We start from the raw sequence: 57671 nt of genomic DNA on the forward strand, positions 1-57671 counted from the left end.
CGAGGGTTAAGTGAAACCATTACCCATGCTTGGCATCATAATGGTGAGCCAATGGACGTAGTGGAATTGAACATCAACGGCGGACGCGAGCAGGGATACCGCGCATGGAGTCACAAACAAAACTTTCCAGAGGATCCAACCGGACAGTGGCGCATCGACATTATGACAAGCACCGGTCAGCGCCTAGGATTAATACGCTTTGAAGTAGCAGAAGATAGCCAGCAGGCTTCGCTAGCCGATGGAGAAATACACGCCAGCGGCTTAAGCGGATTGAACTTACGGCGTTTTATACCGGGACGAACGAATGATAAAGAGGCGCAACAGGATGACTGAATTGTTAATCGCCTTGCATTCAGTGGCGCAGCTTATGACAATTCGCCTACTCACACTTATTGGTAGCTAGTTGCTTATGGCTTCAACGATTGGTTTTCGTATCGCACGCTTGCCGCATCTATGGCGCTCTATCCTAGATCGACGACTTGCACCACTAGGCTTAACGCAAACGCGCTGGGTCACGCTCTATCACTTGTGGCGTCTGGGCGAGGGGCACCCACAGTGTGACCTTGCCCGCGCGATTGGCGTTGAGGCGCCCTCCTTGGTGCGCACTCTCGGCCAGCTTGAAGAGCAAGGTTTGGTAGAACGCCGTGCCTGTGACAATGACCGCCGTAGCAAACGTATCTATCTGACGCCAGCCGCGATGCCATTGTTGGAAAAAATTGATACCGTTGCCCAGCAGGCGCGCAAGGAGATGTTTGCAGGCTTGAGCGAGGAGAACCTTGAGCAGCTCAATGAATGGCTGGCGGTGATTGAAGCCAATGGGTTAGCAATTCAGGCACGGGATCAGGACGGCCCAGCCTCATGATGGTTCATTGAGGTTGGCGCAGACTGCTCTGTCCCTTTGAGCGACTGACCGATAGGCCGGTCGGCATGGCCCTGCAGCGCATCAAGCAGTTGCTTAAATTCAGGCAAATAAGTCGCGAATCGTTCAGCGGTTTGCGACTCCCACCACCATAATGTCAGCGTGTAAGGGGTCGATTGAACCACCAATGCGTCTTGTGGCAATCGCTCAAGCAGTGCTTTTAACGGTATCTCGGCATTATCCGGAAGCGGCCGCAAAGGGGCTATTCGCCAGCGCCAGCCTGCATAATACGGTGCTAAAGCGTCACTGGCATTGCTGTCTCTGACCAAGAGGAAATCAGGCCCAGGTGCTGACTGCGGATAATGCCACCGGTAGGCAGGCATCGTGCCTCTAAAATGGTGCAGTGGCGGCTTTTCCAGTTTGATAGTGACGCCCTGCTTTGAGATTTGCGAACGCAATGCCTCTTGGCGTTTTTGGCGTGGGCTGGGCTTTAACCACATGACCGGGGCAATCACCAACATCAGAATAAAGACTATAATTAACCAATCCATCTCTACATTTCCCTCCACATGAGCGACACTGTATACACTATTCTAAAAACCATGACTCAGGCCGTTGTTTTGACTCAAGTCATGGTTAAAACACGGGTCATTGTTAAAATAAGGTACGCCATCTAAAGTAACGGTTATTGAGCAAAGAGCTCCATTATTCTTTGTGAACTAGTGTTATCCACGCTAAGGAGATATGCCATGAGCTATCACCACATTTTAGTTGCCGTTGACTTAACCAAAGATTCCCACAAAATTCTGGAACGTGCCGTCGCAATCGCAGCACGCAACGATCAAGCCAAAATTTCCATTATGCATACCCTGGAACCGCTTGGGTTTGCCTATGGTGGCGATATACCGATGGACTTGACCAGCATCCAAGACCAGTTGGATGAACATGCCAAAAAGCGTTTAGCCGAAATTGCCGCGCCACATATTGCCGAGGCTGACCAGCATGTTGTCGTGGGTATGCCAGATACCGAAATCCACCGGTTTGCCGAAGAGCATGATGTGGACTTGATCGTAGTGGGCTCCCACGGTCGCCATGGTTTTGCGTTACTGCTAGGCTCAACCTCTACCGGCGTGCTGCACGGCGCTCAGTGCGATGTTCTTGCGGTACGCGTGGGCAAAAAAGGCGAGAAAAGCGACGAGTAAACCTTTTCTTTATATCGCTACGAAAAAGGCGCCCATTCGGCGCCTTTTATCGTTGCTACGTTTATTCCCCGCCAGCCATCGCTTCCAGCTCCATCCAACGCTCCATGGCCACTTCTAGCGCTTTCTGCACTTTTTCTAGTGAGTGCAGTTTAGCCGTAACGGCCTCTGCTTCTTGCTGATAAAACGCGGGGTCACCAATCTCGCTCTCTAGCGACTCTACTTCACTCTCAAGGCGCTCTATTTCAGCGGGCAGTGCATCTAACTCACGCTGCAAGTTGTAGGAGAGCTTAACGCTTTTCTTAGCCGGGGCAGCCGGAGCTTCGGTCACCTTTTTAGGCGTTTCAGAGGTGGGCTCAGTGCGCTGACGCGCCGCCCCTTCCCAAGGCGCTGGAGGTAACTTGCCGCCCTGGCGAATCCAGTCGGTGTAGCCACCCACGTATTCACGCACAACCCCATCGCCTTCAAAGGCGAGCATGCTGGTTACCACGTTATCCATAAAGGTACGGTCGTGGGAAACCAGCAGCAGCGTGCCATCGAAATCGAGAAGCAGCTCTTCAAGCAACTCCAGGGTTTCCATGTCGAGGTCGTTGGTCGGCTCATCAAGTACCAGCACGTTCGCTGGCTGAGTGAACAACTTGGCCAGCAGCAGGCGGTTGGACTCGCCACCGGAGAGCGCTTTCACCGGTTGGCGTACCCGCTCAGGGGTGAACAGAAAGTCCTGCAGGTAACTCATCACATGGCGATCTTTACCGCCCACGCTGACGCGATCACTGCCCTGAGCAACGTTGTCATACACGGTTTTATCTAGCTCTAAACCGGCACGCAGCTGATCGAAATAGGCCACTTTTAGATTGGTGCCCATCTGCACCTTGCCTTCAGTGGGTTCCAGCTCGCCCAGCAGGATTTTCAATAGGGTTGTCTTACCCGCGCCGTTGCGTCCCAGGAAACCGATACGGTCGCCGCGCAGTACTTCAAGGTTAATATCACGCAGTATTACGTCATCGCCAAAGCGCTGGGTGACGCCTTGCAGCTCCACTACGCGCTTGCCGGTGCGCTCGCCGCGATCCACCGTCAAGTTGGCATTACCCTGGCGCTCACGGCGCTGGCTACGCTCGTTACGCATCGCTTCCAGCGCACGAACCCGGCCTTCGTTGCGGGTACGCCGTGCTTTAACGCCCTGACGAATCCAGGCTTCCTCTTGAGCGAGTTTTTTATCGAACTCGGCGTGCTCCCGTGCTTCCACTTCAAGCTCATGCTGCTTGCGGGCCTGATACTCTTCGTACTTACCGGGGTAGCGCCCTAGCTGGCCACGGTCCAGCTCCAGAATATTGGTGGCCAGCTTGGAAAGAAACGCCCTATCGTGGGTAATCAGCAGCACCGCGCCGTTAAACGCCAGCAGTTGCTCTTCCAACCAGGCAATGGTGTCTAAGTCCAAGTGGTTGGTAGGCTCATCGAGCAGCAGCAGATCGGGCTCGGCAACCAGGGCACGCGCCAGCGCTACTCGGCGGCGCCAGCCACCGGAGAGCGAGCTCATTTCAGCCTCAGGGGGCAAGCCTAAGCGCGTGAGCACCGTATCGATACGCTGGTGATACGACCAGCCATCAATGGCTTCCAGACGCGTTTGCAGGGTCGCCATGCGATCCATATCGGGGTCGGGATCATTGATAAGATGATCGTACTCGGAGAGCAGCTCTCCGGCTTCTGGCAAGCCTTGGGCGACCATGTCGAAAATGGTCAAGCCAGATGACTCGGGTAATTCCTGAGCCAACACGCCGATCTTGAGACCAGGTGCGCGCCAAATGGAGCCATCGTCGGGCAGGATATCCCCCGCTACCAGCTTCAGCAGAGTGGACTTGCCGGTGCCATTGCGCCCGACCAGCGCCAGCCGCTCGCCTTTTTCAACCGTCAGGTCGGCGCGATTGAGTAGTACATGGGTGCCGTAGGCGAGTTGCAGCTGTTCGAGTCGTAACAGGGTCACGCGGTGTCCTCCTTAATCGTGAGGCGCACAGTGTAACGCATGAGCGACCTAGGAGGGGGAACGTTATAGAAGGGAATCGTAGAGCGGAAATCACCAGCGTGATAACGTTTTGCCAGCAACTACAATATCTCTACCAAAAAACGACTTTCAAAGGCGGGCTGACAGTGACGGTGACCGTCTCGATGCATTTTGTAAATGAGCTGTTTAAAGGCTTGCCGAACAGCACAATACCGCCCTCCCGATACCTGGAACTGGCGGGGATTTCGCCCTTTTTACTCTCGGCTCCCCATGGCCGCGTTACAGTTGAGCAGTTTGCGGAACTCTACCGCGGACTGGTAAACGAACTGGATGATGAAACGCCCGGCTTTTTTTCCCGTCCGCTACGAGGTGGCACCCTGAAGCTGCTGTGTTTAAGCATGCTAGATGCGCCAAACTTGCAGGTAGCACTGCACCGCTATACGCAGTTTTTCCGTATTCTCCTCGATGACTTCGGCTATGCGTTTACGCTAGAAGGGGATCTTGCTCGCATGGCGCTGGTGGAGCATACCCCTTTAATGGGCAGCCGCACGCTAATTCATGAGCTGATGCTCAAGCTGTTTCACGGCATCGCGTCGTGGATGATAGCGCGTAAAATACCGCCCATTTTAATGGAATGCGCTTACATCCAGCCGCCGCATAGTGCTGATTATCTCTATTTTTACCCCGGTACGGTAAAATTTGGGCAGGCACAAACCGCGATCTATATTGATCGCGGTTTTCTTGATCATCCTATCCGCCAGACCAAGAGACATCTGGGCGCTTTTCTAAAGCGTGCCCCGGCAGACTGGTTCTATGTATCGTTTGCAGATCGCCTGCTCACCCACCGGGTGCGCGAGCACCTATCACGTCACCTGACCAGGTCTGGCACCGTGCATAGCGTAGCCGATGCGCTGCATATGTCTGCTCGCACGCTGGCGCGGCATCTCAAAAGGGAGGGAACCCACTTCCAAGCGGTAAAGGATGAGTACCGCCGCGATGTCGCTATTCAGGCGCTCACCTGTAGCGAGAAACCACTCATCAGCATCGCAGAGGCACTGAGCTTTGAGGATTTAGCTTGCTTTAGTCGCGCTTTTAAAACCTGGACAGGCAATTCTCCCGCCGCGTATCGCAAAGCACGTACGGCGGGCAACGCTCGCTGATAAGCTTAATGAATAGCCTAAATTTCGGTGCGGATACGTTTTTTATCTAGCTTGCCCACGCTGGTTTTAGGTATTTCATCGACGAAACGAATCATGCTGGGTATCGCCCAGCGGTTGAGTTTACCCTGGGCGACAAACTGCTCTAAAAACGCCTGCACGGACTCAGTCGTGGGTGGGTTGTTCAGGTCCATAGGCACAGCCAACGCAGCCGGCCGCTCGCCCCATTTATCGTCCGCGACCCCAATCACCGCCACTTCGGCGATACCTGGGCATTGGCTGATATAACTCTCCAGTTCTAACGACGAGAGCCACTCGCCGCCGGTTTTAATCACGTCTTTTATGCGATCGCTAATGGTCAGAAAGCCCCGCTCATCAAGCGAACCCACATCCCCGGTATGCAGCCAGCCGTCGCGCCATAGCTCCGCACTGCGTTTCTCCTCTTTGTAGTAGGCCTGGGTCAGCCAGGGCGCCTGAACACGCACCTCGCCAACGCTTTTACCATCATTGGGTAGCGGCTCGCCGTTCGCATCGACCACTTGAAGCTTAACCAGTGGAATCGGCAGACCCGCTTTACAGCGCCAGGGTAGCTGGGTCTCAAAATCAGCGTCGCCGATATCTCGCGGCAGAATATCGGCGGTGAGTAGCGGGCAGGTTTCCGACATGCCATAAGCACTACGGGTATCAATTCCCAACGCCCATGCCTTGCTTGCCAGCGACTGGGTTAACGCACTACCGCCGACCAATACCTTCCAGCCAGAGAGATCGACCTGCTTTGAGGCAATCGCCTCGGCGCTGACCACCATGTTGAGCAGGGTCGGTACGCAGTGGGAGAAGTCGACCTTTTCGCTGACCAGCAGCTTGACCAGCATTTCCGGCTCATAACGGCCAGGATAAACCTGGGTAGCCCCCATCAACGTGGCGGTATACGGCACTCCCCAGGCGTGAACGTGAAACATGGGGGTAATCGGCATATAGACCTTGTCGCGGTTAAGCAGCTCAAAGCCGGGCGCCTGGAAAGCGCTGGCCTCACCCAAGGTATGCAGCACCAACTGGCGGTGGGTGAAGAAAACCCCTTTGGGGTTACCCGTGGTACCGGTGGTGTAGAACAGGGTGGCGACGGCGTTTTCATCGAAAGTGGGAAAATCATAGTGTGTGGGCTGCTGGCTTAATAGCGCTTCAAACTCGCCCACCAACGGCAGTGAAGTCTCGACTGTTTGCTGAGTTTCCTGACATAGCAGGTAGCCACGCACTTGGGGTAGCTTATCGGCCAGCGGCTCAAGCAGTGGCACGAACTCTTCGTGTACGATGACAAAAACGTCTTCAGCGTGCTCCATGGTATAATGGATTTGTTCCGGAGCTAAGCGCACGTTCACCGTGTGGAGTACCGCGCCGATCATCGGAATGGCAAAGAAGCACTCCAGGTACCGGTGGCTATCCCAATCTAGCACTGCCACAACATCACCAGCTTGCACGCCCTGTGATGTCAGAGTATGTGCCAGTTGGTGCACCCGTTCACGAAAGCGCTCATAGCTGTGGCGGCTCTGATCCCGGTAGACAATCTGATTTTCGCCTGCCATGCGCACACCCGCATCTAGCAAGTCACCAATCATCAGGGCGGGGTTCGTCGCAGAGGCCGCGGCGGGTAAAATTTTGGGGGTGACTGAAGACATAAAAACTCCTGTGAGCTTGTTTTTGTTCCAATAAAGGCGTTTTATCCGCGTTCGATTAGCAGGGCGATTCCCTGCCCTCCACCAATACACAGGGTTATCAAGCCGTAGCGACCGTTAATACGCTCCAATTCGTGAAGGGCCTTGAGTATCAAAATAGCCCCCGTGGCTCCCACTGGATGACCCAAGGCAACCGCGCCGCCGTTGGGGTTTAGCCTCGCTAACGGGAACCCGAGCGTTTCCGCCACCGCCATCGCTTGGGCAGCAAAGGCTTCGTTGGACTCAATCACATCAATATCGTTAATACTTAGCCCCGCCTGCTGCAGGCAGCGTTTCACCGCTGGAATCGGGCCAAGGCCCATCAGCGTTGGCTCAACGCCTGCTGTAGTGGCAACGCGAAGATGCGCCCTTGGCGCTAGGCCGCGCTGTGTGGCTTCATCGGTATGGGCAAGCACTAAGGTGGCGGCACCATCGTTGATACCCGAGGCATTGCCTGCGGTAACCACGCCCTCTTTTTGGAAGGCGGGCTTGAGCCGTGCCAAATCACTAAGCTGAACGTCATCGCGCACGTGCTCATCACGAGAGAAGAGCACCGCTTGCTTACCGTGACTGACCTCCACCGCTACGATTTGATCATCAAAACGTCCCTCGGCAATCGCAAACGCTGCCTTTTGATGGCTCTCAAGGGCAAACTGATCCAACTGCTCACGGCTTAGGCCATACTGTTTAGCAATGTTTTCAGCAATGCAGCCCATATGGCCACTGCCAAACGGATCGCTCAATATACCGAGAGTCAAATCCTGTACGTTCATATCACCCATGCGCACGCCGTTACGCGCTTGAGGAGGTAGCAGATAAGCCCCTCGTGACATCGACTCCGCGCCACCTGCCAGCGCTAAGCGGCTGTCGCCCATGGCAATCTGCTGGGCGGCTGAGACCACCGCCTGTACACCTGAACCACACAGCCGATTGACGTTGAAGGCCCCCGCCTCTTTCGGCACACCTGCTTCGAGCGCAATATGGCGCGACAGATAGGCATCCTGGGGGCCGGTGGTAATTATGTGACCGTATACCGAGTGATCGATATCTGCGCCCTCAATGCCTGCCCGCCGCAACGCCTCCTTGGCGGTGATCGCCCCCAGTTCAAACGGTGCCTTGGTTGAGAGCGAACCACCAAAACCACCGATAGCGGTTCGTGCGCCGCCTAAAATTACTACATTGTCCAACCGCATGGCTCTCTCCTGTGTTCAAACGCATCGTCTTGCTAAGCCACTTTGCCCAGCAGCGAGCGGGCGATAACTTCTTTCATGATCTCTGAGCTGCCGGCATAAATCGTTTGTACTCGGGCATCCAGATAAAAGCGTGAAATGGGATATTCGTGGGTGTAGCCGTAACCGCCAAATAGCTGCAGGCAGCGATCCACCGCTTGGCACTGCAGCTCGCTGAGCTGCAGTTTTAAAATCGCCGCATCCGTGCTGCTCATGGTGCCCTGGCGGTACTTTTCGACGCAGTGCTCAAAGTAGGCACGAGCCACGTCCAACTGGGCTTTGATTTCCGCCAAGGTAAAGCGGGTATTTTGAAAATCCGCCACCCGCTGTCCAAATGCTTCGCGCTGCTGTACGTATTCCAACGTCAGCGCCAGAGCCCCCTCTACAGCGCCCAGCGCCTGTGCCCCTACGCCCAGCCGCTCACGGGGGAGTTCCTGCATTAAGTAACGGAACCCAGCGCCCTCTTCTCCCAACAGCGCATCATGGGGCAACTGCATTTGATCAAAGGCAAGCTCGGCGGTGTCACTTGCGTGCTGGCCGATCTTTTTAATCGGTTTACCCCGCGAGAGGCCGGGTAAGTGGGTGTCGACCAAAAACAGTGAAACGCCCTTGGCACCCGCAGAAGGGTCGGTTTTGGCACATACGATGACTAGGTCGGCAAACTGGCCATTGGTGATGAACATTTTGCTACCGCTTAGCTCCCAGCCATTGTTGGTGCGTTTCGCACGGGTTCGCATTGACGCAAGATCACTACCCGCATGGGGTTCGGTCATCGCAATAGCACCAAGAACATCGCCACGGGCCATGGCTGGCAGCCACTGTTCACATTGAGCCGCTGTACCCAGATTTTGCAAGTAGGGCATAACGATATTGGCGTGGATATTATAGGCACTGGCAAGGCCACCAAACCCCTGGCAGGAGAGCTCTTCCAGCGCCAGCTGGGTGATGGCGATATCGGCCCCTGAACCACCGTGCTTTTCGTCAAGGTCAATGCCGAGAAGGCCCGCAGCGCCCAATGCATGCCACAGTGAACGGGGTATTTCGCCTGCTGCCTCCCATTCATCGTAGCAAGGTGTGACCTCCTGACTTAGGCAGCGTTTGATCATGGTGTGAAACAGATCGGTCGTTTGCTCGTCCATGCTCACTCCTTGAGATCTTGACGTAGATGGCGCTTGAGAATTTTGCCTGCGGTGCTCTTGGGTAGCGCATCGGTAAACATAATGCGCTTTGGCACTTTATAAGGCGCCATCAGCGTTTTTGCGTGATGGATTAGCTCCTCCTCGCTTGCCTCTTGGCCCTCTTTCAGTACCACCACCGCGGTGATGGCTTCGATCCACTTCGCATCCGGCTGGCCGATTACCGCCACTTCGGATACCGCCGGGTGCTTGAATAGCCCCTCCTCTACTTCACGGCTAGCCACCAGCACGCCGCCGGTATTGATTACGTCCTTGATACGATCAACAACGTATAAGTAGCCCGCTTCATCGAAGTAGCCCACATCCCCGGAGTGGAACCAATCGCCCTGGAAGGCTTCTTCGGTCATCGCCGGTTTATCCCAGTACCCCTTCATTAGCTGCGGTGAGCGGTGGACGATTTCGCCATGCTCTCCTGGTGATACGTCATTCATATCGAGATCGACGATACGGGTTTCCACCGTCAGAATGGGCCGCCCAGCGGAAGCTGGGCGCTCGGCGTGCTCTTCAGGGCGCAGCACGGTCGCCAAGGGAGCAATTTCGCTCTGCCCATAACAGTTATAGAGCCCTACGCCCGGTATACGCTGCTGGAGCTCCTCCAGTACCGGCACCGGCATAATTGAGGCACCGTAATAGGCTTTATTGAGAGTGCCAAGGTCAAAGCGATCAAATTCAGCGTGGCGCAGCAGGCTAATCCAGACCGTGGGCGGGGCAAAAAAAGACGCGATCTTATACTCAGCCATGGCGCTCAAGCACAACTCGGGGAGCGGCGCCTCTAGCAAATAGACAGGTGCACCGAGCAACAGTGCTGGCATCAGAAAGACGTGCATTTGCGCTGAGTGGTAGAGCGGCAGCGCGGCGAGCATGGCGTCGCTGCCTTTGATATCCAGCTCAACCATACAGGCCATATATTCGGCCATCAGAGCCTGATGGGTCATCATCGCGGCCTTAGGCGCGGCGGTGGTGCCCGAGGTGTAGAGCAACTGAGCAAGACTTGCGCCATCGATCGTTACATTGGGCTCTTCACTATTGGATCCTGACGTCGCATGGGCGAGTACATCAAAGCTTTCTGCATTCCGCCCCTGATCCGCGTGCAGGGTTCCCATCAGGGCTAGATCCAAACCTTCGGTCGCGGCACTCACTTTGTCGGCGAGGCTAATATCGCTGAGCAAACCAGCAGCCCCCGACTGGTCAAGAAGGTAACGCAGCTCATCGCTACTTAAGGCGAAATTGATCGGCACATGTACCAATCCCGCTTTAGCAGCGGCCAGCCAGGCGATAACGTAAGCGTCAGAATTTTTGCCATACACCGCCAGACGATCACCCGGCGTAAGCCCGGCTGCCAGCAAGCCGTTTGCCACGCGGTTGACTGCCTGGTTGAGTGATTGATAGCGCCACTGGCGTTCGCCAAACACTAGCGCCAGCTGGTGTGAGTATTTTCGAGCGCTACGATTTAAAGCAGCCCCGATACTGTTTTGCTGAATAACAGACGTTCCAGACATGCCAAATCCTCTGAGTTGTTATCGTGAATTGGCAGAGACTTAACTGTTTACCAGCGGGCAGTTGCTCTCTGAAAGCGGTCGGAAGGCTTCTTCTGCAGGAATGGTGCGAATAACATGAAAGAGATCATCCTCATCTTGCGACGCTTCAGGAGTTTTCACTTCGACTAAATACATATCGTGAACCATGCGGCCATCCTCACGAATGTAGCCACCGGTGGCGAAGATATCGTTGATGGGGGTATCGGCCATTTGCTGACGAACGGTTTGGGTATCATCAGTGCCGGTCGCTTCAATCGCTTCAAGGTAGTGGCGAGTACTAGAGTAGAGACCCGCATGTACCATGGTGGGCATGCTGCCGGTACGCTCACGGAAGCGCTCCGCCCAGGCGCGGGTTTCATCGTTTAAATCGTAGTACCATGCTTTGGTGAACTGCAGCCCCTGAGCATTCTCTAGGCCAATGCTGCGGATGTCGGTACTAAACAGCACCATCCCTGCAAGAATCTGCCCTGCCTGGGTAATGCCGAACTCGCCTGCTGTCTGTACCGCGTTGATCGTATCGCCACCAGCGTTATTCAGCGCGATGACATCAGCGCCAGATGCTTGCGCCTGGAGCATAAAAGAGGAGAAGTCACTGCTGGGGAACGGGTGGCGAGCGCTGCCTACGATAGTGCCGCCATTTTCAGTCACTACTCGAGTGACATCGGCCTCCAGTGCGTGGCCAAAAGAGTAGTCAGCGCTTAACAGGTACCAATTCTTGTGGCCCTCATCAGTAATCGCCTTTGCCGTACCGTTGGACATCGCCCAGGTGTCATAAACCCAGTGAATGTGATTGGGTGAGCAGTGCTCGTTTGTAATGCTTGAAGAGACAGCGCCATTGACCAGCCCAAGTTTATCCGCCTCCTCCAGCAGGCTCACCGCCGCCAGGGTGACAGAAGATGCCACTAGCCCGGTGACCATATCGACGTTGCGCTCATCGATCCACTCACGCACGACGCTTGAACCTACATCCGGGCTATTACGATCATCGGCGCTAAACACCACAACATTGGCCCCATTGACGCTGCCGCCCATATCTTCAATCGCCATATTGATAGCATCTTCGCCCAACGGGCCAATGGGGTCGCGGTAAACGCCGGACATATCGGCTAAATAGCCAATACGGATTTCGTTATCGGAAATGCCTTCAGCAGCGACGGTAGTTGGCACGTAACTGGCCATCAGAATGGCAGCAGCGAGAGTGGAAGTAGCAAAGCGACGAGATGAACGATGAGATGAACGATAAGATAGTTGCATAGTTATGTGGTTCTCTTTTGTTGTTATTAAAGGGTGTTATTGAATCAATTACAGTGACGTAGCACGCAATTGCTTAAGTTCATCTTAGGCGGTAATAAGCCCTAGCTGTTTACCTATCAAGCCAGATTTTTTGCAATTCGTGCCATTCCTTGCGCTTACCTTCTTCAATACACCATTAGTCGATGCTCGCGCATGCCGTTACAATGGTGCCTTTGCATATTGAATGGGAGACACCTTTGACCACCGCGTATGCCGATGATTTTTTACCCGAAGCACTACAGTTTCGGCCTAGTACCCCTTTGGTGGATATCGGCGCTAACTTAACCCATGAAAGCTTTGGCCGCGATCTTGAGGCGGTTATCCAACGTGCCCAAGCGGCGCAAGTAACGACCATGATCGTGACCGGTACCGACCTTGCCCACGCCGAGCAAGCCGTCGAGTTGGCCAAACAGTATCCTGGCCTGTACGCCACGGCGGGTGTACACCCTCATGACGCCAGCCAGTGGAACGAAGGTCTTGAGCGGGCCATGGCGGCCCTGCATGCCTTACCGGAAGTAGTGGCTGTAGGGGAGTGTGGGCTGGATTTTAATCGCAACTTCTCGACGCCTCAGGAGCAGGAGCGTGCCTTTGAAGCGCAGCTGGCACTCGCCGTCAAAAGCGGTTTGCCGCTGTTTTTACATGAGCGCGATGCTGGCCAGCGTATGCGCGAAATCCTGCATGCATGGCGAGACGATATCAGCCACGCGGTAGTGCACTGTTTCACTGCTGACCGCGATACGCTATTTGGTTATCTCGACCTAGACTTGCATATAGGGTTAACGGGCTGGATTTGCGATGAGCGGCGCGGTCATCACCTGCGATCATTGGTGTGTGATATTCCTCTTGAACGTTTAATGGTTGAAACCGACTGCCCTTATTTGTTACCTCGTAACTTGCCGACAAAACTCAAAGGTCGCCGCCATGAACCCGCTTTGTTGCCTTGGATAGTGCGCGAGATTGCTCAGTGGCACGGCATCAACGAAACTGAACTAGGCAACGCCACCACACAAACTGCCAAGCGTTTTTTCCGTCTTCCCGCAGAATCATAATAGGAGTACTAGCGTGGCCGATTATCCTGGGTTTATTGCCATTGAAACAGGCGAAGACGATGGTTTACCGCTCGCCATTGCCTGGTCGCTGCCTGATGGCCGAGTGAAGCAGACATTGATTCAGCCGGATGATAGCTGGATCAAGGAAGACACCAATGCCTTGGGCGCCTACAGCATGGAAGAGTTGGAGAGCCTGGGGGTTAGTCCCTTGGAAGTGATTCGCGAACTTGAGAACGACCACTTCTCCGCCACGCTGTATACCAGCGACAACGGCGACGACGAAGCGGCGCTGGCGCGGCTGTTTGACACCTATGGGCTGGATCCATTCGTGGAACTAGCCCCGGCATCGGTGCTCTACCCTTCAATCACTCCTGGCGAATGGCATCGCCAGCGGCGTGAAACGTTCAGCGAGCTGGGCTTGGAGCCGATGCGTCCAGAACATGAGCTTGAGGTTATGCTTTCGATGCACCAGCGCCTAACCGAAGAGGACTAGGCATTAGCAACCAATAGCCAAGGCACGTTTGCACGAAGGAAAATCCTCTGCTAATCCATAAAGAGGCTTTGTTTAGAACGGTAGCTGTAGGGCACCCTTTTGAGGACGCCATCTTAACGACATAGCCATTTCTACACAGGAGGTGACAGATGAAGGATTATGTTGAAAAGGGAGATATCTATTTTTTCTATCGGCCCAAGGTCAATACACCGCGGGTCGAAAACATTGAAGACGTTCAGCGCCTTTACCTAGTGCTAGCGCCAGACGATAAAGATACCGCTCGATTATTCCTGGTGGGCAAAAAGCGCATGCCTAAGATTAGCCATGGCAAGCCATCGTCTACCGCGCGCGAGTGGATGATGAACGACATGACAGGCAAGCCAACAAACATTGGCGAGGCGCTGGCGCCGCTCGACTACGCTACCAAGACCCGTGGCGAGCAGGAACAGGGCGAGGCCATTCCTGTTGGAGAAGGGCGCTACGCCATCTTTGAGCGTCACAACAGTTCGCGTTTGGCTTATCGGCTCACCAACCCCACTAACCCCGGCAAAGCGCAGGCGGAACTGGGGATTCTTGCCGAGGCAAGTTATATCATCTCGGTGCGCAACCCATCTCTTGATGTCCCCGGCTTTCCAGACGCTAAACCGAACTACCCCAAGCGCTTAATAGAGAAATTCGCCGACAAACGCTGGCTGGATATTGACGATAGCAGGCTGCTCGACTACGAAGATGCTCAACTTCTGCTCATCGGAGCGCATGACAACCTCGCCGAAGAGCAAATTTCCATCACCGGCAAGGCGGCCCTATTCAAGACGTTAGGGCTGAAAATGCGCGAGTGGCCCAATGAAGCGCTGGAAGGTGGCGAGCTCACCGAGCCGCACATGCAGCCAGAAGCCAAGGAACCCGAAGGCGATCGCAGCAAAGGCGGTGAGCGCGGTGGCAAGGCAGCCACTGATTCGGCATCGGCGGCTGGCATTACCAAGGCACTCAAGGGCATCGATTTACCGAGCAGCAAGGCGGACCTGATTAAACAGGCCAACACCAACCATGCCACAGATGACGTTATTGACGTATTAAAGGAATTTCCCAGCCGAAAGTACGCAACGATGGCAGATATCCAAAAAGCGCTGGGGGAGATACGCTGATGGCACAGTTTACTTGCGAAATATGCGGGGCTGAGTTCGAGCAAAAATCACTTTACGAGCGGCATATGGTCACTTCTCACCCAAAACAGGCGGTCTCTGCGGCTGATATTGAAAAAGCGCTGAAAGGGATTGAATTCCCGAAAACACGCAGCGAACTCGTCGATGCACTGAGTGACGATGAGCAAGAGGTGTATGACATCGTGCGGCAATTATCCGACCAGGAGTATCGCGATGCTGCCGAGGTCGCGCGTGCCTTCGGAGAATTGCGTACTCATGAAGACGTGCCCCACAACCAGCCAAGCAAGACTGGCGGCCAGCGTGCCATGCAAGCCCCATCCGCAGCTCGCTTTGCTAGCCTGTTCGATGGAATAAGCTTTCCAGCCACGCGTGAGCAGCTAATCAATCATGCCTATCGAAATGCGAGTGAGCAGGAAATACAACTGCTGAAGCAGTTTAGCGACCATCACTACCACAGCATGGCTGACATTACCCACGAGTTGAAGCAGGTAAACTAAAGCGCCACTAAGTGGCGCATTGCTTCCCTCTACCTTTTAAGGAAAACTATCTAGCAAAAGCCGTCTAAAAAACTGTCTGCGGTCACCAGCACCTAAATTAAGCTTGTATTTACTTCGTTTTCCGCCCCGTGAGCTTGTCTCTAAGCCTGTCAACCATGCCTACACCCGCCCCCACACTCTTATGGAAGAGTTCTGAATGAGGAGCGTTGGGATGTGGACGAGTCGGCGCCAGTGTTTTGGCCTGTTCTAATTTTTCACCTAGTTCAATGAGTTGGTCACCGGACATACGGGTGCGCATCTTAGGAAATTGCTGTGACTCCTCGTCGTCTGCATGGTGACTTAACAATCCTTCTAACTTTTCGAGCTGCGTCATGAAAACCGGATCGACGGCATTACAATCTTCCAGCTGTTTCATTACTTGAACAATTTCATCGTGCTCTTGTTTGTCATGCTCAACCTCTTCGGTTCCATTCGGTATGTATTTTTCTATTGCCGGATAAACGTACATTTCCTCGGCAATGGCATGGCGCATTACCTCAGCGATCAAGGTATCCGCCGTATCTCTACGCCACTGTGGGTCATTTGAGCCTTTAATTTGGCCTGCCAGCGCCATCATTTCCTGATGATCTGAGGTTAGGATATCAACCACATCCTTGGCTGTTCCGTTTGTATTGTGCTGAGTCATGAGATTCCCTCCTTATGATTCGTAACCCCTACATAGTAGACAACTTCAACATAGTCGTGTGCATAGCAACCTATCAAGTCCTTGAGCAATGGCTGTTTTGAGCGTCAGCCCTTGTTGATAGTAAGCGTTCAATGCATGGCAAAAGGCTTTGGCACGTAGGGGTAAGCCTTCATCTTGGTAGCGCGCTGCCCGAACCATAACGCGCTGTTGGAAAGCATCCCGATCCACGTCTGTATCGCCGCCCAGATTGTCCACGCTGACATGGAAATGACGGCCACACGCCTGGGCAAATAGGTACTCTAACGCTTGGGGAGCAACCTCTGCGCTCTCAAAAGCAGCTTGTTGCCCAGCATTACGCCCATCCGGCGAATACCAATAGCCGTAATCTTCTAATTGACGACGCTTTTCTCCCGCAATACACCAGTGGCTAATTTCGTGTAACGCACTGGCATAATAGCCCCGCGCAAAAATAACTTGATGGTACGGTGTTTCGCTATCAGCAGGCCGATAGAGGGGTTCATCGTCCCCCCGAATTAGGCGTGTTTGATAATGCTCTGCAAAAATGCCATCAAAGAGCGCGGTAATATCAGCCAGCGTCCATCGATCCTGCACGTGATTCAAATTGACCTCGTTTATCATTGCCGTTTGAGAAAGTATAACTGCCTCACAGAGGCAAACTAAATACAGGGCAGCAAGGCATAGGCTTCCCTGCTAACCTAGCGCTTTTTTATAGCTTAATTCGTCGATCAGGAGCCTTCTCATTGGGCGATTTCACTCAACAAGTTAAATCGGTGTATTGGCCAGAAACTCGCGCTCTGGTCTACTTGGCATTACCCATTTGCGGAGCTCAGCTGGCTCAAGCAGGGATGAGTGTTGTTGATGTCATGATGACAGGCCGACATGATGCAACGTCACTCGCTGCCGTCTCGGTAGGCTCCAGTCTCTGGATGCCATTGATGCTGTTTATGACGGGCACCCTGATGGGGCTCACACCAATTGTGGCACATTTGCTGGGTGGACAGCGCCAAACCGCTATTCGCCCAGCAGTGCACCAGGCGCTCTGGGTTGCCCTGCTGCTAGGTGTTGTCGCGGCCTTACTGCTCTGGTCGACCGTCATGCCGATATTTGAATTAATGAATGTGCCCCCTGCCGTTGCCAGCCAGTCTGCCGCCTATCTGTCAGCTGTCGCCTTTGGTATGCCGGGGATCGCCCTTTTTCAGGCGCTTAGAGCGTTTTCCGATGGCATGAATCACACCCGCCCGGCGCTATGGATAAGCTTGGTCGGCTTAAGCGTGAATATTCCTGCCAACTACCTCTTGATCTACGGCGGCGATGGCTTGGTTGATTTATTTGGCGGCTGGATTCCCACTAGCTTGCAACAGCTGCCTGCCTTAGGCGCTTTTGGCTGCGGCATTGCGACGGCGCTCTCCATGTGGACGATGGCACTCGCGATGGCCTACTACACGCGCAGGGGAAGCACTTATAAAAGCGTTGCGATTTGGCAAAAAATGACACCGCCCCAATGGCTAGGCATACGTGAATTAGTGGTGGTGGGCGTTCCCATTGGTGTGGCTATTTTTGTCGAAGTGACCCTGTTCACGCTCATTGCACTCTTTATTGCCAGCTTTGGTGAAGTCACGGTGGGGGCTCACCAAATAGCACTCAGCTTCACCTCCATTCTGTTTATGCTGCCCATGTCGCTGAGTATGGCGCTGACCGTACGGGTGGGTAACACGCTTGGCCAGCAGCGTTTGACCTTAGCCCGGCAGGTCGCCTGGAACGGCATTGTTATCAGTGTGATCGTCGCAATTATCAACAGCATCTTGCTGTGGTTTAGCGCAATTCCTGTCATTGCGCTTTATACCTCGAACAGTGAGATACAGTCGCTGGCACTTTCCATCATTGCCTTGGCCGTTATCTTCCAACTCTCTGACTCGCTACAAGTCAATCTGGCAGGCGCTTTACGCGGCTATAAAGATACCCGCATCGTGATGGTGATAACGGTACTCTCCTACTGGATTGTAGGCTTGGGCGGCGGCCACTGGCTGGGTTCCCGTGGCGTGGGCAGCATGGTTGCTCCACTTGGGGTTCATGGCTATTGGATGGGTTTGATTGCGGGCTTGAGCACTGCGGCCCTGCTACTTGCCTGGCGTTTGCGGCGTATCAGCGTTAAGGGGTAAACATGGCTTGGTGGGGCAATCTTTTTATAACACTAACCCTAAGTACCTTACTGGCTGGCTGTGGCGATCACCCTGCTGAGCAGCAGTGGCAGTCCTACCATCAGCAGCTTGCGAATGACCTCGACCAGACAGGCATTGAGCGAGCTGACCCCATGAATATTGGCGATTTCCCTGAGCGCTCTGCTCGGCTTATTGACATCCCCGAAACAAGGGATAGCATGCTGAATATTTATGCATTACGCGAATGTCGAATTACTTCTCTTATAGCGGCACGTAACAATCAACTCGGCCGAGTAGCACCTCCTAGCCAGCAGTGGTTATATGAGCGAACACTATGGCAACGGCTTAGCACCTGCTGGAACAGCGATGTTCCCGAACAGTTAAGCGATGAAGACCGAACGCGCCTTCAACAGCTGACGATCACTAAAACGGCTCAGTTACCCGCCGTCAGTTGGAACGCTATTTTTGATTCCAGCGAATGGGTGAAAAGCTTTGCGCGCGCAAGCCAGCCTTTAGCTAACGTCGATGAAAACACTATTGCAAGGCAGCTTGAAGCCATTAATTATCTTCAACAAATGACGGATCACCAGTTTGACCTCGATTGGCAGCAAGACTCCTCTGCCCTCGAAAATCATTTAAAAACCCTACAAGAGCAGCCATTGACCGCCGAAGTGTTGCGCGCCCTGCTACTCGCCACTCAACGCTTAACCGAAGCGAACGCATTATTAGCTCAGCAGAAAGATGCCACAAGTTGCTTGAGCCGCTGGGAGCCACAATCGCTTGAACGGTTGGCAAACACTGCCCAGCAGTGGCTAACAGCGATCAACCGCTTAATTGACGTGCAGCCGGTAGACAAGCCAATAGCGATTCAGCGCTATCAGGCACGCTGGCTTTCGCTGGAAAACGCCCAAGCGCCCTGGGGCCAGTTTCAGCAAGCGCTCACCGAGCATCAAGCGCTACGAGCTCGCTTTCCAACTTGTTAAGATAATTAAAAAGCGCAGAACCCTTAACCTTATGAGCAACTTGTGCTATTGGTTGATAGGTAAGTTGGATAAGCAAGGATAACAATGAAGCAAGACAAACTTGCTTCGCCAATGTCATGACCACGCAGCATAAGGAGGGACATAATGGGCGCATCCCTGTCACCCCGCTCTGCCCAGGTCATCGACCTGGAAACTGTGCGTCAGCGTCAGCAGGCGCAAAAGTGCCTAGTTCGTTTAGCTCCGGAGCTAGATGGACTAGAGATGGTGTACCAACTCGCTGCGAGTCCCGACACTTACTACGGCATGCCTATTTTGGCCTGGGGGCTAAGAGAAGATGGTAGCGTCTTTGGCATGGTGCCGTGGATGGAAACGTTGGCGGCCTGCCATGATCTGAACAGCCAGGAGAATGGCTACTTCGTAGGTTACCGTGATCCTGAAACGGAAGAAATTTTCGATTCACCACCGGACCATAAGCACCATGAGCTAGTCGCCGCTGCTGAATATTTTGATTATGAGGCTTCCGGAGAAGTCACTCTCATTCAGCAAATACCCGATACTCTGGGCACCCACGCGCTGTGCATGAATCATCCCAACTCACCCTGGCATATGAAGCCTGTTTACGGCTGGCGTCTCTACAGCGACGGTAGCCTTGACGCGCTCCTTGCCGACGAGAACAAAGCGGCGATGACACCGATTTTGTTAGGGGACAAGTGCCTTTACAGCGCTCACGCTCGCCATCAAACCGTTTACTTTTTCCAGCGCCATATCGCCAATCGTATATTGGAAGAAGATCCGGCAACGCTTGAGGCGCTAGCCATGATGGTCGTGGCAAGCGATTAGCCGAGTGCCTTAGTGCTGCCTTGTGAGCGAGGCCAACATCAATGATGTTGATTTGAGCCTCGCTTGGGTTCCCGCGCTATCTCTAAGGGTTATGCTAAGCGAATAAAGTAGAGGTAGTTACTCTCAGAGGCGGTGTCCTGCTCAAGCAGTTCGTGCCCTAAAAACTGACAAAACTTGGGCACATCTCGTGTAGTGGCGGGATCGGTGGCAATCACTTTGAGCACTTGGCCTGATGTCATGTCGCGCACTTTGTTATGCATTAGCATAATCGGGTCTGGGCAGTAGAGTCCTGAGGTGTCCAATACCACGTCAAAGCTGGGTAACGTACCCGTATTATCAGCCATTAATATCCTCGATGTAGGAAACAGAAAGTATGATTAAAGTTATCATCGAACGGCGAATTATGCCTGGTCTTGAAGAAGAATTTGAGCAAGCAGCGCGGGAGGCAATGCGCGTTTCCCTAGGCGTAAGGGGCTTCATCGGTGGTGAAACACTGGTAGAACTTGGTCATACCGATCGGCGACTGATGATTACTAAATGGCGTGACATCCGCGCTTGGAAGGAGTGGCACTCAAGCGAAGCGCGGGCAATGGCCATGCAGCGTATTTTACCGCTATTAACCGAAGATGAAACTATCCGGATTTACGAGCCTGGCTATTAAGCCTGAGGTTTCACTCGCGCTAATCCCTAAGCCTTACATGCACCGTTACCTCTTCCCTATCATGATAGAGGTGACGGCATGATACGTTCGCATGCACGCCCGCTTTTTCCAGCGACTCTTCCAACGCCGTTAGGCAACGTGTTACCTCTTCCCAGCGCTTTTTCATGGGCAACTTGAGGTTAAAGATCGCCTCTTTGCACCATTTACGAATCAGCCAGCGTTCCACCATGGCTAGCACTCGCACTGGTTTATCAACAATATCGCAGACTAGCCAATCCAAACGCTGCGGTGGCTCCCAGGTAAAACCATCTTCTTTGAGATGATCAATCTGGCCGGTCTTCATCAACTGCGATTCCATGGGGCCATTATCAATGGCATAAACGTACATGCCGCGCTGAACCAGTTGCCACGTCCAGCCACCTGGGGCGGCACCTAAGTCAGCTGCTTGCATATGCGGTGCTAACCGCACATCCCACTCATCCCTAGGAATAAACTCATGCCACGCCTCTTCCAACTTCAGCGTTGAGCGGCTGGGTGCACGGGAGGGGAAGCGCAGCCGACGAATACCATTAATCAAATTGCTACGATTGCCTGGGAAGCTCATCGCCAGCTGCACTTGATCACCGTCAGTCCAGAAAATATGTAAGCGTCGTGCGCCCGCACTGCGCCTTAACGCGCCCCGCTTTTTCAACATACTTTCCAGCGGCTTGGTAAGCGCCTTAATCAGCCCAGCCAGCGCTTTGCCATCATTGGTATCTGGCGTTTCGTGCCAGATTTCCTCAAAGTTCCATCGGCTAGCCTTTACCTGCTCCAAAATAGCGGTAAGGCGATCATCTCGTGATAGTGTGAGAGCAGGTAACGCCGCTAAGCTTTGCCGTGCGAAAATTAGCTTTTTAAAGGCTGCTTGACGATGCAACTCATTCACCGGCTCGCCATCTAGACGCGTTAAGCTTACCCACCCCTCGCCGTAAGATGCCTCACAGGCTACGTCGTTTAATGCTGCATGATGCTGCATTTCAGCTAACGCATCATTTTCAAACCCTGGACGGCAATAAACTAACCATGACGTAGGTACCGTTTCGCTCACCACTTCACCTCGATTCCGCCCATCAAAAACGCTGATGGCTGCCTAATTAATTGGGGCGCATCATAGCATTTATCCAGCTCTATTTATTTTCTTTCACACACACAAAAAACCCAGCCGGTTGGCTGGGTTTTCTGCGGTATAGGTGCCTGACGATGACCTACTCTCGCATGGGGAGACCCCACACTACCATCGGCGCTAAGCGGTTTCACTGCTGAGTTCGGCAAGGGATCAGGTGGTTCACGCGTGCTATGGTCGTCAGGCGTAACGGGTAATGTACATCATGCTGACTATTGCTAAATTGTGATCGTCTCATCGCCTGCCGCCCGGGCTGTTGCCTGGGCCACACGCTGCGTATCCGGTTTTTTTAATGTTACGTCATCATCGCGACCAGACCCCTTGGGTGTTATAGGGTCAAGCCTCACGGGCCATTAGTACACGTTAGCTCAACGCCTTGCAGCGCTTCCACACCGTGCCTATCAACCAGCTGGTCTCGCTGGGCCCTTCAGGAGGCTCTAGGCCTCAGGGATGTCTCATCTTGAAGGGGGCTTCCCGCTTAGATGCTTTCAGCGGTTATCCCGTCCGACCATAGCTACCCGGCAATGCCACTGGCGTGACAACCGGAACACCAGAGGGTCGTCCACTCCGGTCCTCTCGTACTAGGAGCAGCCCTTCTCAAACATCCAACGCCCACGGCAGATAGGGACCGAACTGTCTCACGACGTTCTAAACCCAGCTCGCGTACCACTTTAAATGGCGAACAGCCATACCCTTGGGACCGACTTCAGCCCCAGGATGTGATGAGCCGACATCGAGGTGCCAAACACCGCCGTCGATGTGAACTCTTGGGCGGTATCAGCCTGTTATCCCCGGAGTACCTTTTATCCGTTGAGCGATGGCCCTTCCATACAGAACCACCGGATCACTAGAACCTGCTTTCGCACCTGCTCGACGTGTCTGTCTCGCAGTCAAGCACCCTTATGCTCTTGCACTCAATGCACGATGTCCGACCGTGCTGAGGGTACCTTCGTGCTCCTCCGTTACTCTTTAGGAGGAGACCGCCCCAGTCAAACTACCCACCACACACTGTCCTCGATCCGGATAACGGACCTGAGTGAGAACGCCAATGATGCCAGGCTGGTATTTCAAGGTTGGCTCCCTTCGAACTGGCGTCCAAAGTTCAAAGCCTCCCAGCTATCCTACACAGGCAACATCAGCGTCCAGTGTGAAGCTATAGTAAAGGTTCACGGGGTCTTTCCGTCTAGCCGCGGGTACACCGCATCTTCACGGCGATTTCAATTTCACTGAGTCTCGGGTGGAGACAGCGTGGCCATCATTACGCCATTCGTGCAGGTCGGAACTTACCCGACAAGGAATTTCGCTACCTTAGGACCGTTATAGTTACGGCCGCCGTTTACCGGGGCTTCAATCAAGAGCTTCGCCTTGCGGCTAACACCATCATTTAACCTTCCGGCACCGGGCAGGCGTCACACCCTATACGTCCGCTTGCGCGTTAGCAGAGTGCTGTGTTTTTAATAAACAGTTGCAGCCACCTGGTATCTTCGACCGGTTCGGGCTTAGAGAGCAAGTCTCATCACCCTACGCCGGCGTGCCTTCTCCCGAAGTTACGGCACCATTTTGCCTAGTTCCTTCACCCGAGTTCTCTCAAGCGCCTTGGGATTCTCTCCCTGACCACCTGTGTCGGTTTGGGGTACGGTCGCACATGATCTGAAGCTTAGAGGCTTTTCCTGGAAGCGTGGCATCAGTGACTTCCTGACCGTGGTCAGTTCGTTTCGTGTCTCGGCCTGAAAAGGGTCCGGATTTACCTAAACCCTCAGCCTACTCACTTTCACCAGGACAACCAACGCCTGGCTCACCTAGCCTTCTTCGTCCCCCCATCGCAACCATGTCCGGTACGGGAATATTGACCCGTTTCCCATCGACTACGCCTTTCGGCCTCGCCTTAGGGGCCGACTCACTCTGCTCCGATTAGCGTCGAACAGAAACCCTTGGTCTTCCGGCGAGGGAGTTTTTCACTCCCTTTATCGTTACTCATGTCAGCATTCGCACTCGTGATACCTCCAGCAGACTTCTCAATCCACCTTCATTGGCGTACACGACGCTCCTCTACCGCTCATCCAAAGGATGAACCCGTAGCTTCGGTACCTGGTTTAGCCCCGTTACATCTTCCGCGCAGGCCGACTCGACTAGTGAGCTATTACGCTTTCTTTAAAGGATGGCTGCTTCTAAGCCAACCTCCTAGCTGTCTGAGCCTTCCCACATCGTTTCCCACTTAACCAGGATTTCGGGACCTTAGCTGACGGTCTGGGTTGTTTCCCTTTTCACGACGGACGTTAGCACCCGCCGTGTGTCTCCCACGCGTTACTCACCGGTATTCGGAGTTTGCCTCGGGTTGGTAAGTCGGGATGACCCCCTAGCCGAAACAGTGCTCTACCCCCGGCGGTACTACATGAGGCGCTACCTAAATAGCTTTCGAGGAGAACCAGCTATCTCCGAGCTTGATTAGCCTTTCACTCCGATCCACAAGTCATCCAAATCTTTTTCAACAGATCCTGGTTCGGGCCTCCAGTTGATGTTACTCAACCTTCACCCTGCTCATGGATAGATCGCTCGGTTTCGGGTCTATATCCAGCGACTGTGTCGCCCAGTTAAGACTCGGTTTCCCTACGGCTCCCCTATACGGTTAACCTCGCCACTGAATATAAGTCGCTGACCCATTATACAAAAGGTACGCAGTCACAGAACAAGTCTGCTCCTACTGCTTGTACGCACACGGTTTCAGGATCTATTTCACTCCCCTCTCCGGGGTTCTTTTCGCCTTTCCCTCACGGTACTGGTTCACTATCGGTCAGCCAGGAGTATTTAGCCTTGGAGGATGGTCCCCCCGTCTTCAGTCAAGGTTTCTCGTGCCCCGACCTACTCGATTTCACATGATCAGATTTTCGACTACGGGGCTATCACCCGCTACGGCCGCGCTTCCCAACGCATTCGCCTAATCAGTCACATGCTTAAGGGCTGGTCCCCGTTCGCTCGCCGCTACTAGGGGAATCTCGGTTGATTTCTTTTCCTCAGGGTACTTAGATGTTTCAGTTCCCCTGGTTCGCCTCGTACACCTATGTATTCAGTGCACGATACCGATCTTATGATCGGTGGGTTTCCCCATTCAGAAATGCCCGGGTCACAGGTTGTTGCCACCTCACCGAGCCTTATCGCAGGCTACCACGTCTTTCATCGCCTCTGGCTGCCTAGGCATCCACCGTGTGCGCTTCATTGCTTGACCCTATAACCCGAAGGAGTCTGGATGTCGCAATGATCACGTTTCATTTTGCCGGATACGCTGACGCGTATCACAATTTAAGAAGCACTTCTTGCGAAGTGTTCTTGTCAGCATGATATACATTGTTAAAGAGCGACTGCTATACGCAGTGATAAGGCAACGCGGGAGGCGTTTGGCTTATCACTGCGCATCAACAGCTATCTGATCAGGTAATTCATTGTGGACGCTTACTAACTGTGACGCATCGTTTAAGGAGGTGATCCAGCCGCAGGTTCCCCTACGGCTACCTTGTTACGACTTCACCCCAGTCATGAACCACACCGTGGTGATCGCCCTCTTGCGTTAGGCTAACCACTTCTGGTGCAGTCCACTCCCATGGTGTGACGGGCGGTGTGTACAAGGCCCGGGAACGTATTCACCGTGACATTCTGATTCACGATTACTAGCGATTCCGACTTCACGGAGTCGAGTTGCAGACTCCGATCCGGACTGAGACCGGCTTTAAGGGATTTGCTGACTCTCGCGAGCTCGCAGCCCTTTGTACCGGCCATTGTAGCACGTGTGTAGCCCTACCCGTAAGGGCCATGATGACTTGACGTCGTCCCCACCTTCCTCCGGTTTGTCACCGGCAGTCTCCTTAGAGTTCCCGACATTACTCGCTGGCAAATAAGGACAAGGGTTGCGCTCGTTACGGGACTTAACCCAACATTTCACAACACGAGCTGACGACAGCCATGCAGCACCTGTCTTACAGTTCCCGAAGGCACACCAGAATCTCTTCCGGCTTCTGTAGATGTCAAGGGTAGGTAAGGTTCTTCGCGTTGCATCGAATTAAACCACATGCTCCACCGCTTGTGCGGGCCCCCGTCAATTCATTTGAGTTTTAACCTTGCGGCCGTACTCCCCAGGCGGTCGACTTATCGCGTTAACTTCGCCACAAAGTGCTCTAGGCACCCAACGGCTGGTCGACATCGTTTACGGCGTGGACTACCAGGGTATCTAATCCTGTTTGCTACCCACGCTTTCGCACCTCAGTGTCAGTGTCAGTCCAGAAGGCCGCCTTCGCCACTGGTATTCCTCCCGATCTCTACGCATTTCACCGCTACACCGGGAATTCTACCTTCCTCTCCTGCACTCTAGCCTGACAGTTCCGGATGCCGTTCCCAGGTTGAGCCCGGGGCTTTCACAACCGGCTTATCAAGCCACCTACGCGCGCTTTACGCCCAGTAATTCCGATTAACGCTTGCACCCTCCGTATTACCGCGGCTGCTGGCACGGAGTTAGCCGGTGCTTCTTCTGCGAGTGATGTCTTTCCTGCCGGGTATTAACCGACAGGCGTTCTTCCTCGCTGAAAGTGCTTTACAACCCGAGGGCCTTCTTCACACACGCGGCATGGCTGGATCAGGGTTGCCCCCATTGTCCAATATTCCCCACTGCTGCCTCCCGTAGGAGTTCGGGCCGTGTCTCAGTCCCGATGTGGCTGATCATCCTCTCAGACCAGCTACGGATCGTCGCCTTGGTAAGCCATTACCTTACCAACTAGCTAATCCGACATAGGCTCATCCAATAGCGGGAGCCGGAGCCCCCTTTCTCCCGTAGGACGTATGCGGTATTAGCCTGGGTTTCCCCAGGTTATCCCCCACTATCGGGCAGATTCCTATGCATTACTCACCCGTCCGCCGCTCGTCAGCATCTAGCAAGCTAGATCTGTTACCGCTCGACTTGCATGTGTTAGGCCTGCCGCCAGCGTTCAATCTGAGCCATGATCAAACTCTTCAGTTTACAATCATTGTGATCCTTACTCGCTTACCTACGAACTAGCCGAAGGCAGCAAAAGCGGATCAAACTTGGCTCAAGGTTCAAACGAATTCATTCAAAACAGGTTTCGAAAAACCTTATTGCTTGAGTCGCTTGCCTTGATATTTGGTGATTTGCCACCAACATCAGCAAGCGCCCACATGAATTACCTGATCAAATTGTTAAAGAGCGATTTCGCTGTGTTTGACTGGCGAACCGTTGAACTGGCTTGCCGCAGCGAGAAAGGCGTATTTTACGCATTTCCTGGTGGTTGTCAACCGCTGTGTTTAGCGGGTGAAGCGAGCGATAAAAAATGCGCTAACCTCCTGACAAACCAAGGCTTTTACACCTTATACACCGCTGGTAACGCTTGGCGTCCCCGGCAGCGGATGCGTACTTTAAGGCCTCACTATCAAGATAGCAAGTAAAAGAAGATATTGCGTATAAAAAAGCGGCAAAAGGCTCTCCTTCTGCCGCAAACCACCGATCAGAATGCCTGACCAGAAAGTGCTCTTTTGACATCTTAGCCGTTAATTAAATTTCAAAGCCCAAACCAAAGTCGTCGCTGGAGATGGCCATCAGGCTGGAAGCGCCCGACTGAATCATTTGCGCATGCGCCTTTGTGCGCGGCAATAGCCGCTGATAATAGAAGCGAGCAGTATTCAATTTAGCAGCATAGAAGGCTTTATCTTCGCCCTCTAAAGAACCAGATGCCTGCTTGGCCGCACGAGCAAATAGGTACGCCAGCGTGACGTAGCCGGAGTACATAAGGTAATCGATGCTTGCCGCGCCTACCTCTTCGCGGTCCTGCATCGCTTTCATACCTATGCCCATGGTTAGCTCACCCCACTCTGTGTTCAGCTTTGCCAGAGGCCCGATAAACTCTTTAAGCGCCGGGTTCTCTGATTCAGCCTTGCAGAACTGGTGAATCTCCTTGGTGAACACTTTCAACGACTCACCCTGACTCATAAGGACTTTACGACCCAGTAGGTCGAGCGCCTGAATACCGGTAGTGCCTTCATACAAGCGGGTAATACGCGCATCGCGTACCAATTGCTCCATGCCCCACTCTTTAATAAAGCCATGGCCGCCATAAATTTGAACACCTTCATTGGTGCTTTCAAAACCGACTTCGGTCAAGAACGCTTTTACAATCGGGGTTAGCAGCCCCAAAAGCGTGTCGGCACGCTCTCGCTCTTCACCTGGCTGACCATGCTCTACAACATCCAGCATTTGAGCGGTGTATAGCACCAGCATACGCCCGCCTTCGGCGAAGGCTTTCTGAGTCAGCAGCATGCGTCGAACATCGGGGTGGACGATAATCGGATCAGCCGGTTTTTCAGGCGCTTGCTTACCCGACAAACCTCGCATCTGCAGGCGATCACGGGCATAGCTCAACGAATTCTGGAAGCTGGCTTCAATCAATCCCAGCCCCTGAATACCTACCCCAAGACGCGCAGCGTTCATCATGGTGAACATACACGCCAAGCCTTTATTCGGGGCGCCCACCAGATAGCCGGTTGCGCCATCGAAGTTCATCACACAGGTAGCGTTACCGTGAATGCCCATTTTATGCTCTAAAGAGCCGCAGCTAACGCCATTGCGCTCACCAGGATTGCCTTCGGCATCAGGCATAAACTTAGGCACCACAAATAGCGAGATACCTTTTGAGCCCTCCGGCGCATCAGGCAGCTTTGCTAGCACTAAATGAACGATGTTCTCAGCCAGATTATGCTCACCAGCCGAGATAAAAATTTTGGTGCCGGTAATCGCGTAAGCGTCCCCTTCAGTGGGCACTGCGCGCGTTTTGATCAAGCCGAGGTCGGTACCGCAATGGGACTCGGTTAAACACATCGTGCCGGTCCATACGCCCTCCACCAACTTGGTGAGGTATGTAGCCTTCTGCTCATCGGTACCGTGATGGCGCAGCGCATCTGCCGCGCCATGGGAAAGCCCCGGGTACATACCCCATGCCAAGTTGGTTGCGCAAATCATCTCCGAAAGCAGCATCGCTAACGAATGCGGCAGCCCCTGCCCGCCATGCTCAGGATCGGCGGCCAAGCTCGGCCAGCCGCCTTCTACATATTGTTGATAGGCTTCTTTAAAACCATTGGGCGCTTTTACTTCGCCCCCTTCTAACAAGCACCCTTCTGCATCGCCGCTTTGATTAATCGGCAGCAGTACCTCGCGAGCAAACCGCGCCCCTTCCTCTAAAATGGCGCTAACGACATCGGGCGATGCTTCGTCACCGCCCGGCAAGCGCGCATAGTGACCAGGATAATCAAGCATTTCGTCCATAACGAAACGCATATCACGAATAGGGGCCTGATAAGTGGGCATCGCACTTCTCCTAAAACACTCTCCTACAACCGGGGGATCAAAAGCCGAATAATATTTTCAAAACTGAAGGCGGCTTTCAAACACATGTTTGAAAGCTAGCGCGGGCGCCCTGCAGAGTCAAGCGAGCGTTTGAATTTAGCGCTAAAACGCTCTACAACTTTGGTAGCTAATGCCGCAAACCTCTGATGCCAGCAATAAAAAAACTCGCCAGCCAAAAGCTGACGAGTCGTCTCATTGTGATTCTATATAGCTGAAGCGTTACTGCATGCGTATGCCGCCATCCAAGCGAATGAGTTCGCCATTCAGCATTGGGTTGGTAATAATTTGCTCGGCTAATTGAGCAAACTCATCCGGCTTACCCAATCGCTTGGGAAATGGCACCGCTGCCGCTAGGGCCAGGGCAGCCTCATCGGGTATCTCGCTCATCATTGGTGTTTCAAAAACGCCTGGGGCGATTGCCATAACGCGAATGGCATGACGCGATAACTCGCGCGCCGCTGGCAAGCTCATACCCACAACGCCCGCTTTAGAGGCGCTATAAGCACACTGCCCTACCTGACCATCAAAAGCCGCAATAGAAGCAGTGTTAATAATCACCCCGCGCTCCCCGCTCTCATTAGGCGTATTTTTAGCCATCGCCGCCGCGGCGAGGCGCATTACGTTAAAGGTACCCACCAGGTTGATGTTGATGGTTTTAATGTAGCTATCTAGATCAGCCGGCTTTCCCTCACGATCAACCAACTTGGCTACGCTAACGACACCCGCACAATGAACCACACCTGAGAGACCGCCCTTACCACCCAGCGCTACCGCGGTATCGACCGCCTGCTGCATTTGCTCGGCAGAGGTAATGTCTGCCAAACACGCTTGAGCATGCTCCCCCAACTGCTGAGCATGTGCGTTTACGCTGTCATTTAAATCGCATAAAACGACCCGAGCGCCCGCAGCCACCAAACGCTCTGCCGTTGCCGCGCCAAGACCAGAAGCGGCCCCAGTAATTAAAAAAGTACTGTCCTTAACCTCCATAACCATATTCCCTATAAGCGTTATGTTTATTTGGCTGTCTTAGCTTCTTCTGCTGCTTGGGCACGCAATTTAAAGCGCTGAATCTTGCCACTGGGGGTTTTGGGTAACTCATCGACAAACTCAATAACGCGTGGGAAAGCGTGAGTCGATAACCGCTCACGCACTCGCTGCTTGATCTCATCGGCAAGTGCTTCACTTGCCTCATAGCCTTCTCGCAGTACGACATAGGATTTGATCACTTCGCCACGGATCTCGTCTGGCTGCCCCACCGCCGCAGACTCTGCAACAGCCGGGTGAGTCATTACACTGTTCTCAACATCCGTTGGCCCCACCCGATAGCCTGCAGTAGTAATAATGTCGTCGTCCCGCCCGGCAAATTGGAAGGTGCCATCTTCATTACGGATCACAACATCGCCAGTCAGGTAATAGCCCTCTACAAAGGGATTTTTCTCCTGCCAGGTGTAACCTTGAAAGAAGTGCGCAGGTGAATGCTTGATATCCACGGCAAGCACCCCCGGCTCACCCGCAGGCAGCTCGTGATACTCGGCATCCAAAATCGCCAGACGATAACCCGGCATTGGGACGCCCATCGCGCCCACATGCTTAAGGTGATCAAGTGCATGGTGGTTATTGCACGTCATGCCGGTTTCAGTTTGCCCATAATGGTCCATGACAGGACAGCCAAGCGACTTCTCAACCCAAGTGACCACTTCCGTGTTCAAAGGCTCGCCGGCTGAACTCGCTGCACGCAGCTCCAAGGTTTGATGGGCGTCATCAAACAGGCCTGATGCCTTCATCAGCCGGTAAGCGGTAGGGGCAGCGGCAAAATTGGTAATGTGGTGGCGCTTCATAAACGCCAGCGCCCCCTCAGCACTAAAGCCCGCTTCACAAAAATGGGTCGTCACACCGAGCAGCAGTGGCCCCGTGATCGCATAGTAAAGACCATACGCCCAGCCTGGATCAGCCATATTCCAAAAGCGGTCATCATCACGCAGGTCAATGGCGAGCTCCATATAGATCGCGAAGGCAGTCATTCCAGACAAGGGAACAGCAACACCTTTGGGCTTGCCCACGGTGCCAGAGGTAAACATTTGTAGAAAAGGTTGTTCAGGCGACAGCCTTGGCGGTTTATCATTCATTGACGTGTGCGTCAATGCAGCTTGCCAATCATGATCATCCGCATGCTCGCTGGTTGCACCACCGACTGCCAGCACTGGCGGACACTGGCTCAAGCCATCAAACTTATAGCGATTAGCGTGATCGGTAATCACTAGCTTGGTATCTGCACGCCCTAAACGATAGTCCACGGCATCAGGGCCAAAGGCAGTAAATAGAGGTTGATAAACCGCGCCAATACGCCATGTAGCGAGTACCGCAATCAAAAGCTGTGGTGACCGCGGCAACATACAAGCAATGCGATCACCTTTACCTAGCTTTTGAACTTGAAGCCAACCTGCCAATTTAGCGCTCTGCTCATCCAGTTCAGCGTACGTCAGGGTGTGAACCGCCCCTTGGGCATCCTCTTGAACTAGCGCCAGCACATCGCCGCGCCCTTGGCGCACATGCCGACCACAGCAGGCTTCGAAAGCATTCAACATTCCATCCTGATGGTCATCCAGGCGAGCAATAACGCTATCAATAGAAAAGTTTTCAAGGTAGTGCTGATAGTCGGGCAGTGATTGTGGTGTGGCTGTCATGATGGCTCTCTAATGTGGTGGGTCATTGTTGTTAGTAATGAGCGCAAAGTAATACAGGTAGGGCGCAAGCAAGGTCGCCAAAACTATCCGTTGACGTTAACGGAAGCTTTAAGTTAAAAACAACGCTAAAAGTAATCGTCGTAGAGAGCAAGCACTCTGATGAATTAAAGCGTTAGACGTTGGTAGGAAGCTGTATAGCGCAAGCAGTTCAAGCAGGCGGGGGCATAATCATGGCGACAAGCTCATCAGCGAGATCATCAGGGGAACGGGGACCATTAGGATCATACCAGCGTACGGTCCAATTCAGTGCCCCGAGCACGAAGCGCGAGACCAGGAAGCGGTCTCCATGAATCAGCCCTGCTTCTAAAGCATCATCGATGACAGTAACCCACAGCGCTTCGTAGGCATCGCGTAAATGACTTAAATGAGCACTCGCATCAGGATCGAGTCGACGCCACTCAAAGAGTGCCACTACATGGGCATTACGGTCAGTAAAAAGCGTTTCGAGATGGGCACGCGCCATAACGCGCAGGCGCACTTCAGGGTCAGAGGCACACTCATCCAGCGCTTTACGTGCGATTAACAAGGCGTTTTGAGTGCCCTCTTCGATCACAGCAGCGAGGATTTCCTGCTTATCTTTAAAGTGATGGAACAGGCTACCGGACTTAATGCCCATTTCCTGCGCCAGCATACGCACGGTGGTGCGATCAAAGCCCTCTTGAACGAAGAGCTGGGCGGCAAGGCGCGTCAACTCCTTGCGGCGAGGTGATGCATTCATTACATTCATGTTATTTACACTAGCGCTTGCTTGGTTACTCTGGAGAAAACCACAGCACCGCCTACGGGTCAACGTATCACCCACTACGCAACCTGATAATCACAATAAATCTGAAGGAGATTGACCATGAGCAGCCCCACTGACGTTGTATTTCTCGCCGCCAAACGCACCCCTATGGGCGGCATGATGGGCAGCCTTTCGAGCATGTCGGCACCAGAGCTTGGCGCAATCGCCATCAAAGCAGCCATTGAAGAGGCGCGTATTGACCCCGCTCTGATAAGCGAAGGGATAATGGGCTGCGTACTACCAGCAGGCGTTAAGCAGGGCCCAGCGCGCCAGGCGATGCGTCAAGCGGGCATTCCCGATGCCAATGGCGCCACCACCATCAATAAGCTGTGTGGCTCTGGCATGAAAGCTACCATGCTTGCCCATGATTTAATCAAAGCAGGCAGCGGAGATATTTTGCTGGCGGGCGGGATGGAGTCCATGTCTAACGCCCCGCACGTGCTGACCAAGGCACGCGGCGGTTACCGGTTGGGACACGGCGAGCTTAAAGACCATATGTTTTTGGATGGGCTTGAAGACGCCGAAACGGGCAAGCTGATGGGCGTGTTTGCTCAAGATGTCGCCACAGAGCGTGGCTATACGCGCGAACGCCTGGACGATTTTGCCATTGCCTCGCTTGAGCGCGCCATGGCGGCCACTAACGCAGGCCACTTAAACGCTGAGATGGCCCCCGTCACGGTCTCCACACGCCAGGGTGAACATCTGGTCGAGCACGACGAGCAGCCCTTCCAAGCTAAACTCGACAAAATCCGCCAGTTGCGCCCTGCTTTCGCCAAAGATGGCACCATTACCGCTGCCAACGCCAGTTCGATTTCCGACGGTGCCTCGGCGCTGATTTTGGCCAGTCAGGAAGCCGCGGATCAGCACGGCCTTAAACCTTTAGCACGCATGCTTGGCCACACTACCCATTCACGCCACCCAAGCGAGTTCACTATCGCGCCGGTGGGTGCGATTGAAAAGCTGATGAAAAAGCTAGGCTGGGGCGTTAATGATGTCGATCTATTTGAGATCAACGAAGCTTTTGCCGTGGTGACACTGATGGCGATGGATGATCTAGGCCTGCCCCATAACAAGGTGAATGTTTTCGGTGGTGCCTGCGCCCAGGGCCACCCGATTGGCTCAACCGGCTCGCGCATTATTGCCACGTTGATTCATGCACTGCGCACCAAAGGCGGCAAACGCGGCATTGCCAGCCTGTGCATCGGCGGCGGCGAAGCGACGGCCGTCGCCGTCGAGCTAATCGACTAACCACTCCTCGCAAGGATTTAATCCCGAGAGGGTACCGCCCTGTCGCTACAACGACAGGGCGTTTTTCCAAAGCGCAGCAAACAGCCAAGCAAGGCCTAACATAGGCAGAGACCAACGGTGAAACTCTGTCCAAATGCCAGGCTGACAAGCCAAGCGCAGGGCAATTAAATTAGCCATTGAACCTACCGCCAAACCAAAACCACCGACACTGACGCCCCAGGCAAGCGGCTGCCACTCACTCTGCTCCGCGAGTAGCAGCGTTGCTGGCACGTTGGAAATAATTTGTGAAAGCAGTATCCCTACGCTGATATCGCCACCGGGCCACTGACGCATAGTATTTATTGCCTGCTGTACGACGGTTAACTCACCGATGACACTTAAATTGATGAACATTAATACGAACACTACCAGCAGCATCCAATCGATGCTGAACACCGCTCGCCGGGCCACCAATAACATCGCTAGCATTACGCCGGCCATCGCTGGCAACACCCAGCCCATGTCCACTGCAATCAAAAAAAGCGGGTAGCCGATTAGTGCCGCCCATAGCGGCTTTTTGTGCCGTATTGTTGCTGCAATAGAAGCTGACTCCAAATGTATTGATGCTTTAGGAAACGCCAACGGAATAAGGAGCAAGAGCAGCAGCATCAAACCAACACCCAGCGGTAGCATTACCCATAGAAATGCGCCAAAGCGTAGGCCTGAAAGCTGCCATAGATAAAGGTTTTGTGGATTCCCAATCGGGCTCAGCGATGACCCCGCATTGACCGCCAGCGCTTCAAACACAATTAAACGCGCAATAGGCAGCGTTGCCATCCTGGCGAGACTAAGGGTCAGTGGCACGACAATAAACAGCGCCACGTCATTGGTGACGAAGGCAGAAAGCAGACCTGAAAACAGCACCAAACCCACCGCTAGGCGCCTTTCACCCTTCAGACGGGCCAATAACTGGCGTCCCCAGAGCGTTAAATAACCACTGAGCTCCAACGATCGGCTGAGCAGCATAAGACCGGTTAACACAGCAAGCGTGGTCCAATGCACCCGCTCAGCCATCTCCGTCAATGACTGAGGTTCCAGCCACCACAAAACGACCCATAGGCCGCTCATTGAGAGCAGCATAGGATCGTTCAGTAAACGCTGAGAGATAAAGACGACGGGCGAGATGAGCCGTTGGATCAATTGCAAAACATTAGTCGCTCAGAGAAAACCGCATGATAGCGCTGACTGCCTCTGAATAAACGCAAATTACTGTTTTTAGTATTTTAAGCAGACGTCATCACATCGGTTTGACGATGGCGCTGCTCATCAGAGCTAGGTAAAGGGGTTTGTTGATGACTAAGCTGCTCCCATTCAGGGTATTCGCCGTTATGTTCATTGATGTCAGCCAAGTTCATTCCGGCGGCTTTTTCGGCAACACTAAACTGCCCAGCATACTCGCGCATTTGCAAAGCCTCCTGGGATAAACCTTCAGCGCTCTGGGCCGCCTGGTTGACTAAGCGCATGGTTCCTTGCGTCGTCGTATCAATTTGCACCACCGCCTGATTAACCTCTTCAATGCCGCGTCGCTGCTCCTCAGAGGCATTGGCGATTTGAGTCATTAGCGTATCCACGTTACTGGCAGCCTGCATTATCGCACGAGTATGTTCACCCGCTTGCTGCGACAATACACTGCCCTGTTGGACACTCGCACTCGACGCTTCAATGCGTGATCGAATCTCGCTGGCAGCATTGGCACTGCGGGTTGCCAGCGCCCGCACTTCATTTGCCACGACTGCAAAGCCACGCCCATGCTCACCAGCACGCGCCGCTTCAACCGATGCGTTCAGCGCCAATATATTGGTTTGGAAAGCGATGCTCTCAATCATTCGGATGATGCTTTGGATCTCTTCAGAATGATCATTGATCGCCTCCATAGTGGCAATAAACTGGGTAATGACCTCGTCACCCTGCTGCGCCTTATGGGAAACATCCGCGGTCGATTGGCTCACATGCGCCGCACTTTCCGCATTTTGATTTACCGTCGCGGTTAGCTGCTCCAGGCTCGCCGCCATTTGCTGTAAGGCAGACACTTGGGTATCGGTTTGGCTGGCCAAGAGCTGGTTCTGCTCAGTCATTTCCTGGCTGCTGCTATAGACCTGCTGGCTGCTAGCAGTAAGTCGATCGACGGTTGTCGTTAAAGCGCTCTGCATACTGGCTAGCTCACTAAACAGCTGACCAATTTCATTGGTCGAGTGAGCTGAAACGGGCGTGGATAGATCGCCTTTAGCAATACGTTGAAAATGCTCGGTAATGACTTTTAAAGGGCGAAGCACATTCTTGCGCACACCCCACACCACCACCGCCACCACTAACAGCGCGGCACCCAGCACCGCAATGACGCCCCAAAACAATAGCGATGATACTTGCTCGTAACGTGCGAGAAGACCGTTACCCCGCTGGTTTAAGGCGTTAAAAAATGCCTCTGCACTCTGCACAAATTGCTGGCTGCTGTCATCTACCCGTGACTCTCCTGACAGGAAACCAGAGACATCCCGCTCTTCCAGCATCATCATCTGCAGACTAAGGTTATTGTTAACGAACGATTGAAAATCAGCGGCCAATTGATCAACTAACGCTTGCTGCTCAGGCTCAAAATCACTCGCCGAAAACTGCCCGAAGTTGACTGCCGCCGCATCCAACAACCGCTGAGATTCATCGATAAGTGGGGCAGGACGATCAAACGACGGGGTGCGAATTAACTCTGCTGCACGATTCATTTGGATACGCGCACGTAATAACTGCGTGTAAGCACTATTAAGCTCACTGACCTGCGCCATGTCCCGCTGATGTAGCGACGTGAATGCATCGCGGCCAAAATGATTAGCGAATAGCCCCAATGCGCCAATCACGACGACCAAACCACTGAACGCCAAGAGCACCAGCGTCCAACTCGCCTTGACGCTTAAGTTATTGATCAATTTCATCTCGACCTGCCCCTATGAGTAAGATTAAGCAGACTTATGCAGGGGCAGCCATAGCTGCAGGCGACGACGAATTTCCAATAATGCCTGCTCGTAAGCGTCTGGCTTGCCAATCAGACGCGGGTCGCGAATATCCCAGAACAGCACTTCACCCGCCTGCCCTTGCCAGTCCCGACAGGCTTGCTGAGCCTTATCACACAGCACAATGACAAAATCGAAGGTCTCGCTCTCAAACTCATCCAGCGATTTACTGCGTAAACCTTCCGTGGGTAGTCCCTGTTTTCGCAATGCATCAAGCGTCAATGCATGGGGCTCATCCGGTTCAGAACCAGCGCTAAACGATTCAAAACGATCACCTGCCATATGGCGAAGCAACGCCTCTCCCATTAAGGACCGTGCAGAGTTAGCGTTGCAAAGAAACAACACGCGGCGCTTCGACATAAGGAAATAGCCTCTAATGTAATTAATAGCTGTCACTTTACGCTGGATTCATGACGGCAATATTGCAGCTTGCAGTCGACGCTAGAAATATACGAAAAAACATATATGATAGAATCATTAACCTTAAATGGCGTTAAACAGGTAGCCCTAATGTCTTCAATAAACGATTTACCCCATCTAACCGATTTACCTAACATCGACAACGCGCTGTTTGAGCGCCCTAGCAGTGAGCACCTAGGCGTTCCACAAAGTGTCGATCATGCACCTAGGATATTGCTGTTATACGGTTCTTTGCGTCAGCGCTCGTTTAGTCGGTTAGCCGTTGAGGAAGCAGCACGCCTACTGACCGCCATGGGTGCAGAAACGAGAATTTTTGATCCTAAAGGGTTGCCGCTACCGGATGCTGAAGATGCCAGCCACCCTAAAGTTGATGAGCTACGCACGTTAGCTCAGTGGTCCGAAGGCATGGTGTGGTGCTCCCCTGAACGCCATGGCGCAATGACCGGCATTATGAAAGCGCAAATAGACTGGATTCCACTTTCGCTAGGTGGCGTGCGCCCGACTCAAGGCAAAACATTGGCAGTAATGCAGGTTTGTGGCGGCTCACAGTCCTTCAATACGGTCAATCAGCTGCGCATATTGGGGCGCTGGATGCGCATGCTGACGATTCCCAACCAATCGTCAGTGCCGAAAGCCTTTATGGAGTTTGATGAAAACGACCGAATGAAACCATCGCCTTTCTACGACCGGATCGTGGATGTCATGGAAGAGCTGGTGAAATTTACCCTGTTAGTGCGCGACCGCAGTGACCTGCTGACAGACCGTTATTCAGAACGTAAAGAGAGTGCTGAAGAACTCTCTAAGCGTGTTAACCAGCGCGCTATCTAATCAGGAGCTTTCCATGTCAGCACGGCAAGATATTACATCGCCCACCACTGCCGAAGGAATGGGGCTGTTTGAGCGTTACCTGACGCTTTGGGTAGCACTGGCTATTGTGGCGGGCATTTTACTCGGACAGCTCCTGCCAGCAGTACCGGAAACACTTTCCCGCTTTGAAGTAGCGCAGGTTTCCATTCCGGTCGCGGTGCTTATCTGGGCAATGATTTTCCCCATGATGGCGCAAATAGACTTCACATCACTACTCGGTGTGCGGCGCCAGCCAAAAGGTTTGATCATTACCACATCGGTGAACTGGCTGATTAAGCCTTTCACCATGTTTGCCATCTCCTGGTTCTTTCTTATGGTGGTCTTTCGGCCCTTAATTCCAGCCGAGTTAGCCAGCCAGTATTTAGCAGGCGCGATTCTGCTCGGTGCAGCACCATGTACAGCAATGGTGTTTGTGTGGAGCTATTTAACCCGCGGTGATGCGGCCTATACGCTGGTGCAGGTGGCGCTTAATGACCTGATCATGCTGTTCGCTTTCGCGCCCATCGTGGTCTTCCTCCTAGGCATCTCCAATATTCAGGTACCCTGGGATACGGTTGCCTTATCGGTGGTGCTCTATATTGTGATCCCCCTGACGGCAGGTTATATAACGCGCCAAACCCTGATCAAAAAGCGCGGCGCAGAGTGGTACGACAACGTCTTTATGAAGCGCGTTGGCCCCATCACCCCGATTGGCTTGATCATCACCCTCGTGCTTCTATTTGCCTTCCAGGGCGAGGTGATTCTGAATAACCCGCTGCATATTGTACTCATCGCGATTCCACTGATTATTCAAACGTTTCTGATCTTCTTTATTGCCTACGGCTGGGCCAAGGCTTGGCGGGTGCCGCATAACGTTGCAGCCCCTGGCGCTATGGTCGGTGCGAGTAACTTCTTTGAACTGGCGGTCGCAGCGGCTATCGCACTGTTTGGCTTACAGTCAGGTGCCGCGCTGGCCACCGTCGTCGGCGTGCTAGTTGAAGTGCCGCTCATGCTAGTACTAGTGCGTATCGCCAATAAAACCCGCCACCATTTTCCAGCAGAAAACATTCAATAGGAAACAAATGCCATGGCTCATTATTTAATATTTCTAGGTTCGACCCGAACTAGCACACCCCCTTCCCCTGCCCGCCTTGGCGAGAGAGTAGCAAAAGCCTGCGAGCGCTTGCTTTCATCACTACCCCATACAACAGCCGAAATCATTGACCCGCTAACACTGAATTTAAGCGACCCATTCAAGCCCCACTTTGCTTATGCAAAAGCCAATGCACCGGGTGATTTATCGCAGTTGGCCGATAAAATCAGTGACGCCAATGGCTATGTAATGGTGAGCCCTGAATATAACCACTCCATGAGCCCTGCCCTGAGCCATCTGCTTAATCACTTTGGCGCGTCACTGTTTGCATTTAAACCCAGCGCTATTGTGACCTACTCGATGGGCCAGTGGGGCGGCGTGCGTGCAGCCGTTGCCATGCGTACATTTCTATCAGAGCTTGGCTGCTTGCCGGTGTCGGCCATGGCACATATACCCAAAGCCCAGGAAGCGCTGAGTGAAGACGGTCACTTTGCCCAGGATCAGGAGCGTTGGGAGAGTTATTTTGGCCGCACACTAGGCCAACTAATGTGGTGGGCGGAAGCCGCCGCTAGCTATAAAAACCAAGTTGACCCAACGAAAGTATCGCCCGCTTTTAAAACCGTTCCTGCCCAGCGTAATGCGCCTGGCAGTGAATCTTGAAGTCTCCATGCCCGTCACTATTTATCACAATCCCAACTGCACTACATCGCGCAATATGCTGACAATAATCAAAGCTTCTGGGAAAAAAACCAGAGGTGATCCATTATTTGCAAATGAAACGCTGCTAATTATCAGCTATTCCTGCAGCCTGCAAACGAACTTGCCTTAGATCCCGCTTCAGCTGACATAGCCATCTGACATAGCCATCTGGCCCAAGTTTGGTCATGGGCTTCCCTGATGAGTGCGTCATTGCATTGATAAATAGCGGGTAAGAAAGTGAAATACACAAAGAACTCATCAGAATTTCAGCAAACCTAAGCCTGAAATTGATATAGCAGTGATGAGTTATTCTGTCTTGCGCGCCTGGTAGGGCAGAACTACGCTATATTTCGGCTTAACAAATTCGGATAACCATATATAACTCCCCCCAGCTAGGGCTTCTCGACAATAACAATGGAGTGTCAAACGATGACACGCTTGAGTCGCCGCACCTTTCTTAAGTTAACCGGCAGCAGTGCCGCCCTGGGTACTCTTTCGCTGGCCCCCATCACTCAGGCGCAGCAAGGCAATCCCTCTACCGCGGGTAACACAAACCTGCCCTACCCAAATGAGGTGATCGCCCGACTTAGCGAGTTGACGGTCAACCAACCGCTTTACTTCACTTACCCCGATATCCACTCACCCTGCGTGGTAATCCGCAGAGACCGTGAAGTTAAAGGAGGCGTGGGGCCGAACAAAGACGTAGTGGCTTTCAGCACACAATGCACCCATATGGGCTGTCCAGTGAGCTACGACCAGGAGACTGAAACTTTCAAATGCCCCTGTCATTACAGCATATTCGATCCCGATAACATTGGTCAGATGGTGATTGGGCAAGCGACCGAGAATTTGCCGCGAATCATTCTGGAGTATGACGAGGCTGAAGATGCCCTGAGGGCGGTGTCGATTGATGGTCTTATCTATGGCCGTCAGGCCAATATCATCTGATTCGGGAGTATCAACAATGTCACAATTTAAAGACCGTATTCCTCTTCCTCCAGTGAATGCTCAAAAGACCAATATGGCCTGTCACTTCTGCATTGTTGGCTGCGGGTACCATGTCTATAAATGGCCTGCCAATCAAGAAGGCGGCAGAGCGGCTAACCAGAATGCGCTAGGGCTCGACTTCACTCAACAGCTACCAGCCATGCAGCTAACCATGACCCCCGCCATGGTTAATCGGATACAAGAGCACGATGGCCGTGAATACAGCATCATGATCGTTCCTGATAAGGAGTGCAGCGTCAATAAAGGGTTATCCTCAACGCGTGGCGGCCAAATGGCCAGTGTGATGTACTCGAAGGGAACCCCCATCAGCGAGCGTCGCCTCAAATATCCCATGATCTACACCGGGGACGATTGGTCAGACACCCATTGGGAACATGCCATGGCTCTATATGCTGGTTTGACCCAACGTATCCTCGATAATGACGGGCCGGATCAACTGTTTTTCAATCTCTTCGATCATGGCGGCGCTGGCGGCGGCTTCGAGAACACCTGGGCTACCGGCAAACTAATTTTTGACGGCATTCAGTCAAAAATGGTGCGTATTCACAACCGTCCTGCCTACAACTCAGAATGCCACGCCAGCCGCGACATGGGCATTGGCGAGCTCAATAATAGTTACGAGGATGCAGAGGTGGCCGATGTTATCTTTTCCATCGGCGGAAACTCTTATGAAACTCAGTCTAACTGGTTCCTGGCCCACTGGGAGCCGAATCTAAGCGGGTCTAACATCGCTAAAAAGCGGGAATGGTTTCCTGGCGAGTCAGTAAGCAAAGGTAAGGTTATTCTAGTCGACCCCCGACGCACCCCTACTGTCGCTATCTGTGACACGATTGCTGGGAAGGAGAATGTTCTGCATTTAGCAATCCAACCAGGTACAGATACTGCCTTATTCAATGGGCTGCTGACTCATGTGGTAGACCAAGGGTGGCAAGATCAAGCCTTTATCGACGAACACACCAGTGGTTTCGAGGAAATGCTAGTTGCCAATCGCATGGGACTGGACGAGTGTAGTCGCATCACCGGCGTGAGTCGGGCCGATATCGTTAAGGCCGCCGAGTGGGCCTATAAACCTAAGGCCAGTGGCCATGCCCCACGTACCATGCATGCCTATGAGAAAGGCGTGATCTGGGGAAATGACAACTATCGGATTCAGTCCGCAATCGTCAATCTGGCTGTAGCTACCCACAATGTAGGTCAACGCGGCACCGGCGTGGTTCGTATGGGCGGTCACCAGGAGGGCTATGTGCGCCCACCCTACCCCGGCGGACGCCCAGCACCTTATATTGATCAAGAGTTGATCAAAGGTAACGGCATGATGTTGACGGTGTGGGCCTGCAATGCGTTTCAAACCACCCTCAATGCCGAGACTTACCGGCAGGTCATCAAGCGTCGTGCTTCCATTGTTAACCAAGCGCTGGCCGAAGCGAGAGGCGTCACTTCTCAAGAAGATTTGATCGATATTGTCTATGATGCCGTCAAGAATAAAGGTGGTCTATTTATCGTAGATATCGATCTTTACCGCACCAAGTTTGCCGAATATTCACATATGGTTTTACCAGCCACCCATCCGGGCGAAATGAACCTGACCTCTATGAACGGTGAGCGTCGGCTTCGGCTGTCTGAACGCTTTATGGATCCTCCCGGCATCGCTAAGCCTGATTGTCTCATTGCCGCCGATATGGCTAACGCTCTAAAGCAACGTTATGAATCCGTAGGTAACACTACGATGGCCGAGCGTTTCGCTGGATTTGACTGGACGACCGAGGAGGATGCCTTCAACGACGGTTTCCGCATGGCGCATGAAAAGGAAATTGATAGCCAAGGCGGGCCTACAGGACACTTAGCCACCTATGAAAGATTGCGTTTGGCTGGCAATAATGGCGTCCAACTTCCCATCAAAGAGTATCGGGATGGCAAGCTCATTGGCACCGAGATGTTCTATACCGACAATAATTTCAGTACCGACGATGGCAAGGCTCATTTCCAGTCATCACCCTGGAACGGTTTCCCTGACGTGGTTCAGCAGCAGAAAGAGTCTTATGACTTCTGGATCAATAACGGAAGAACGAATCATATCTGGCAAACGGCTTACCACGACCAATACCTAGCTTTCCGCAAAGGCCGCTACCCGATGGCACCATTAGAAATCCACCCACAGGATGCCCAGGACTTAGGCATCGCCAACGGCGATATAGTCGAAGTTTATAACGGCTATGGTGCAACCACCGCCATGGCCTATCTTGAGCCTGACTTGGAACGGGGGCAGGTCTTTATGATGTTTGGCTACCCTAATGGGGTCCAGGGTGATGTCATCAGCGATTGGACAGACAGAAACCATATCCCCTATTACAAAGGCACCTGGGCGAATCTTCGTCGGATAGGGTCAAACCCCGCTTACCTTCGTGATGCAACCTTCAAACGTCGACGCTATAGCTAGGGTAAGGAACTCCGGGGCTGCCTCAAAAAAACCGCCGAGGATAGTGTGTTGGTGACTTAAAGGAGCCCCGAGCACGTCAGGTGCGACAGCGAATCATTAGTAACGCCAACAGAGCGCTCACCATCAAGCCAGAGGTCAGCCACAGAGCTCCAGCGCCGTATTGTTCTATCAATAGGCCAAACAGCAGCGGCGCAAACGCTTGCATGGCCCGCGCCGGGGCAATGATTAAACCCTGGCGACGGCCAAAACCCGCAGGACCAAACAGAGCCAACGGCAAGGTGCCAGACGCTATAGTCATCATGCCATTGCCAGCACCATGTAGCAGCGCAAAGCCCGCAGCGGGCATACCTAGCGTTGCCAATAACGCGGCACCTAGTGGATGAAGCGTTGTCGCCACTCGCGCCGCGACCAGAGGGTGTAAATGGCGTAACAAAGCGAACTCACCCAGCCGCGCAGCCACTTGCGCAGGTCCTACCAACGCGGCAGCGGCCACGGCAACTGAGAGGGATACACCGGTTTCCTGCAGTAATCTAGGGAGATGAGCCGCCATCGCCGTCGACACAAACCAGCCAGCTGCAAATACAAAGGCTAACAGTACCATGGCTAAGCGGGGCCGATCAGGCGGTGGAACAGGTTTTTCGTCCTTATGTTCTGCCTGGCTAGCCCCTGCTTTTGGCAAGAGTGCATTAAGCGGCAGCCCTATCACAATATGCAGCATGGCCCAAACGACACAGGCGGCACGCCACCCAAACTGATTTTCCAAGAGAGCGGTAACCGGCCAACCGATGGTGCTGGCAAATCCCGCCAGTAGCGTAACACCGGTAATCGAAGCCCGGGCGCTGCGTCCTAATAGCCGCCCTAAGGTGGCAAAGGCGGCGTCATATAACCCCATTGCCATGCCAATACCAGTGATTAGCCAAGCAAGCATTAGGCTGAACACACCTTGAGACAGCGCCATTATGATTAGGCCAAGGGCCATGACACCGTTCGAGGCCATCAATACACCTCGCCCACCGCGCATATCAATCCAACGGCCAACGCTGGGGCCGAGCATAGCGGTTAATAACAAGGCTGCAGAGAACGCCGCGAACACCCAACTGGTCGGCATGCCTAAATCGCGGGCCATAGGCACCGCTAAGATAGCAGGCAAGTAGTAGCTCGATGCCCAGGCCAGAGTTTGAGCGCTTCCTAACGTTAGCGTTAAACCTACCCCAGAAGAACGGATCATGCGGCCTGCCGAGGCAACGCTAGCGCCATCGCTGAGCTTGCCGCCACTAAGGCAGCCGATACCCACAGGCAGGCGCTCAGCCCGTAAGCCATATACAGCCAACCCGACAATAGCGTGCCGACTAAACGTCCCAGGGCATTGGCCATATAGTAAAAGCCGACATCCATCGACACGCCATCGGCGCGGGCAAAGTGAACTATCAAATAACTGTGCCAGCTGGAATTAATCGCAAACAGCACCCCAAACGCGAGTAGCCCGACGACTAACCAACCTACTTGTGCCAAAGGCAGCATCGCCAACAAAATTGCCAGCACCGCCAGCGCTGCAGCCCACCCGGCCGTCAGCACTCGTACATCACCTTTAATTAGCCGGGTTAATTTTGGTGCCTGGGTCTGTACCCCGCCATAACCAATCACCCATATCGCCAACAGCCCCCCCACGGTCCAGTGGGTCCAGCCGTGCTGGTCGTATAGGAAGACCGGCAGTGCCACCACAAACCACACATCACGCGCTGCAAAAAGACAAAAACGTGCTGCGGAAAGCACGTTAATCGCGCGTGATTTCGAGAAAATCTCGGAGAACTTAGGCTTCACTTTCTGCCGACCAAGATCCGCCTTTAAGCGCAGCAGTGAGAGCAGCAGCACGCCAGCCAGCATCACAGCCATCACAAACACAGCAGCCTGAAAGCCAATCAGCGTTAACAGCAGCCCGCCGACAAAAAAGCCCAGCCCTTTTAACGCATTTTTAGAACCGGTCAGCATCGCTACCCAACGGTAAAGCGAGCTGTTAGCGTTCGCACTCTCTTTAGGAACCAGTACCTTAACGGCGCTTTTTGCGCTCATTTTATTAAGGTCTTTAGCAATGCCCGATAGCGCCTGAGCGGCCATGACCCAGACAACGGTTAGCAGACTTGCCGGCACCATTAACATGACCAGGGCCACAATCTGCAAACCCAAGCCCACGTTCATGGTGCGGTTGAGCCCCAGCCTTGCGCCCAGCCAACCACCCACCAAATTGGTCACAACGCCAAAGGCTTCGTAGAACAAAAACAGCATCGCGATGGCTAACGGCGAATAGCCCAATTGGTGGAAGTGCATCACCACCAGCATGCGAAGGGCGCCATCGGTGATCGTAAACGCCCAGTAGTTGCCGGTAATCAGCATGTACTGGCGCACCTCGAAAGGTAGCGCCCTTACCCGGGTAAGCATTGAATCAGCCACGACCCACCTGCTCACGCCCTACCATCAGGGATAGCTCAGCGGTTCTATTCGCATAACCCCATTCGTTATCGTACCAAGCGTAGAGTTTTAGCTGCGTGCCATTGACCACCATGGTAGACAGCGCATCAATAATGGAGCTGCGAGGGTCAGTGCGGTAGTCGATCGACACCAACGGGCGCTCTTCATAGCCCAGGATACCTGACAACGGGCCATCTGCTGCGGCTTTCAAAGCAGCGTTCACCTCGTCGACGGTAACTTCACGCTCAAGTTCAAACACCATGTCGGTAAGCGAGGCGTTAGCCAACGGAACTCGAATCGCATGGCCATTTAACTTGCCTTCTAGCTCAGGAAAAATCGCGGTGATGGCTTTCGCCGATCCCGTTGTGGTGGGAATCAAACTCATACCACAAGCGCGGGCGCGCCGCAGGTCTTTATGCGGGGCATCCAGAATCGTTTGGGTATTGGTGATGTCATGCACCGTGGTCATTGAGCCATGACGAATACCAAAGCTGTCCTGAATGACTTTGACCACCGGCGCCAAGCAGTTAGTGGTGCAGCTGGCAGCGGTAACGATCTTATGCTGCGAAGGATCAAAGAGATGATCGTTCACCCCCATCACTACATTGAGCACGCTCGCTTCTTTCATAGGCGCACTTACCACTACCCGCCCTACACCTTGGTCGAGATACGCTTGAAGCTTATCAGTGGTTTTCATTTTACCTGAGCATTCGATCACTACATCGCAGTCGGACCAGTCGCTATCGGCAATTGCTTTATTAGCGCTAAAGGCAACGGACTTTCCATCGAAAATAATAGCGTCATCAGTGGCTGTAATGCCCTGCCCTGGAGCCCAATGGCCGTGTACCGAATCAAATTCCAATAAGTGAGCAAAGGTTGCCGCATCGCCGCCCGGATCATTAATGTGCATAAGCTCAACGTCACCCGTCGACACTTTTTGCCACAAAATTCTCAGCGTTAAGCGACCAATACGTCCCAATCCATTGATACCAATTCGAAGTGCCATAGTGCCTCCAAGACTCTCTGTTCTATGGGGTCTATTTCCAGGTTTGTGTTTTAAAGCTGTTAGTTTCTCAAAAGGATATCGCTTATATACGCATAAACATATATTAATGCATAAAAAAACACATATGAAAAACAGGCCCACCGATTGACGATGGGCCTGCTTGACAGGCGTTAATTAACCATAACGACCCGAAATATAGTCTTCGGTTTTTTTCTTAGCGGGGGTTGAGAACATCACTTTGGTATCGTTGTACTCAATAATTTCACCCAGGTGGAAAAACGCCGTGTAGTCGGCCACCCGCGCGGCCTGCTGCATGTTATGGGTTACGGTGATGATGGTGAACTCTTCCTTTAGCTTATCCATCAAATCTTCGATGGTCGCGGTCGAGATTGGATCAAGCGCCGACGTTGGTTCATCCATCAAGATTACATCAGGCTGCACGGCAATAGCGCGGGCGATACATAAGCGCTGCTGTTGACCGCCCGACAGCGAGGTACCGGGCTCTTGCAACTTGTCCTTCACCTCGTTCCAAAGACCAGCGCTACGCAATGCCTTTTCAACTAGCTCATCCTGCTCCGCTTTGCGGCTAACCAAATCGTGCATACGCGGCGCATAAGCAACATTTTCATAAATCGACTTGGGGAAGGGATTCGGCTTTTGGAAGACCATCCCCACTCGGCGGCGCAGCGCTACTTCATCCATTTTGGAGGCGTTTACGTCCTGTCCATCCATCTCGACCAAGCCTTCGGTGCGCACGCTAGGAATCAAATCGTTCATACGATTCAGGCAGCGTAAGAAGGTCGACTTACCACATCCAGAAGGGCCAATCAGCGCCGTCACGTTTTTCTGGAACAGATCAATATTAAGGTTATTCAACGCTTGGTTTTTGCCATACCACAGATTCAAATCGCGAACCCGGATGCTCAAATCGTGGCAGGCCTGATTGTTACGCGTGTAAGGCTGCCCAACCGCAGGTGCATGCTGGTCGTTCATTACAGGTGCTTGGCTATTCATAGCAATGTCCTCTATAACGCACTGGCCTACCAGCGGCGCTCAAATTTCTTACGTAGCACAACGGCAAAAGCGTTGAGTGAGATGAGTATGGTGAGTAGCACCAAAATACCGCCGGCTGTTTTTTCTACAAACGCCTGTTCAGGCTCGCCTGACCAAGTAAATATTTGCGCGGGCATAACGGTGGCCGCTTCAGTAAAGGACGCGCCGACATCAGGAATAAATGCCACCATCCCGACGATAATTAGCGGTGCTGTTTCACCCATCGCCTGAGCAAGCCCAATGATGGAGCCTGTCATAATGCCCGGCATTGCCAACGGCAGAACGTGGTCGCGTACCACTTGCCAGCGCGAACAGCCCACCCCAAAGGCGGCATGGCGTATGGAGTCCGGCACGCTACGTAATGCGGTTCGCGTTGAGATAATGATCACCGGCAACGTCATCAGCGCTAGCGTCATACCACCGGCCAACGGCGATGAACGTGGCACACCGAAGAAGTTGATAAAGATCGCCAAACCTAACAAGCCGAACAAGATCGAAGGGATGGCGGCCAGGTTATTGATATTAATTTCAATCGCCTGGGTAAAACGGTTATCCGGCGCAAACTCTTCCAAATAAACCGCTGTCATTACCCCGATAGGAAATGAAATCGCCAGCGTTACGATCATGGTCATCACGGTGCCGACCACTGCCGATAAAATACCGGCATTCTCGGCGATTTTGGAATCCCCAGAGCCAAAAAAGGTGCTATTGAAGCGAAGATCCACCTGGCCTGCTTCAACACGCTCATCAAGAGCGGCTTGCTCTTCTTCACTCAGGCGATTTCGGTGCCCCTTCAGGTACTGGTCAACTTCACTGTTTGCCAACACCCACTGCGCTTCGCTGGTACCAATCATCCCAGGGTTATTGCGCAACTCCATGGGAATTACTCGCACCGCCGTGCGACTGATTAACGGTAGCAACTCTTGGTCAAACGCCTGCCGTCCATCGGTTTGCGCTTCTTCGGTGTAACTAATCTCGGTCTGGATATACGCCTGCTGAAAGGCTGGCAACCCCTTGCTCAGCATATCGGCAAAAAACAGCACCAGAAACAGGCCTGCCAAGCCCAACGATCCCATTGATATCCATTTAAGGCGGGCAGACTTACGGTGACGCCGCTTAAGCTGCTGGCTGATTTCGTCAAAAGTATGGCTCATCGAAACAGTTCCTCAGCGTTACAGGTTATTCACGCGGTATTTTTCGCGGAAACGACGGATCATCAGTACAGATACCAGGTTCAGCGTGAGCGTCACCGCAAACAGCACCAGCCCCAGGGCAAAAGCTGACAGCGTTTCAGCACTTGCAAACTCTTGGTCCCCGGTTAAAGCCGCCACAATACGCACGGTCACCGTGGTCATATCTTCCAGCGGATTAGCGGTAAGATTGGGCCGCATGCCTGCCGCCATCACCACAATCATGGTTTCACCTAGCGCGCGCGACATACCCAACAGAGTGGCTGAAATAATACCCGGCAGAGCAGCAGGAATGACCACATCTCGTATGGTTTCCCCTTTGGTCATGCCTAATGCCAGCGACCCTTGGCGCATACTATCGGGCACAGAGTTGATCACATCGTCCGACAGCGAAGAGATAAACGGGATGATCATGATGCCCATCACGACACCAGGGGCGACGGCGTTATTATAAGAAGCGTCGAGCCCAAAAAAACCGGCGATATTGACGATAATCGGCGCTACCGTAATCGCGGCAAAAAAGCCGTAAACCACGGTAGGAATACCTGCCAGAACCTCAAGGACGGGCTTGGCAATGGTGCGCACGTTACGTGGTGCATACTCGGACATATAAATCGCGGAGAGCAGGCCGATAGGAACAGCGACCAGCATAGCGATAGCGGTAATCATAAAGGTACCGGCAAACAGCGGTACCGAACCAAATTCAGCCCCACTACCGTCTCCACGACCCGCTGACGCTAAAAAGCTCGCGCCTGGATTCCACGTGGTGCCGGTAATGAACTCCCAGAAGCTGTGCATTTGGAAAAAGCGCAGCGCCTCGGAAATAATCGAGAACAAAATGCCGAACGTAGTGAAAATCGAGATTAACGCTGCCCCGGCCAAGACCATGCGGATAACCCGCTCAATGGCCTGACGGGCGTGAAAATCAGGTTTAACTTGGTTAAGACTTACCATCAGCCCTATTGCTGCAATCACTAAACTCGCGGACAGCAAATAGAGCGTGGGGATATCGGCGCCCATTAGAAGCAGCACAAAAGCCCCCAGCGCACTCACTACCACGGCTGGACCAGCGGTCGAAAGCACGGTGAACCAGGCGTATTGATCTGGCTGAGCAAACATAGCCGTGCCCGCACTGCGTAAACGGGTGGCTTTTGAACGGCCAGCAAAAAACGCCAGCAACCCCAGCAGTAGTAACGCACCGCAAAAAATCAGAAGAAGCTGGTTAGTCTGCATCGAATTTCTCTCGCATTACTTAATGAAATCGTATTGGCGACTACTTTGGGGCACAAACATTACAGCAATGTGACAAACGCCAATTTATCGCTGTCATAAAATGAAAGGCCGACAGCTTACGCTGCCGGCCACTTTCATTTCTAACTTAACGACTTACTTAAGAACGTCTACTGACATTGTAGTGCGATCTGCTACAGCCTGACGCCACTCTTCGCGCTCTTCTTCAGGCAGAACGATCAAGCCGATATCTTTCAAGTAACCATCTGCGCCAATCATCATTTCGCTCATGAACATGTCGACGTAGTCAGCCATCGGCGGTACTTCTTCAGCGTGCTGGTTCTTCACGTAGAACCACAGTGAACGCGCCACGGGGTAGTCACCTGAGCTGATTGCTTCGGGCTCTGGCGCAACACCGTTGATGGTGGCACCGTTCAGGGAATCGGTATTCTCTTCAAGGAATGAGTAGCCAAAGATACCCATTGCCCCGGTATCTTCACTCAAGCGCTGAACGATCAGGTTGTCGTTTTCGCCAGCGTCGATGTAAACACCGTCAGAGCGAATATCGGTGTAGCCTTCTTCGCCGTAAACATCCATTTCAAGCGATGCAGTTTCCAGTACTAGCTCTTCAAAAGCGTCACGGGTACCAGAAGTCGTTGGCGGACCATAGATGGAGATTTCACGGTCTGGCAGCGAAGAATCAATTTCGCTCCAGTTAGTGTAGGGGTTATCAACTAACTCACCATCAACCGGCACCTGGGCGGCTACTGCCATGAAAATCTGCTCAAGCGTCAGGTCAACAACATCATTCGTGTTGGACTGACCAAGCACGATACCGTCAGAACCGATTTTAGCTTCGGTGATATCGGTAACGCCGTTCTCTTCACAACGCTCAAACTCAGCGACTTTCATGCGGCGTGAAGCGTTAGTAATGTCTGGCGTGCCTTCGCCAACACCGTTACAGAACAGACGCAAACCACCGCCCGAACCAGTTGATTCAATAACAGGCGTCGGGTTGCCGGTAGTGGCACCGAACTCTTCAGTTACGTAGCTGGCAAACGGGTAAACGGTACTGGAGCCTACGATACGGATTTGATCACGGGCTTGGGCAACACCGGCAACGCTCATTACAGCAGCCGCGATAACGGTGGTTTTTAGAATACGGTTCATGCGAAAAACTCCTGTTCATGTAGGGATCTAACCTTCGCAAGGCATACCTTGCACTGGTTCCATGACAACTTCATGACAGTGAGCAATACATGAAAGAATTTTTGCTACGTGAGGAATTCGCTTTCGTTTACAGCAGTAAACCCAGTGCCGCCAAGGTACACAATGCTAGCGAAGCGCCTTGCAGTAAACGTCTATCCAAGCGATGAGCAATGGCGTCCGCCACTGCATTACCTACGAGTACCGCAGGGAGAAAGGTAAGGGCAACCTGAAAATGCCAGAGCTGAATCTGATTAGCGAAGGCGAGAGTCATAATGGTCAGCATTGAGGTCAAAATGAAAAAGGCCGCCAGATTTCCCCGCACCCGATCAGCAGGCAAGCCGTGCATCAATATCACCATGGGCGGGCCCCCGATGGCAGCAACGGTGCCAAAGATACCTGACAACACACCGGCGCCGAATAGCGTTACTCGATTAACCGGCAGTTTAAAGCGGCACAACGTCACCAGCACAGCAAACAGTACGATGATGGCGATTAGCTTTTCTAACAAAAACATCGGCGCGGCGAGCAGCAGCCAAATACCCAGCGCATTGCCAGGCAGGCGCCCCACTAACGCCATGCCAATGGAATCCAGACGCACCTCATGCCAATAGTGACGCACCATCATTAACGAAACGGTAAAGCCAAACAGCACTAAAATGACCGGCACCAATCGTGGCTCAAGCATCAGCAGCAATGGTGCTCCGATCACGGCCAAACCGAAACCGGTTGCCCGCTGAACAAAGGCACCCAGTAGCAGCACGGCTGCGCAGGCTAACCAAGTACTCATCGGCATATTGACCCAAGCCAACATGCTATCCATCACTGCTGCTCATTCTTATTGCTCATGCCTACGACTCATCCCTGTGAATCACTTATGACGGGCGCCTTGGTTAATTTGCGTACGCCGATATTTCCCAACAAAGCGGCGCCCAACATGGTCAGCACCATTGGCCATAGGTGCTCAACTTCAAACAATCCGACCATCACCCCCGCGAGAGCACCACAGGTAAACTGGATGCCGCCTAACAGCGCCGTTGCAGTAGCGCTAATATGACCAAAATGATCCAACAATGAAGAGATTGCGTTCGGGGTAATCAGCCCAATCATGCCGGTGAACAGCATAATCAGTGGCACAACAACCATGAGTGACGCGATATTTAACGCCGTCACTACTACTAACCCTAGCGCTGCCGCTAACTGTATAAGCAGCCCCAAGCGTAGATTTTGCTGTGGCGTGCGTTTACGCAGCAGGTGAATATTGACGCGGTTGGAGAGCGCAATGACCAGTACGTTGACACCAAACACGAGCGGATAGGTACCTGGCGATAGACCAAAATAGTCGAGATAGAGAAACGGCGAAGCGGTTACAAAGGCAAAAAGGCCGGCAAAGGAAGCGGCTACTGCGCAGATATAGCCCATCCCTTCACGATGTTTGAGCACGCTGGCGTAATTGCGAATAACCTGCCGCGGTGACGCCGCAGGAAGCGACATATCGCGAGTTTCAGGCAGTCGCGTTCCTAACAGCCAGAGTAAAAAGCCTGCATAAACAGCCAAGAAAACAAAAATTAACCACCAACCGGCCACATGCAACAATAGGCTTCCCACGGCGGGCGCCACCAACGGTGCCAGCATCATAATCATCGCCATGGTGGACATTACTTTAGCGGCCTCGCGCCCACTAAAGCAGTCGCGCACAATTGCCGCCGAGTTGACCACGCAGGCCCCGCCCCCCAGCGCTTGAATAAACCGCCAGGCCAGCAGTGTAGGCAAGCTGTCGACCATCGTAATAGCCAGGCTTGCCAGCATAAACACCACTAGTCCGCCCAGGAGTACAGGCTTTCTGCCCATGCGATCCGAAAGCGGCCCAAAGCAGAGCTGGCCCAGCGCAAAACCAAACAAGAACACGCTAATGGAAAGTTCAGTGCGATGAATACTTGCGCCGATACTTTCGGCGATTATTCCCATCGCAGGTAGGTAGGCGTCGATCGCAAAGGGGGCAAGCGCCGTGTTGGCGGCAACTAGCAACGCTACGCGGCGGGGATTAAGATGCATGGGTCTCCTTACGGCGATAACGAACGCGCGGGAATAGATAGGCCGCTAATCATAGCCGATTTTAAGACCCTTGTCGGGGCTAAACGCTATAGGCACAGCGCTATCGCAGTAGATGAAAACGATGAATCACTCACTGCGATAGCGTGAGGAAAGTCAAACCAGATTAAAGATGAATGCTTATTGATGTGTGGCGGCGTCTTGCGACTCAAGCATATCAACCAGCGGCTGAAACTGCTCGCGGTTATGCTCGTTCATATGCATCAAAATACGATGCGCTTCGAGGATGCGGTCACGGAGCCCCTCTTCATCGGCAGGCTCTTCAGGTAACTCTTCGAGAGCATCGTTAAGCGTTGTGGCTTGCTGAATAGGTGCTTCCATCAGAGTGAAAAAGCGCGCAAAACCCATCACGTCAAGCATTTTTCGAACGTCATCATTATCGACAATAATGGTCGGTGGCTGCTCTAAGCGCCCTTTTACTGCCATTGCCACCTTAGCCAAGAAACCCAGCGCAGTTGAATCCACGTTGGTGGCTTCGCGCAGGTCAATCAGTACGGCACGCAACCCCGGTGTCTCAGCGAGACGTTGGGCTTGGGTATCGAGTGTCGCGCAAAGCGTTAAACGCACATCGCCACACAGCTTTAAAACAAAAACACCAGAATCGAACGCCGCTTTAATGCGGCCTTCTTCAATCAGCATGACCAAATCCGCTCACCATCATGATTGTTAGATCATCGGGTAAAGCATCGCGTTCCTGGTTAGCATCGAACTCTGCGTCCCCTTCTGCAAGGAGAGCATTGGTCTCTGCTAGCCGGTCGCGCAACTGCTCAAGCGTGACACTCTCGCTTACTAATTGCTCAAGCTCCTTGAGCCGCGTGTCGAGCGTTTTACCCGGCAAGCATTCCAATACACCGTCTGAGCAAAGCCATAAACAAAATTTGTTCGGCAAAGCACAACTAAGCGAAGGATACTCCACATCGGGGAAAAGGCCTACTGGCATTCCTTCGCCTTCAAGACGCCGTAGCTCTCCTTCTGCTGCTAAAAGCGGCATGGGAAGCTGAGCGCCGAGCGAATAGTGCAGAGTATGCGTCTCATGGTCAATAACACCGACAAATAAGGTGGCATGTTTGCCTATACCCGTACCCTGTAACTCCCGGTTCATCGCCTTTAGCCAATCCGGCGGTAAATTTTCTGGCTGTTGACCATCCCACTCACTCAACCAACGATTGCATAAATATTTTAGCAGTACCGTGACAAAGGCTGACGACGCACCATGCCCCGACACATCGGCAAAATAGAAGGCGCTATAACGATCGTTATAACGTTGATAGTCTAGAAAATCACCGGATAAATAGAGAGAAGGTGCAAATACATAGTCGTAATACACCCCATTGATGACTTTAGGGCGTAACGGCAGTAAACGCCGCTGGATATGACCACCACTCTGCTGATCCATACGCAGTAGCGCCAAATGCGTTTCTAAGCTCTCATTTAACTCGGCAAGACGCTCGTGGTCACGCTCACGTTCCAAGGCCAAATCATTTAGCTCGATGGCTTTACGGATCATGCGCCGCAGCAGCTCGGCATGGCGTAAAGGGTGGACGATATAATCCACCAGCCCAACATCAATGGCTTTGATAAGGTCAGCATCCTGGCGCGAGTCACTTACAACCAGCGTTGGTAAGCGTCGCGTAAGCTGCGACCACTGCTGGCGAGGCACGGCTCTGGCGTGGGCCACAATCAGCGCCGTATCCGCAGGCAAGTGGTCGATGTCTTCAGCGGCAAAGACCCACATACCGTCGCAGGTAATCGCTTCGGCCAGCGCATCGCGCTCTCGACCCGGCTCGTCGATCACCGCGATCAACTGCTTAGAATGCTCCATCATAAGCCTCAATCGGCGCTATTTTCGCCACCAACGCCGTCGTCACCAGCGTCGCTATCTTCAAAGTCACTGTCCTCAAAGTCGCTATCATCAAAGTCGAAGGTATCGCTGGCAAAGGGGTCATCACCCAATTTTCCATCGCTTACCTCGAACTGGCGGCTCTGTAAGTAAGCGTCACGAATAAATCGGTAGCGATCACCGCGAATCAACTCCTCCTGGTCGAGCAACCCCGCTCGGGTGTCAATCAGGTTGAGTGCTGTCAGGCTTATGCGAACAGTGTCGTCTTCTACGTAGGTAACCGGATACGCGGCTATGTCAGCAGGTAAGCCCGTGGTATCACGTAGCGTACTGGGGCCTAAGAAAGGCAGCACCAAGTAGCGTGAATCATCCCAGCCCCATACCGCCAACGTTTGGCCAAAATCCTCTTTATCCGCGGTAATTTCCATCAGCGTTGCGTAATCTAACAACCCGCCAATGCCAACGGTGGAGTTAATCAAAAAGCGCGAGGTAGCAAGGCCCGCATTAGCAGGCTTACCTTGGAGCACGCTATTAAGCGCGGTACGTACTTCGCCTAAATTGGAGAAAAAGTTACCTACCCCCGTCTCTACTGGATCAGGGGTAATAGTGCGATAGCCTCGTGCCACCGGCTTAAGCGCGTAACGATCCAGCACATCGTTGAACGCAAATACTTTACGGTTAAAACCTTCCCATGGGTCGTCTGGGTTGGTGTTTTCTACCGTTTGTGTACTGGCACAACCGCCGCTTGCTAATAACGCCACCAGCAGTAGCGGCAGCCCTTTTGAGCGCCACGAAAGCGTTGACTTGTCGTTACTTAACCACTGCCACATGACATTTTCCTTTTTCCAATTCCACAGCACGTTGACAGAAACCTACACCCGCCGAATGACGACACTGCCCGCACTATAGCCAGCGCCAAACGAACAAATCACACCAATATCGCCCTGATTGAATTGCTCGCGATGAAGGTGAAACGCAATAATGGAGCCGGCTGAGCTGGTGTTTGCATAGCGATCTAAAATGATCGGTGCCTGGGTTTCACTTGGGTCATACCCCAACACTTTGCGGGCAATCAAATCGTTCATATGCCGGTTAGCTTGGTGCAGCCACATGCGTTTAAGGTCGCTTCCGTTTAGCTCCAAGGACGCCAGATGATCGGTGATCAACTTGGCCACCATTGGGCAAACTTCTTTAAATACCCGCCGCCCCTCCTGCACGAACAGCTTATCCAAAGCCATCGGATCACTGTCCGTCACGCGATTTAAAAAACCCGCATTATTACGAATCGCGTTGGAAAACTTAGTGACCAAACGCGTACCGAGGATTTCAAACTGCTCATCAGCAACGGCAACAGCGCTATTTTCTAGTACCACAGCAGTACAAGCATCGCCGAAAATGAAGTGGCTGTCACGGTCTCGAAAATTAAGATGCGCTGAGCAGATTTCAGGGTTGACCACCAGTGCGCGATTGACGCTACCTGAGGCTATCGCGTTTGCCGCGGTTTCCAAAGCAAACGTGGCTGAACTGCAGGCCACGTTCATATCAAACCCATAGCCACTTGTTCCCAGTGTTTGCTGCACTTCAACTGCCACGGCAGGATAGGCACGCTCTAGATTTGAACAGGCAACAATCACTAGCTCGATATCAGCGGCATCCACTTGAGCGGCGGCCAGTGCCTGATGCGCAGCCTCGGTCGCCATCTCACACTGAAGCGAGGGCTCGTCATTACTCCGCTGTGGCAGTTTAGGCCGCATACGCTGTGGGTCAAGGATACCTGACGCATCGAGGACATAGCGGCTCTTAATCCCAGATGCTTTTTCAATAAACTCGCTGCTTGAGTTCGCCAGCGGCTCGCGTTCTCCTCGCTCAATGGCCTCGGCGTGCTGCTCATTCTCACCATCTACCCAAGCATTAAATGCCGCCACCAGGGCCGCATTATCAATGGCGTGTTCCGGTGTAT

General features: G+C 53.0%; 50 protein-coding genes and 3 rRNA genes (2 of these 53 running past the window's edge). 19 read left to right on the forward strand and 34 right to left on the reverse strand.

Annotated features, from left to right (window positions below; all coding sequences use genetic code 11):
• Together Q3Y66_RS12125 and slyA are read left to right on the forward strand one after the other, a co-directional pair.
• A protein-coding gene (locus tag Q3Y66_RS12125; protein WP_008959933.1) for a DUF5924 family protein crosses the window boundary here: on the forward strand, positions 1 to 333 show its final stretch. 822 nt of this gene lie to the left of the window's left edge; only the last 333 of its 1155 coding nucleotides appear in the window; the start codon falls outside the window, past its left edge; its stop codon occupies positions 331 to 333.
• A gap of 76 nt (positions 334 to 409) precedes the next feature.
• Positions 410 to 862, forward strand: a complete 453-nt coding sequence (slyA, locus tag Q3Y66_RS12130) for a transcriptional regulator SlyA (protein ID WP_008959934.1) — start codon at positions 410 to 412, stop codon at positions 860 to 862.
• Here slyA and Q3Y66_RS12135 read toward each other — a convergent pair.
• On the reverse strand, positions 841 to 1410 hold the full coding sequence (locus Q3Y66_RS12135) for a hypothetical protein (protein WP_008959935.1): 570 nt from the start codon (positions 1408 to 1410) through the stop codon (positions 841 to 843). The genes slyA and Q3Y66_RS12135 overlap by 22 nt on opposite strands.
• A 198-nt stretch (positions 1411 to 1608) precedes the next feature.
• On the opposite strand from Q3Y66_RS12135, the gene Q3Y66_RS12140 reads away from it, so the two are divergent.
• The gene (locus tag Q3Y66_RS12140) at positions 1609 to 2061 is read left to right on the forward strand and encodes a universal stress protein (RefSeq protein ID WP_008959936.1); all 453 of its coding nucleotides are present in this window, start codon (positions 1609 to 1611) and stop codon (positions 2059 to 2061) included.
• A gap of 61 nt (positions 2062 to 2122) precedes the next feature.
• On the opposite strand, the gene Q3Y66_RS12145 is transcribed toward Q3Y66_RS12140, so the two are convergent.
• Entirely contained in the window at positions 2123 to 4039 is a 1917-nt protein-coding gene (locus Q3Y66_RS12145) for an ATP-binding cassette domain-containing protein (RefSeq protein WP_008959937.1), read from the reverse strand.
• Positions 4040 to 4221: 182 nt separating this feature from the next.
• Between Q3Y66_RS12145 and Q3Y66_RS12150 the strand changes: the two genes are divergently transcribed.
• Positions 4222 to 5217, forward strand: coding sequence for an AraC family transcriptional regulator (locus tag Q3Y66_RS12150; RefSeq protein WP_050805331.1), 996 nt, complete (start codon positions 4222 to 4224; stop codon positions 5215 to 5217).
• Between the two features lie 17 nt (positions 5218 to 5234).
• Here Q3Y66_RS12150 and Q3Y66_RS12155 read toward each other — a convergent pair whose 3' ends face one another.
• Genes Q3Y66_RS12155 through Q3Y66_RS12175 form a run of 5 tightly spaced genes read right to left on the reverse strand, consistent with a single transcriptional unit; the run spans position 5235 to position 12140 of the window.
• Positions 5235 to 6887 (reverse strand): fatty acid--CoA ligase, encoded by a 1653-nt coding sequence (locus Q3Y66_RS12155; protein WP_008959939.1) that lies wholly within the window; start codon positions 6885 to 6887, stop codon positions 5235 to 5237.
• A gap of 41 nt (positions 6888 to 6928) precedes the next feature.
• Positions 6929 to 8116: a beta-ketothiolase BktB gene (gene bktB / locus Q3Y66_RS12160; protein WP_008959940.1), complete on the reverse strand. Its 1188-nt coding sequence runs from the start codon at positions 8114 to 8116 to the stop codon at positions 6929 to 6931.
• A gap of 32 nt (positions 8117 to 8148) precedes the next feature.
• Entirely contained in the window at positions 8149 to 9291 is a 1143-nt protein-coding gene (locus tag Q3Y66_RS12165; protein ID WP_008959941.1) for an acyl-CoA dehydrogenase family protein, read from the reverse strand.
• 2 nt (positions 9292 to 9293) lie between these two features.
• Positions 9294 to 10847, reverse strand: a complete 1554-nt coding sequence (locus Q3Y66_RS12170) for a fatty acyl-CoA synthetase (RefSeq protein ID WP_008959942.1) — start codon at positions 10845 to 10847, stop codon at positions 9294 to 9296.
• Between the two features lie 39 nt (positions 10848 to 10886).
• Positions 10887 to 12140 carry an ABC transporter substrate-binding protein gene (locus Q3Y66_RS12175; RefSeq protein WP_008959943.1) on the reverse strand — a complete coding sequence of 418 codons (1254 nt, stop codon included), beginning with the start codon at positions 12138 to 12140 and terminating at the stop codon, positions 10887 to 10889.
• 236 nt (positions 12141 to 12376) lie between these two features.
• On the opposite strand from Q3Y66_RS12175, the gene Q3Y66_RS12180 reads away from it, so the two are divergent.
• The 4 genes from Q3Y66_RS12180 (at position 12377) to Q3Y66_RS12195 (ending at position 15381) form a co-directional block, all read left to right on the forward strand.
• A complete protein-coding gene (locus Q3Y66_RS12180) occupies positions 12377 to 13228 on the forward strand; it encodes a TatD family hydrolase (RefSeq protein ID WP_008959944.1) in 852 nt (283 codons plus the stop codon).
• A 13-nt stretch (positions 13229 to 13241) separates the two neighbouring features.
• Positions 13242 to 13721, forward strand: coding sequence for a hypothetical protein (locus tag Q3Y66_RS12185; protein ID WP_008959945.1), 480 nt, complete (start codon positions 13242 to 13244; stop codon positions 13719 to 13721).
• A gap of 149 nt (positions 13722 to 13870) precedes the next feature.
• On the forward strand, positions 13871 to 14866 hold the full coding sequence (locus tag Q3Y66_RS12190; RefSeq protein ID WP_008959946.1) for a DUF2795 domain-containing protein: 996 nt from the start codon (positions 13871 to 13873) through the stop codon (positions 14864 to 14866).
• Complete coding sequence (locus Q3Y66_RS12195; protein WP_008959947.1) at positions 14866 to 15381, forward strand: DUF2795 domain-containing protein; 516 nt, start codon at positions 14866 to 14868, stop codon at positions 15379 to 15381. Before Q3Y66_RS12190 ends, Q3Y66_RS12195 begins: the two co-directional genes overlap by 1 nt.
• 109 nt (positions 15382 to 15490) lie before the next feature.
• Here Q3Y66_RS12195 and Q3Y66_RS12200 read toward each other — a convergent pair whose 3' ends face one another.
• Both Q3Y66_RS12200 and Q3Y66_RS12205 read right to left on the reverse strand, forming a co-directional pair.
• The gene (locus tag Q3Y66_RS12200) at positions 15491 to 16066 is read right to left on the reverse strand and encodes a hemerythrin domain-containing protein (RefSeq protein ID WP_008959948.1); all 576 of its coding nucleotides are present in this window, start codon (positions 16064 to 16066) and stop codon (positions 15491 to 15493) included.
• 45 nt (positions 16067 to 16111) lie between these two features.
• The gene (locus Q3Y66_RS12205) at positions 16112 to 16687 is read right to left on the reverse strand and encodes an elongation factor P hydroxylase (protein WP_008959949.1); all 576 of its coding nucleotides are present in this window, start codon (positions 16685 to 16687) and stop codon (positions 16112 to 16114) included.
• 140 nt (positions 16688 to 16827) lie between these two features.
• Between Q3Y66_RS12205 and Q3Y66_RS12210 the strand changes: the two genes are divergently transcribed.
• From Q3Y66_RS12210 to Q3Y66_RS12220, 3 genes are all read left to right on the forward strand, one after another.
• Positions 16828 to 18246, forward strand: a complete 1419-nt coding sequence (locus Q3Y66_RS12210) for an MATE family efflux transporter (protein WP_008959950.1) — start codon at positions 16828 to 16830, stop codon at positions 18244 to 18246.
• Between the two features lie 2 nt (positions 18247 to 18248).
• The gene (locus Q3Y66_RS12215; RefSeq protein WP_008959951.1) at positions 18249 to 19229 is read left to right on the forward strand and encodes a DUF3080 family protein; all 981 of its coding nucleotides are present in this window, start codon (positions 18249 to 18251) and stop codon (positions 19227 to 19229) included.
• Between the two features lie 144 nt (positions 19230 to 19373).
• Positions 19374 to 20069 carry a hypothetical protein gene (locus Q3Y66_RS12220; RefSeq protein ID WP_008959952.1) on the forward strand — a complete coding sequence of 232 codons (696 nt, stop codon included), beginning with the start codon at positions 19374 to 19376 and terminating at the stop codon, positions 20067 to 20069.
• An 89-nt stretch (positions 20070 to 20158) separates the two neighbouring features.
• Here Q3Y66_RS12220 and tusA read toward each other — a convergent pair whose 3' ends face one another.
• A complete protein-coding gene (gene tusA, locus Q3Y66_RS12225; protein WP_008959953.1) occupies positions 20159 to 20413 on the reverse strand; it encodes a sulfurtransferase TusA in 255 nt (84 codons plus the stop codon).
• A 29-nt stretch (positions 20414 to 20442) separates the two neighbouring features.
• Between tusA and Q3Y66_RS12230 the strand changes: the two genes are divergently transcribed.
• Positions 20443 to 20730 (forward strand): antibiotic biosynthesis monooxygenase, encoded by a 288-nt coding sequence (locus Q3Y66_RS12230; protein ID WP_007113141.1) that lies wholly within the window; start codon positions 20443 to 20445, stop codon positions 20728 to 20730.
• Positions 20731 to 20749: 19 nt separating this feature from the next.
• On the opposite strand, the gene rlmM is transcribed toward Q3Y66_RS12230, so the two are convergent.
• The 4 genes from rlmM to Q3Y66_RS12250 all read right to left on the reverse strand — a co-directional run bounded on the left by rlmM (position 20750) and on the right by Q3Y66_RS12250 (position 26894).
• Positions 20750 to 21820, reverse strand: coding sequence for a 23S rRNA (cytidine(2498)-2'-O)-methyltransferase RlmM (gene rlmM, locus Q3Y66_RS12235; RefSeq protein WP_035587494.1), 1071 nt, complete (start codon positions 21818 to 21820; stop codon positions 20750 to 20752).
• Between the two features lie 141 nt (positions 21821 to 21961).
• Positions 21962 to 22077: ribosomal RNA gene (gene rrf, locus Q3Y66_RS12240) — 5S ribosomal RNA — on the reverse strand.
• Positions 22078 to 22224: 147 nt separating this feature from the next.
• Positions 22225 to 25115: ribosomal RNA gene (locus tag Q3Y66_RS12245) — 23S ribosomal RNA — on the reverse strand.
• Positions 25116 to 25361: 246 nt separating this feature from the next.
• Positions 25362 to 26894: ribosomal RNA gene (locus tag Q3Y66_RS12250) — 16S ribosomal RNA — on the reverse strand.
• Together the 16S, 23S and 5S rRNA genes form the textbook arrangement of a ribosomal RNA operon.
• Before the next feature lie 65 nt (positions 26895 to 26959).
• Between Q3Y66_RS12250 and Q3Y66_RS12255 the strand changes: the two genes are divergently transcribed.
• Positions 26960 to 27337 (forward strand): hypothetical protein, encoded by a 378-nt coding sequence (locus tag Q3Y66_RS12255; protein ID WP_303319489.1) that lies wholly within the window; start codon positions 26960 to 26962, stop codon positions 27335 to 27337.
• Positions 27338 to 27443: 106 nt separating this feature from the next.
• Here the strand turns inward: Q3Y66_RS12255 and Q3Y66_RS12260 are convergent, their stop codons facing one another.
• The 4 genes from Q3Y66_RS12260 to Q3Y66_RS12275 all read right to left on the reverse strand — a co-directional run bounded on the left by Q3Y66_RS12260 (position 27444) and on the right by Q3Y66_RS12275 (position 32750).
• The gene (locus Q3Y66_RS12260) at positions 27444 to 29249 is read right to left on the reverse strand and encodes an acyl-CoA dehydrogenase C-terminal domain-containing protein (protein ID WP_008959493.1); all 1806 of its coding nucleotides are present in this window, start codon (positions 29247 to 29249) and stop codon (positions 27444 to 27446) included.
• Positions 29250 to 29507: 258 nt separating this feature from the next.
• On the reverse strand, positions 29508 to 30275 hold the full coding sequence (locus Q3Y66_RS12265; RefSeq protein WP_008959494.1) for an SDR family NAD(P)-dependent oxidoreductase: 768 nt from the start codon (positions 30273 to 30275) through the stop codon (positions 29508 to 29510).
• A 26-nt stretch (positions 30276 to 30301) separates the two neighbouring features.
• A complete protein-coding gene (locus Q3Y66_RS12270) occupies positions 30302 to 31972 on the reverse strand; it encodes an AMP-binding protein (protein ID WP_008959495.1) in 1671 nt (556 codons plus the stop codon).
• 208 nt (positions 31973 to 32180) lie between these two features.
• Positions 32181 to 32750: a TetR/AcrR family transcriptional regulator gene (locus Q3Y66_RS12275; RefSeq protein ID WP_035587360.1), complete on the reverse strand. Its 570-nt coding sequence runs from the start codon at positions 32748 to 32750 to the stop codon at positions 32181 to 32183.
• Positions 32751 to 32876: 126 nt separating this feature from the next.
• On the opposite strand from Q3Y66_RS12275, the gene Q3Y66_RS12280 reads away from it, so the two are divergent.
• Positions 32877 to 34064 carry an acetyl-CoA C-acyltransferase gene (locus Q3Y66_RS12280; RefSeq protein ID WP_008959497.1) on the forward strand — a complete coding sequence of 396 codons (1188 nt, stop codon included), beginning with the start codon at positions 32877 to 32879 and terminating at the stop codon, positions 34062 to 34064.
• A 45-nt stretch (positions 34065 to 34109) separates the two neighbouring features.
• On the opposite strand, the gene Q3Y66_RS12285 is transcribed toward Q3Y66_RS12280, so the two are convergent.
• From Q3Y66_RS12285 to Q3Y66_RS12295, 3 genes are all read right to left on the reverse strand, one after another.
• A complete protein-coding gene (locus Q3Y66_RS12285; RefSeq protein WP_035587362.1) occupies positions 34110 to 35249 on the reverse strand; it encodes an SLC13 family permease in 1140 nt (379 codons plus the stop codon).
• A 77-nt stretch (positions 35250 to 35326) separates the two neighbouring features.
• Complete coding sequence (locus tag Q3Y66_RS12290) at positions 35327 to 37027, reverse strand: methyl-accepting chemotaxis protein (protein WP_008959499.1); 1701 nt, start codon at positions 37025 to 37027, stop codon at positions 35327 to 35329.
• 24 nt (positions 37028 to 37051) lie between these two features.
• Positions 37052 to 37465 (reverse strand): arsenate reductase ArsC, encoded by a 414-nt coding sequence (locus tag Q3Y66_RS12295; RefSeq protein WP_035587365.1) that lies wholly within the window; start codon positions 37463 to 37465, stop codon positions 37052 to 37054.
• A 150-nt stretch (positions 37466 to 37615) separates the two neighbouring features.
• Between Q3Y66_RS12295 and arsH the strand changes: the two genes are divergently transcribed.
• The 5 genes from arsH (at position 37616) to Q3Y66_RS12320 (ending at position 43608) form a co-directional block, all read left to right on the forward strand.
• On the forward strand, positions 37616 to 38353 hold the full coding sequence (arsH, locus tag Q3Y66_RS12300; RefSeq protein ID WP_008959501.1) for an arsenical resistance protein ArsH: 738 nt from the start codon (positions 37616 to 37618) through the stop codon (positions 38351 to 38353).
• A gap of 13 nt (positions 38354 to 38366) precedes the next feature.
• The gene (gene arsB, locus Q3Y66_RS12305) at positions 38367 to 39446 is read left to right on the forward strand and encodes an ACR3 family arsenite efflux transporter (RefSeq protein ID WP_008959502.1); all 1080 of its coding nucleotides are present in this window, start codon (positions 38367 to 38369) and stop codon (positions 39444 to 39446) included.
• A 12-nt stretch (positions 39447 to 39458) separates the two neighbouring features.
• Positions 39459 to 40124, forward strand: a complete 666-nt coding sequence (locus tag Q3Y66_RS12310) for an NADPH-dependent FMN reductase (RefSeq protein WP_008959503.1) — start codon at positions 39459 to 39461, stop codon at positions 40122 to 40124.
• A gap of 468 nt (positions 40125 to 40592) precedes the next feature.
• Complete coding sequence (locus tag Q3Y66_RS12315; protein ID WP_008959504.1) at positions 40593 to 41111, forward strand: arsenate reductase (azurin) small subunit; 519 nt, start codon at positions 40593 to 40595, stop codon at positions 41109 to 41111.
• 16 nt (positions 41112 to 41127) lie between these two features.
• Complete coding sequence (locus Q3Y66_RS12320; protein ID WP_008959505.1) at positions 41128 to 43608, forward strand: arsenate reductase (azurin) large subunit; 2481 nt, start codon at positions 41128 to 41130, stop codon at positions 43606 to 43608.
• 76 nt (positions 43609 to 43684) lie between these two features.
• On the opposite strand, the gene Q3Y66_RS12325 is transcribed toward Q3Y66_RS12320, so the two are convergent.
• The 13 genes from Q3Y66_RS12325 to Q3Y66_RS12385 form a co-directional block, all read right to left on the reverse strand.
• The gene (locus Q3Y66_RS12325; RefSeq protein WP_008959506.1) at positions 43685 to 44836 is read right to left on the reverse strand and encodes an MFS transporter; all 1152 of its coding nucleotides are present in this window, start codon (positions 44834 to 44836) and stop codon (positions 43685 to 43687) included.
• On the reverse strand, positions 44833 to 46044 hold the full coding sequence (gene arsJ, locus Q3Y66_RS12330; RefSeq protein ID WP_035587390.1) for an organoarsenical effux MFS transporter ArsJ: 1212 nt from the start codon (positions 46042 to 46044) through the stop codon (positions 44833 to 44835). The genes Q3Y66_RS12325 and arsJ overlap by 4 nt, the downstream gene beginning before the upstream one ends.
• Positions 46045 to 46048: 4 nt before the next feature.
• Positions 46049 to 47080: an ArsJ-associated glyceraldehyde-3-phosphate dehydrogenase gene (locus Q3Y66_RS12335; protein ID WP_008959508.1), complete on the reverse strand. Its 1032-nt coding sequence runs from the start codon at positions 47078 to 47080 to the stop codon at positions 46049 to 46051.
• 174 nt (positions 47081 to 47254) lie between these two features.
• Positions 47255 to 48094, reverse strand: a complete 840-nt coding sequence (gene pstB, locus Q3Y66_RS12340; protein ID WP_008959509.1) for a phosphate ABC transporter ATP-binding protein PstB — start codon at positions 48092 to 48094, stop codon at positions 47255 to 47257.
• Between the two features lie 26 nt (positions 48095 to 48120).
• A complete protein-coding gene (pstA, locus tag Q3Y66_RS12345; protein ID WP_008959510.1) occupies positions 48121 to 49287 on the reverse strand; it encodes a phosphate ABC transporter permease PstA in 1167 nt (388 codons plus the stop codon).
• A gap of 18 nt (positions 49288 to 49305) precedes the next feature.
• Positions 49306 to 50556, reverse strand: a complete 1251-nt coding sequence (gene pstC, locus Q3Y66_RS12350; RefSeq protein ID WP_008959511.1) for a phosphate ABC transporter permease subunit PstC — start codon at positions 50554 to 50556, stop codon at positions 49306 to 49308.
• A 153-nt stretch (positions 50557 to 50709) separates the two neighbouring features.
• On the reverse strand, positions 50710 to 51723 hold the full coding sequence (locus tag Q3Y66_RS12355; RefSeq protein WP_008959512.1) for a PstS family phosphate ABC transporter substrate-binding protein: 1014 nt from the start codon (positions 51721 to 51723) through the stop codon (positions 50710 to 50712).
• A gap of 127 nt (positions 51724 to 51850) precedes the next feature.
• On the reverse strand, positions 51851 to 52582 hold the full coding sequence (locus tag Q3Y66_RS12360) for a sulfite exporter TauE/SafE family protein (RefSeq protein WP_008959513.1): 732 nt from the start codon (positions 52580 to 52582) through the stop codon (positions 51851 to 51853).
• A 35-nt stretch (positions 52583 to 52617) separates the two neighbouring features.
• The gene (locus Q3Y66_RS12365; RefSeq protein WP_008959514.1) at positions 52618 to 53814 is read right to left on the reverse strand and encodes a multidrug effflux MFS transporter; all 1197 of its coding nucleotides are present in this window, start codon (positions 53812 to 53814) and stop codon (positions 52618 to 52620) included.
• A gap of 177 nt (positions 53815 to 53991) precedes the next feature.
• Positions 53992 to 54510, reverse strand: coding sequence for an STAS domain-containing protein (locus tag Q3Y66_RS12370; RefSeq protein WP_008959515.1), 519 nt, complete (start codon positions 54508 to 54510; stop codon positions 53992 to 53994).
• Positions 54500 to 55693, reverse strand: a complete 1194-nt coding sequence (locus Q3Y66_RS12375) for a PP2C family protein-serine/threonine phosphatase (RefSeq protein WP_008959516.1) — start codon at positions 55691 to 55693, stop codon at positions 54500 to 54502. The genes Q3Y66_RS12370 and Q3Y66_RS12375 overlap by 11 nt, the downstream gene beginning before the upstream one ends.
• A gap of 8 nt (positions 55694 to 55701) precedes the next feature.
• Positions 55702 to 56541 (reverse strand): VacJ family lipoprotein, encoded by an 840-nt coding sequence (locus tag Q3Y66_RS12380; protein ID WP_008959517.1) that lies wholly within the window; start codon positions 56539 to 56541, stop codon positions 55702 to 55704.
• A 42-nt stretch (positions 56542 to 56583) separates the two neighbouring features.
• A protein-coding gene (locus Q3Y66_RS12385; RefSeq protein ID WP_008959518.1) for a beta-ketoacyl-ACP synthase III crosses the window boundary here: on the reverse strand, positions 56584 to 57671 show its 3' portion. 34 nt of this gene lie beyond the right edge of the window; the window shows 1088 of its 1122 coding nt (coding positions 35–1122); the start codon falls outside the window, past its right edge; the stop codon is at positions 56584 to 56586.

Source organism: Halomonas sp. HAL1, from assembly GCF_030544485.1.
Lineage (GTDB): Bacteria > Pseudomonadota > Gammaproteobacteria > Pseudomonadales > Halomonadaceae > Vreelandella > Vreelandella arctica.

Bases quoted from the DNA above. Each gene is read 5' to 3' on its own strand.
- slyA (WP_008959934.1), top strand. From the start codon at position 410: ATGGCTTCAACGATTGGTTTTCGTATCGCACGCTTGCCGCATCTATGG.
- Q3Y66_RS12135 (WP_008959935.1), bottom strand. From the start codon at position 1,410: ATGGATTGGTTAATTATAGTCTTTATTCTGATGTTGGTGATTGCCCCG.
- Q3Y66_RS12140 (WP_008959936.1), top strand. From the start codon at position 1,609: ATGAGCTATCACCACATTTTAGTTGCCGTTGACTTAACCAAAGATTCC.
- Q3Y66_RS12150 (WP_050805331.1), top strand. From the start codon at position 4,222: ATGCATTTTGTAAATGAGCTGTTTAAAGGCTTGCCGAACAGCACAATA.
- Q3Y66_RS12155 (WP_008959939.1), bottom strand. From the start codon at position 6,887: ATGTCTTCAGTCACCCCCAAAATTTTACCCGCCGCGGCCTCTGCGACG.
- bktB (WP_008959940.1), bottom strand. From the start codon at position 8,116: ATGCGGTTGGACAATGTAGTAATTTTAGGCGGCGCACGAACCGCTATC.
- Q3Y66_RS12165 (WP_008959941.1), bottom strand. From the start codon at position 9,291: ATGGACGAGCAAACGACCGATCTGTTTCACACCATGATCAAACGCTGC.
- Q3Y66_RS12170 (WP_008959942.1), bottom strand. From the start codon at position 10,847: ATGTCTGGAACGTCTGTTATTCAGCAAAACAGTATCGGGGCTGCTTTA.
- Q3Y66_RS12175 (WP_008959943.1), bottom strand. From the start codon at position 12,140: ATGCAACTATCTTATCGTTCATCTCATCGTTCATCTCGTCGCTTTGCT.
- Q3Y66_RS12190 (WP_008959946.1), top strand. From the start codon at position 13,871: ATGAAGGATTATGTTGAAAAGGGAGATATCTATTTTTTCTATCGGCCC.
- Q3Y66_RS12195 (WP_008959947.1), top strand. From the start codon at position 14,866: ATGGCACAGTTTACTTGCGAAATATGCGGGGCTGAGTTCGAGCAAAAA.
- Q3Y66_RS12200 (WP_008959948.1), bottom strand. From the start codon at position 16,066: ATGACTCAGCACAATACAAACGGAACAGCCAAGGATGTGGTTGATATC.
- Q3Y66_RS12215 (WP_008959951.1), top strand. From the start codon at position 18,249: ATGGCTTGGTGGGGCAATCTTTTTATAACACTAACCCTAAGTACCTTA.
- Q3Y66_RS12220 (WP_008959952.1), top strand. From the start codon at position 19,374: ATGGGCGCATCCCTGTCACCCCGCTCTGCCCAGGTCATCGACCTGGAA.
- tusA (WP_008959953.1), bottom strand. From the start codon at position 20,413: ATGGCTGATAATACGGGTACGTTACCCAGCTTTGACGTGGTATTGGAC.
- Q3Y66_RS12230 (WP_007113141.1), top strand. From the start codon at position 20,443: ATGATTAAAGTTATCATCGAACGGCGAATTATGCCTGGTCTTGAAGAA.
- Q3Y66_RS12260 (WP_008959493.1), bottom strand. From the start codon at position 29,249: ATGCCCACTTATCAGGCCCCTATTCGTGATATGCGTTTCGTTATGGAC.
- Q3Y66_RS12265 (WP_008959494.1), bottom strand. From the start codon at position 30,275: ATGGAGGTTAAGGACAGTACTTTTTTAATTACTGGGGCCGCTTCTGGT.
- Q3Y66_RS12270 (WP_008959495.1), bottom strand. From the start codon at position 31,972: ATGACAGCCACACCACAATCACTGCCCGACTATCAGCACTACCTTGAA.
- Q3Y66_RS12275 (WP_035587360.1), bottom strand. From the start codon at position 32,750: ATGAATGCATCACCTCGCCGCAAGGAGTTGACGCGCCTTGCCGCCCAG.
- Q3Y66_RS12280 (WP_008959497.1), top strand. From the start codon at position 32,877: ATGAGCAGCCCCACTGACGTTGTATTTCTCGCCGCCAAACGCACCCCT.
- Q3Y66_RS12290 (WP_008959499.1), bottom strand. From the start codon at position 37,027: ATGAAATTGATCAATAACTTAAGCGTCAAGGCGAGTTGGACGCTGGTG.
- Q3Y66_RS12295 (WP_035587365.1), bottom strand. From the start codon at position 37,465: ATGTCGAAGCGCCGCGTGTTGTTTCTTTGCAACGCTAACTCTGCACGG.
- arsH (WP_008959501.1), top strand. From the start codon at position 37,616: ATGTCTTCAATAAACGATTTACCCCATCTAACCGATTTACCTAACATC.
- arsB (WP_008959502.1), top strand. From the start codon at position 38,367: ATGTCAGCACGGCAAGATATTACATCGCCCACCACTGCCGAAGGAATG.
- Q3Y66_RS12310 (WP_008959503.1), top strand. From the start codon at position 39,459: ATGGCTCATTATTTAATATTTCTAGGTTCGACCCGAACTAGCACACCC.
- Q3Y66_RS12315 (WP_008959504.1), top strand. From the start codon at position 40,593: ATGACACGCTTGAGTCGCCGCACCTTTCTTAAGTTAACCGGCAGCAGT.
- Q3Y66_RS12320 (WP_008959505.1), top strand. From the start codon at position 41,128: ATGTCACAATTTAAAGACCGTATTCCTCTTCCTCCAGTGAATGCTCAA.
- Q3Y66_RS12325 (WP_008959506.1), bottom strand. From the start codon at position 44,836: ATGATCCGTTCTTCTGGGGTAGGTTTAACGCTAACGTTAGGAAGCGCT.
- arsJ (WP_035587390.1), bottom strand. From the start codon at position 46,044: ATGCTTACCCGGGTAAGGGCGCTACCTTTCGAGGTGCGCCAGTACATG.
- Q3Y66_RS12335 (WP_008959508.1), bottom strand. From the start codon at position 47,080: ATGGCACTTCGAATTGGTATCAATGGATTGGGACGTATTGGTCGCTTA.
- pstB (WP_008959509.1), bottom strand. From the start codon at position 48,094: ATGAATAGCCAAGCACCTGTAATGAACGACCAGCATGCACCTGCGGTT.
- pstA (WP_008959510.1), bottom strand. From the start codon at position 49,287: ATGAGCCATACTTTTGACGAAATCAGCCAGCAGCTTAAGCGGCGTCAC.
- pstC (WP_008959511.1), bottom strand. From the start codon at position 50,556: ATGCAGACTAACCAGCTTCTTCTGATTTTTTGCGGTGCGTTACTACTG.
- Q3Y66_RS12355 (WP_008959512.1), bottom strand. From the start codon at position 51,723: ATGAACCGTATTCTAAAAACCACCGTTATCGCGGCTGCTGTAATGAGC.
- Q3Y66_RS12360 (WP_008959513.1), bottom strand. From the start codon at position 52,582: ATGGATAGCATGTTGGCTTGGGTCAATATGCCGATGAGTACTTGGTTA.
- Q3Y66_RS12365 (WP_008959514.1), bottom strand. From the start codon at position 53,814: ATGCATCTTAATCCCCGCCGCGTAGCGTTGCTAGTTGCCGCCAACACG.
- Q3Y66_RS12370 (WP_008959515.1), bottom strand. From the start codon at position 54,510: ATGCTGATTGAAGAAGGCCGCATTAAAGCGGCGTTCGATTCTGGTGTT.
- Q3Y66_RS12375 (WP_008959516.1), bottom strand. From the start codon at position 55,693: ATGGAGCATTCTAAGCAGTTGATCGCGGTGATCGACGAGCCGGGTCGA.
- Q3Y66_RS12380 (WP_008959517.1), bottom strand. From the start codon at position 56,541: ATGTGGCAGTGGTTAAGTAACGACAAGTCAACGCTTTCGTGGCGCTCA.